The organism is Kordia sp. E (assembly GCF_056033805.1).
In genome coordinates this window covers 1,441,786-1,499,456 of sequence record NZ_JBRASR010000003.1, presented here as the reverse complement: position 1 = coordinate 1,499,456, position 57,671 = coordinate 1,441,786, and the positions used below count along the sequence as shown (strand labels likewise).

General features: G+C 31.5%; 46 protein-coding genes. 16 read left to right on the top strand and 30 right to left on the bottom strand.

Annotated elements, in window-relative coordinates; genetic code table 11:
• Positions 1-202: 202 nt before the first annotated feature.
• The 4 genes from ACUUYC_RS19450 (at position 203) to ACUUYC_RS19435 (ending at position 3,236) form a co-directional block, all read left to right on the top strand.
• Positions 203-2,137 (top strand): CASTOR/POLLUX-related putative ion channel, encoded by a 1,935-nt coding sequence (locus ACUUYC_RS19450; RefSeq protein WP_474268484.1) that lies wholly within the window; start codon positions 203-205, stop codon positions 2,135-2,137.
• 113 nt (positions 2,138-2,250) lie between these two features.
• Positions 2,251-2,445, top strand: coding sequence for a hypothetical protein (locus tag ACUUYC_RS19445; protein WP_474268482.1), 195 nt, complete (start codon positions 2,251-2,253; stop codon positions 2,443-2,445).
• A gap of 207 nt (positions 2,446-2,652) precedes the next feature.
• Positions 2,653-2,838, top strand: coding sequence for a hypothetical protein (locus ACUUYC_RS19440; protein WP_474268479.1), 186 nt, complete (start codon positions 2,653-2,655; stop codon positions 2,836-2,838).
• 254 nt (positions 2,839-3,092) lie between these two features.
• Positions 3,093-3,236, top strand: a complete 144-nt coding sequence (locus ACUUYC_RS19435; protein WP_474268478.1) for a hypothetical protein — start codon at positions 3,093-3,095, stop codon at positions 3,234-3,236.
• A 96-nt stretch (positions 3,237-3,332) separates the two neighbouring features.
• Here ACUUYC_RS19435 and ACUUYC_RS19430 read toward each other — a convergent pair whose 3' ends face one another.
• Together ACUUYC_RS19430 and ACUUYC_RS19425 are read right to left on the bottom strand one after the other, a co-directional pair.
• A complete protein-coding gene (locus ACUUYC_RS19430; RefSeq protein WP_474268477.1) occupies positions 3,333-4,469 on the bottom strand; it encodes a sodium:calcium antiporter in 1,137 nt (378 codons plus the stop codon).
• Positions 4,470-4,640: 171 nt separating this feature from the next.
• Entirely contained in the window at positions 4,641-5,330 is a 690-nt protein-coding gene (locus tag ACUUYC_RS19425) for a pseudouridine synthase (protein ID WP_474268475.1), read from the bottom strand.
• A 160-nt stretch (positions 5,331-5,490) separates the two neighbouring features.
• Between ACUUYC_RS19425 and ACUUYC_RS19420 the strand changes: the two genes are divergently transcribed.
• From ACUUYC_RS19420 to ACUUYC_RS19410, 3 genes are all read left to right on the top strand, one after another.
• The gene (locus ACUUYC_RS19420) at positions 5,491-9,327 is read left to right on the top strand and encodes a M48 family metallopeptidase (protein ID WP_474268474.1); all 3,837 of its coding nucleotides are present in this window, start codon (positions 5,491-5,493) and stop codon (positions 9,325-9,327) included.
• Between the two features lie 68 nt (positions 9,328-9,395).
• Positions 9,396-10,958: a protein adenylyltransferase SelO gene (locus ACUUYC_RS19415; protein ID WP_474268472.1), complete on the top strand. Its 1,563-nt coding sequence runs from the start codon at positions 9,396-9,398 to the stop codon at positions 10,956-10,958.
• A gap of 231 nt (positions 10,959-11,189) precedes the next feature.
• Entirely contained in the window at positions 11,190-12,407 is a 1,218-nt protein-coding gene (locus ACUUYC_RS19410) for a bifunctional alpha/beta hydrolase/OsmC family protein (protein WP_474268471.1), read from the top strand.
• A gap of 69 nt (positions 12,408-12,476) precedes the next feature.
• On the opposite strand, the gene ACUUYC_RS19405 is transcribed toward ACUUYC_RS19410, so the two are convergent.
• Positions 12,477-13,190 (bottom strand): DUF1028 domain-containing protein, encoded by a 714-nt coding sequence (locus ACUUYC_RS19405; RefSeq protein WP_474268469.1) that lies wholly within the window; start codon positions 13,188-13,190, stop codon positions 12,477-12,479.
• 241 nt (positions 13,191-13,431) lie between these two features.
• Between ACUUYC_RS19405 and ACUUYC_RS19400 the strand changes: the two genes are divergently transcribed.
• Positions 13,432-13,989: a porin family protein gene (locus ACUUYC_RS19400; protein WP_474268468.1), complete on the top strand. Its 558-nt coding sequence runs from the start codon at positions 13,432-13,434 to the stop codon at positions 13,987-13,989.
• A gap of 357 nt (positions 13,990-14,346) precedes the next feature.
• Here the strand turns inward: ACUUYC_RS19400 and ACUUYC_RS19395 are convergent, their stop codons facing one another.
• From ACUUYC_RS19395 to ACUUYC_RS19365, 7 genes are all read right to left on the bottom strand, one after another.
• A complete protein-coding gene (locus tag ACUUYC_RS19395) occupies positions 14,347-14,946 on the bottom strand; it encodes a hypothetical protein (RefSeq protein ID WP_474268466.1) in 600 nt (199 codons plus the stop codon).
• 21 nt (positions 14,947-14,967) lie between these two features.
• Positions 14,968-17,151 carry a T9SS type A sorting domain-containing protein gene (locus ACUUYC_RS19390; protein ID WP_474268465.1) on the bottom strand — a complete coding sequence of 728 codons (2,184 nt, stop codon included), beginning with the start codon at positions 17,149-17,151 and terminating at the stop codon, positions 14,968-14,970.
• A gap of 236 nt (positions 17,152-17,387) precedes the next feature.
• Entirely contained in the window at positions 17,388-17,606 is a 219-nt protein-coding gene (locus ACUUYC_RS19385; protein ID WP_474268463.1) for a hypothetical protein, read from the bottom strand.
• A 32-nt stretch (positions 17,607-17,638) separates the two neighbouring features.
• Positions 17,639-17,848, bottom strand: a complete 210-nt coding sequence (locus ACUUYC_RS19380; RefSeq protein ID WP_474268462.1) for a hypothetical protein — start codon at positions 17,846-17,848, stop codon at positions 17,639-17,641.
• Between the two features lie 91 nt (positions 17,849-17,939).
• Positions 17,940-18,233, bottom strand: a complete 294-nt coding sequence (locus ACUUYC_RS19375) for a hypothetical protein (protein ID WP_474268461.1) — start codon at positions 18,231-18,233, stop codon at positions 17,940-17,942.
• Positions 18,234-18,341: 108 nt separating this feature from the next.
• Positions 18,342-20,024 carry a helix-turn-helix domain-containing protein gene (locus ACUUYC_RS19370; protein ID WP_474268460.1) on the bottom strand — a complete coding sequence of 561 codons (1,683 nt, stop codon included), beginning with the start codon at positions 20,022-20,024 and terminating at the stop codon, positions 18,342-18,344.
• A gap of 192 nt (positions 20,025-20,216) precedes the next feature.
• Complete coding sequence (locus ACUUYC_RS19365) at positions 20,217-21,431, bottom strand: multidrug effflux MFS transporter (protein WP_474268459.1); 1,215 nt, start codon at positions 21,429-21,431, stop codon at positions 20,217-20,219.
• A gap of 99 nt (positions 21,432-21,530) precedes the next feature.
• On the opposite strand from ACUUYC_RS19365, the gene ACUUYC_RS19360 reads away from it, so the two are divergent.
• Both ACUUYC_RS19360 and ACUUYC_RS19355 read left to right on the top strand, forming a co-directional pair.
• Complete coding sequence (locus tag ACUUYC_RS19360) at positions 21,531-21,905, top strand: DUF6090 family protein (protein ID WP_474268457.1); 375 nt, start codon at positions 21,531-21,533, stop codon at positions 21,903-21,905.
• Positions 21,902-22,222 (top strand): hypothetical protein, encoded by a 321-nt coding sequence (locus tag ACUUYC_RS19355; protein WP_474268455.1) that lies wholly within the window; start codon positions 21,902-21,904, stop codon positions 22,220-22,222. The genes ACUUYC_RS19360 and ACUUYC_RS19355 overlap by 4 nt, the downstream gene beginning before the upstream one ends.
• An 848-nt stretch (positions 22,223-23,070) precedes the next feature.
• Here the strand turns inward: ACUUYC_RS19355 and ACUUYC_RS19350 are convergent.
• Positions 23,071-23,292 carry a helix-turn-helix domain-containing protein gene (locus ACUUYC_RS19350; RefSeq protein WP_474268453.1) on the bottom strand — a complete coding sequence of 74 codons (222 nt, stop codon included), beginning with the start codon at positions 23,290-23,292 and terminating at the stop codon, positions 23,071-23,073.
• A gap of 138 nt (positions 23,293-23,430) precedes the next feature.
• Between ACUUYC_RS19350 and ACUUYC_RS19345 the strand changes: the two genes are divergently transcribed.
• Positions 23,431-23,631: a hypothetical protein gene (locus tag ACUUYC_RS19345; RefSeq protein ID WP_474268451.1), complete on the top strand. Its 201-nt coding sequence runs from the start codon at positions 23,431-23,433 to the stop codon at positions 23,629-23,631.
• Positions 23,632-23,725: 94 nt separating this feature from the next.
• Here ACUUYC_RS19345 and ACUUYC_RS19340 read toward each other — a convergent pair whose 3' ends face one another.
• The 3 genes from ACUUYC_RS19340 to ACUUYC_RS19330 all read right to left on the bottom strand — a co-directional run bounded on the left by ACUUYC_RS19340 (position 23,726) and on the right by ACUUYC_RS19330 (position 26,439).
• Positions 23,726-24,643 carry a hypothetical protein gene (locus ACUUYC_RS19340; protein WP_474268450.1) on the bottom strand — a complete coding sequence of 306 codons (918 nt, stop codon included), beginning with the start codon at positions 24,641-24,643 and terminating at the stop codon, positions 23,726-23,728.
• A 1,359-nt stretch (positions 24,644-26,002) separates the two neighbouring features.
• Positions 26,003-26,197, bottom strand: a complete 195-nt coding sequence (locus tag ACUUYC_RS19335; RefSeq protein ID WP_474268449.1) for a hypothetical protein — start codon at positions 26,195-26,197, stop codon at positions 26,003-26,005.
• A gap of 26 nt (positions 26,198-26,223) precedes the next feature.
• Entirely contained in the window at positions 26,224-26,439 is a 216-nt protein-coding gene (locus tag ACUUYC_RS19330; protein WP_474268448.1) for a helix-turn-helix transcriptional regulator, read from the bottom strand.
• Between the two features lie 193 nt (positions 26,440-26,632).
• Between ACUUYC_RS19330 and ACUUYC_RS19325 the strand changes: the two genes are divergently transcribed.
• A complete protein-coding gene (locus ACUUYC_RS19325) occupies positions 26,633-26,830 on the top strand; it encodes a hypothetical protein (protein ID WP_474268446.1) in 198 nt (65 codons plus the stop codon).
• A 2-nt stretch (positions 26,831-26,832) separates the two neighbouring features.
• Here the strand turns inward: ACUUYC_RS19325 and ACUUYC_RS19320 are convergent, their stop codons facing one another.
• From ACUUYC_RS19320 to ACUUYC_RS19295, 6 genes are all read right to left on the bottom strand, one after another.
• A complete protein-coding gene (locus tag ACUUYC_RS19320) occupies positions 26,833-27,837 on the bottom strand; it encodes a hypothetical protein (RefSeq protein WP_474268444.1) in 1,005 nt (334 codons plus the stop codon).
• Positions 27,824-29,980 (bottom strand): AAA family ATPase, encoded by a 2,157-nt coding sequence (locus tag ACUUYC_RS19315; protein ID WP_474268442.1) that lies wholly within the window; start codon positions 29,978-29,980, stop codon positions 27,824-27,826. The genes ACUUYC_RS19320 and ACUUYC_RS19315 overlap by 14 nt, the downstream gene beginning before the upstream one ends.
• A gap of 921 nt (positions 29,981-30,901) precedes the next feature.
• Positions 30,902-31,957, bottom strand: a complete 1,056-nt coding sequence (locus ACUUYC_RS19310) for a hypothetical protein (RefSeq protein ID WP_474268441.1) — start codon at positions 31,955-31,957, stop codon at positions 30,902-30,904.
• A gap of 440 nt (positions 31,958-32,397) precedes the next feature.
• Positions 32,398-33,666, bottom strand: coding sequence for a M18 family aminopeptidase (locus ACUUYC_RS19305; protein ID WP_474268439.1), 1,269 nt, complete (start codon positions 33,664-33,666; stop codon positions 32,398-32,400).
• 81 nt (positions 33,667-33,747) lie between these two features.
• Positions 33,748-35,733 carry a serine hydrolase gene (locus tag ACUUYC_RS19300; protein ID WP_474268438.1) on the bottom strand — a complete coding sequence of 662 codons (1,986 nt, stop codon included), beginning with the start codon at positions 35,731-35,733 and terminating at the stop codon, positions 33,748-33,750.
• Positions 35,734-35,835: 102 nt separating this feature from the next.
• The gene (locus tag ACUUYC_RS19295; RefSeq protein ID WP_474268436.1) at positions 35,836-36,984 is read right to left on the bottom strand and encodes an alpha/beta hydrolase-fold protein; all 1,149 of its coding nucleotides are present in this window, start codon (positions 36,982-36,984) and stop codon (positions 35,836-35,838) included.
• Positions 36,985-37,202: 218 nt separating this feature from the next.
• Here ACUUYC_RS19295 and ACUUYC_RS19290 point away from each other — a divergent pair, with 218 nt between their 5' ends.
• The 3 genes from ACUUYC_RS19290 to ACUUYC_RS19280 all read left to right on the top strand — a co-directional run bounded on the left by ACUUYC_RS19290 (position 37,203) and on the right by ACUUYC_RS19280 (position 41,115).
• Complete coding sequence (locus tag ACUUYC_RS19290) at positions 37,203-38,189, top strand: sensor histidine kinase (protein WP_474268435.1); 987 nt, start codon at positions 37,203-37,205, stop codon at positions 38,187-38,189.
• A 10-nt stretch (positions 38,190-38,199) separates the two neighbouring features.
• On the top strand, positions 38,200-38,895 hold the full coding sequence (locus ACUUYC_RS19285; RefSeq protein ID WP_474268433.1) for a LytR/AlgR family response regulator transcription factor: 696 nt from the start codon (positions 38,200-38,202) through the stop codon (positions 38,893-38,895).
• A gap of 171 nt (positions 38,896-39,066) precedes the next feature.
• Positions 39,067-41,115, top strand: coding sequence for a DUF3857 domain-containing transglutaminase family protein (locus ACUUYC_RS19280; RefSeq protein WP_474268431.1), 2,049 nt, complete (start codon positions 39,067-39,069; stop codon positions 41,113-41,115).
• 619 nt (positions 41,116-41,734) lie between these two features.
• On the opposite strand, the gene ACUUYC_RS19275 is transcribed toward ACUUYC_RS19280, so the two are convergent.
• Entirely contained in the window at positions 41,735-42,853 is a 1,119-nt protein-coding gene (locus ACUUYC_RS19275; RefSeq protein ID WP_474268429.1) for an alpha/beta hydrolase-fold protein, read from the bottom strand.
• Positions 42,854-43,055: 202 nt separating this feature from the next.
• Here ACUUYC_RS19275 and ACUUYC_RS19270 point away from each other — a divergent pair, with 202 nt between their 5' ends.
• Entirely contained in the window at positions 43,056-46,310 is a 3,255-nt protein-coding gene (locus ACUUYC_RS19270) for a WD40/YVTN/BNR-like repeat-containing protein (protein ID WP_474268427.1), read from the top strand.
• Between the two features lie 73 nt (positions 46,311-46,383).
• Here ACUUYC_RS19270 and ACUUYC_RS19265 read toward each other — a convergent pair whose 3' ends face one another.
• The 9 genes from ACUUYC_RS19265 to ACUUYC_RS19225 form a co-directional block, all read right to left on the bottom strand.
• Positions 46,384-48,036 (bottom strand): tetratricopeptide repeat protein, encoded by a 1,653-nt coding sequence (locus ACUUYC_RS19265; protein WP_474268425.1) that lies wholly within the window; start codon positions 48,034-48,036, stop codon positions 46,384-46,386.
• A 70-nt stretch (positions 48,037-48,106) separates the two neighbouring features.
• Complete coding sequence (locus ACUUYC_RS19260; RefSeq protein ID WP_474268424.1) at positions 48,107-49,396, bottom strand: M20 metallopeptidase family protein; 1,290 nt, start codon at positions 49,394-49,396, stop codon at positions 48,107-48,109.
• 107 nt (positions 49,397-49,503) lie between these two features.
• A complete protein-coding gene (locus tag ACUUYC_RS19255; protein ID WP_474268422.1) occupies positions 49,504-50,256 on the bottom strand; it encodes a LytR/AlgR family response regulator transcription factor in 753 nt (250 codons plus the stop codon).
• On the bottom strand, positions 50,237-51,331 hold the full coding sequence (locus ACUUYC_RS19250) for a sensor histidine kinase (protein WP_474268421.1): 1,095 nt from the start codon (positions 51,329-51,331) through the stop codon (positions 50,237-50,239). Before ACUUYC_RS19250 ends, ACUUYC_RS19255 begins: the two co-directional genes overlap by 20 nt.
• A 298-nt stretch (positions 51,332-51,629) precedes the next feature.
• Positions 51,630-52,958, bottom strand: coding sequence for a DUF1302 family protein (locus tag ACUUYC_RS19245; RefSeq protein WP_474268419.1), 1,329 nt, complete (start codon positions 52,956-52,958; stop codon positions 51,630-51,632).
• Complete coding sequence (locus ACUUYC_RS19240) at positions 52,948-53,751, bottom strand: outer membrane lipoprotein-sorting protein (RefSeq protein ID WP_474268417.1); 804 nt, start codon at positions 53,749-53,751, stop codon at positions 52,948-52,950. The genes ACUUYC_RS19245 and ACUUYC_RS19240 overlap by 11 nt, the downstream gene beginning before the upstream one ends.
• Positions 53,752-53,753: 2 nt before the next feature.
• Positions 53,754-56,081, bottom strand: coding sequence for an efflux RND transporter permease subunit (locus ACUUYC_RS19235; protein WP_474268415.1), 2,328 nt, complete (start codon positions 56,079-56,081; stop codon positions 53,754-53,756).
• Positions 56,082-56,128: 47 nt separating this feature from the next.
• Positions 56,129-56,530 (bottom strand): MarR family winged helix-turn-helix transcriptional regulator, encoded by a 402-nt coding sequence (locus ACUUYC_RS19230; RefSeq protein ID WP_474268413.1) that lies wholly within the window; start codon positions 56,528-56,530, stop codon positions 56,129-56,131.
• Between the two features lie 131 nt (positions 56,531-56,661).
• A complete protein-coding gene (locus ACUUYC_RS19225) occupies positions 56,662-57,555 on the bottom strand; it encodes a TolB-like translocation protein (protein WP_474268412.1) in 894 nt (297 codons plus the stop codon).
• Positions 57,556-57,671 lie beyond the last annotated feature (116 nt).

Here is a 57,671-nt window from a genome sequence, read left to right as displayed (position 1 = left end):
CACTAATATTTAATTAAAGTCATTTAAATTATTATATTTACTCAGCCAAGAGAAATTCCCTCCATTTCTCAAAAAATCATTTACCTCAGTACAAGTTCAAAAGGTATTGATGAATAATTATTGCAACCAAACGAGGTAATCCTCAAATTATTTAAATCTCGATTATCGAGTAAAACTGTACCATAATCAACCAATTCCAATAATGAAGAATTCTTTAAGAGAAAAGTTCTATTATCGTTTAGAACGCTTTATGAGCAAAGGTGGGTCATCTATCTTTTTAAGTTTACTAATCCTATTTATCTTCTCGTTTTTAGTCCTAATGGGATTACGATTACTGTTAATTACACTATTTCCTGGGCTCGATTACAACGGAAATCCATTTCGAGATATTTGGATTACATTCCTTGAAATGACGGCAACAGGAAACATGAATCAAGATAACTTAGCGCCAGCTTGGTTAAAAGTTATGACAGTAATTTCTGGTTTAACAGGAGTGATATTATTATCGATGTTAATTGGTTTTATTACAACGTCATTAAACAAAATGTTATATGAATTTAGAAAGGGTAGAGGAAAAATTATAGAATCTGATCATACACTTATCCTAGGTTGGAATGAACGCGTGGTAGATATTATTCGTGAACTAATTCTTGCCAATGAAAGCGAACGTAAAGCATGTGTGGTTATTCTTGCGGAAGCAGACAAAGAATACATGGACGATTTAATATCGAAACGTTTGCCTGATACAATGACAACTGATATTATTACAACACAAGGTGATTATGCAAACATCAACGAATTGGAACGTGTAAATGTAAAAGATTCCAAATCGATTATCATACTTGCAAACTGTACAGAAAGTGCTTCTAAAGACAAAAAAGTAGCTTCGGATGTACAATCAATCAAATCAATTTTAGCAATAACTTCGTGTCAAGGTGGTAAAAACGAATTGCCAATTGTTGCCGAAGTATTTACAGAAGAAAAACGTGAAATAATTAGTTTCTTTGAAGACGAAAATATCATAGCTATAGACAGTTGGACTATCATGGGTAAACTATTAGTTCAAACATCACTTACAAGTGGTCTAGAGATGGTTTACAATGAAATACTATCATTTGATGGTTGTGAAGTATACTTTCATGAAGATCAATGGAACAATGTAAACTTTTACGATTTAGCATACTATTTAGAAGATGGAATTCCATTAGGAACATATTCTGAAGAAGGTGGATTGATTTTACGTCCAGAACGTGATACTGTACTAAAAAACGGTGATCAAGTTGTAATTTTAGCAGAAGACGATTCAACAATAAAGTTAGGAACACATAAAAAATTCAATCCAAAATCAATTCCATTAAAAGACGAAAAACTAGAACAAGTTCAGAAGAAAATCTTAATCTTAGGTTGGCATAAAGTAGCAGAAATATTCATAGAAGAAGCAACGGATTATCTTATTGAAAATTCTGAATTTGACATACTATTCCACAAACCAACGGAAGAATTATTGGAAATGATTGCTAGTTTGCAAGAAGAATATCCTGAATTTAAAATCAATTTGATTGATTCAAACCCTTTAGCAATAGAATGTTTAGAAGAAATAAATCCTTCTAACTATGATAATGTGATTGTATTATCGCAAAGTATGAAGGAGGAAAGTGCTGATAAAATTGATTCTGATACGTTAATAATTCTATTAATGTTACGAAAAATAATTACTGATTTTGAAAACACACATTTACTTACGCAAGTATTAAACTCTGAAAATCAAGAAATTATAAATCAGACTGATGTAGATGATTTCATTATTAGTAACAAGCTAATCACAATGATTTTAGCACAACTGAGCGAAGAACCATTAATCAAAACATTCTACGATGATATCTTTTCAGAAGATGGAAGTGAAATATATGTAAAGCCAACCACATTATACTTTGAAGAATTCCCACAGAAAATCACCTTTGCAGAAGCAATGGAAATAGCCAACAAACGTGATGAAATTTGTTTAGGAATCCGAAAAGGTGATTTGAGTAAAGATGTAGCATCTAATTTTGGTGTAACACTCAATTTAGAAAAAGATGCACAAATAGAACTTACTGAACACGATTTCTTGGTTGTTTTATCTGAAGATGAGTTATAGCTTACAATTTATAAATGACGACAACAAAAATGCTTTTTATACAATAGATTTTTTTTTAATTACAAGCTTACTAGTAGTTTTAGTAAATAATTTAATCATAAAAATTTATAATTATGAAAAGTAAAAAGTTAAAGAAAATCGCATTAAACAAAAGAGTAATTTCTACATTATCATTAGGGAATGTAAAAGGAGGAAAGACTACTGTTGAACCACCAATAGGAACTATTGACCCAACAACATTTCTGTCTACATATTGTGCTGACACAAGAAATGATTATACCTGTCATTATTTTTGTACAGTTGCCTAATAAAACTAAAGGCGAACTTCGGTTCGTTTTTTATATCTCTTAATGTTTTTAATTTAAAAAATTTTTCTTGTAAAAATGATAAATAAATTAGTACAAATGTTTAATTTATAAACATTGATTATGATAAGTATTCTTACATAGAATAATTTTTTTTAAACATTAAAAGATGTATTTTTCGTAAATAAATTAACAATAATATTTAAAATCATGAAAAGTAAGCATTTAAAGAAAATTACATTAAACAAAAGATCAATCTCTACATTAACATCAGGGAATGTAAAAGGTGGAGCAACAACTTTTGAACCTATAAAAATTGATACAGAGACATTCAAATCTTCGTATTGTGCAAACACAGTAAATGATTATACGTGTACGTATTGTACAGTTGCCTAAAACACATGCATTTGACGTAATTCTAATTTAAAAGGTATTGAGAAATGTCGTTTGAATAGAATGAAATTTATGTCAAACTCAAGGTAATACTAAATTTAAGCGAACTTCGGTTCGCTTTTTTTATGGAATCAATTTCAAAGTAATAATCATAAAATGATACAACCTTTGATTCATAAATCGTAGGCTATAACTGTTGTTTCTAGTTTTTGACTGACTTAATTTCACATCATTATTAATTTTTTAAAACATTTATTATGAAAAAAAGAAAGTCAAAATTAAACTTATCAAAGAAAGTAATCTCAACGTTACAAACGAGCATTATCAATGGAGGTAGAAAACCAAAATCGGGATATGCTTCATGTGATAGCCTGTTAGAACAAACGTTTACAGAATGTTAAACATGAATTAATGATTTTTGTTTGCCAATAGTTGAATATTTGCCAAAGCAGCATGTAGACCATGATTGGAAGAAATTCTGATCATGGTTTTGTAGTTTATAAAAGTGTGCTAAAAAAGTGTGAAATAGAAGATAAACCATCTGAAATTCCAGTAATAATGCTTAAATCACTATTCATTCCTTTCAAAACAATATAAATCACAAACAGTGCATACAAGCTAATCAATAAGTATCCATGTGACTTTCGAATGGTTTTTGGGACTAAATAAATAAAGAACGCTACAATTGTTACAATCAATAATAATACACGCAACTGTCCAACGTTTTCAAGCGTTCCAGGACTCATCGTAATTGGTCCGTACATCAACGTAAATAAAAATAACGGGAAACCAAGTGCAAAACAAATATCAAAAATATTACTTCCAAGCGCATTGGCTACAGCGTCATCATAATTTCCTTTCATAGCATCTTTCCATGAAATAATTGTATCTGGTACACTTGTAGCTGCGGAAGCTAACACAACAGATACAAAGTAAATTGGCATTCCAATTGCTTCTCCAAACTGTTCGCAAGCTTCTACCAACCAATAACATGCAATTCCTATAAAAAACACGGAAACAAGCATTAACAACCATGCTTTTCCAGTAGTAATTGTTCCATTTCCTAAAACGGTTGTTGCAAAATCTCCTTTACAAAATGCCACCATTCTATTGCCACCATCAGCTTCTGCTTCATACTCATTATCTACATCACCAGAACCTTGACTCGTTAGCATGTATGTAATATAAACCATATACAAAAGCATCAATACCAAACCGTGATACCAATGTAATTCTGTTCCTGTGATCAGTAAAATCAATACAATTTCACATAAAATCAAGGAAATTCCGTCTCGTTTTATCACTTTCTTAGAAACATCAATTCGATCTACAATTCCTTTTCCAATCACAGCCATAATTACAACTGCAGGAATAATCATTGCATTAAAAACGGCACTTCCGGCTGTGGTTCCAATTCCACCAGAAAAACCATCTTTATCTTTTAAAACGAATAAAAAGAATAATGTAGTAAATAATTCAGGTAAACTACTTCCAATGGCATTAATTGTAGCTCCTTTGATTCCTTCTTTCATATTCCGACCTAAGTAATCGGATGCCATTTCAAAGCCATCACAAGCTCTCCAAATAACAATACAGGTAATAAAAATTAAGCCTAATGAGGAAACTATTGCCATTAATATTTTTGTTTGAATTACAAATTTAGAGATTTAAACACACATTAAATAATTTAGTTGTGATTATGTATAATTATAAATAATGTAAGTCAGCCTGTGCTGAACTAGATTCAGTATTCTTTGGGAAAGCAAAGAAAACGAAAGTAGAAACATGAAAATTTATAATCACACTTAAGGCAATTCCCATTGAAATTTATCAGCTATTGTAAGCCAGTCGGTTGGAAATAGGCATTGAATAACAATCTCTTTTTCTAAAAAAGGATGCTGAAATGATAGGGAAGAAGCGTGCAAAAACAAATTGTGCATATCAAATTCAGCTTGAAACATTCGATTATGAAAGCGATCGCCATACTTTGGATCGCCAATTAATGGATGATTTATTTTGTTTAAATGAACTCGTAACTGATGCATACGACCAGTTTTTGGAAGTAACTTCACTAAGCTATAGCGCGATTCAGGAAACGGTTTCACAGGAATTGGAAGCGTAATACTTGCTAACGTTTCAAAATGTGTCAATGCTTCTTTATGGACGTTTGCATCTCTTCCTTTTACAGGAGAATCAATACGTCCGCTCTTTGGCGAAAACCCTCGCACAATGCCATAATATACTTTCTGAATCTGATCGGAAGTAAACAATGCTTGAAATTTTGCAACAAACTCTTTTTGCTTTGCACACAGCACAATGCCCGAAGTTTTTCTATCTAAGCGATGAATCGGAAAAAAATGCTTGTCAAACTTTTCATGTAACAAACCAACTAACGTTTTCTCATCTGACTGATTTCGAGCCATAAACGAATGATGAACCAACATATTATTGGGTTTCGCAACTGCAATTACAAAATCATCTTCGTACAAAATCATGTGCAATGATAAAAAATAGGATTCAGTACTTTCAATAAAAACTATGAAAACTATAAAAAGTATCTTTTTTCTTCTTTTCAAAAAGGGGAAAAATCCTGAGACAAATAAATCCTCCATTTTCTAAATAATAGTATATTTAAAAACCAATTAACATTTTAGCATGCGAAGTTTATATAGCAAAGGACCCACAAAAGTTCCTACTGGATTTACCAATCCTACAAAATCTTTCACAAAACACGTTTGGTTCGCCATTATCGGACTCATCTTATTTATCGGATTGTACATTTTACTAACCGTTTGGTTTGGGAAACTTGCGTACAATTTATTTACCAGTCCTGAAGGTAACTTTTGGGATATATTACTCGGAATTGGATTTGCATTTCTATCACTATTCATGCTAAAATCACTCTTCTTTTTAAACAAAAGAGAAGAAAATCCATTGCATAAATTCCTAACAGAAAAAGAAGAACCTGTACTATTCGATTATTTATACAAACTTGCTGATGAAGCTGGCGCGCCACGTCCACACAAAGTATTTCTAACAGATAGAGTAAATGCAAGTGTTTCGTATGATATATCACTAATCAATTTATTATTTCCTTCAAAGAAAAATTTAGAAATTGGTTTAGGCGCTATTAATGTATTGAGTTTAGGTGAACTAAAAGCAGTGTTAGCACACGAATTTGGGCACTTTGCACAACGTTCCATGTTGTTAGGTCGATATGTATATGTAGCGCAACAAATTGCTGCTAGAATTGTTGGAAAACGAGATGTATTTGATAGTTTATTATCCGGGCTTTCTAGTTTTGACATCAGATTAGCATGGATTGGTTGGATACTTTCAATCTTAGTTTGGGCAATTCGTTCGTTGGTAGAAACCTGTTTTAGTATTGTAATGATGGCAGAACGCGCATTATCACGTGAAATGGAATTTCAAGCCGATTTGGTTGCGGTTTCCCTTACGGGAAGTGACGCGTTAATTCATGCATTATACAAACTTCAAATTGCAGATGAAGCCTATGATAACGCAATAAATATTACAAATTCAGAGCTTGGTTCGCAAAAAGCAGTTTCAGATTTATACGTATTACAATCAAACTATATTGATAAAATGCGTCAAATATTGGACGAACCAGCATACGGACTTTCGCCAGAAGTTCCTTCGTTTAATGCGGCTTCGCACAGAATCTTCACATCACGAAAATACAATCCGCCAAAAATGTGGGCAACGCATCCAGCTGATAATGATCGTGAAAACAATGCAAAGAAAAAATATATTAAAGCTGATATTGACAGCAGATCGTCGTGGGATTTATTTTCAAATCCAACACAATTACGAGAAGAAATGACTGCGAGTTTGATACAAACTGCAAAAGTAGAAATCAAATCTAAAAATACTGATGAAGAAAGTATAGTCAGTCAAAATAAACAAAACTTTGATTGGTCATTCTTAGCGTCAAAATATCACTCAGCATTCTTTCGCCGATATCCGTTTACGAACTTTAAAACCGTAAATGACATATACACAGACATGTATCCGTTTTCAATTGAAAAAATATTTAACGAAATATATCCGAAAGAACTAGCTTCAAAAATAAATCAACTGAAAGAAATTGAAGAAGAACGAGAAGCGTTATTAGTTTCTCAAAATGAAGTAGTTACTGCGGAAAAACGATTGTTGTATCATAGAGGTGAACAAATCAAGCGAAGTGATATTCCTGACATTTTAGAAGCTATAAAAACTCAAGAAAAAGAAATTCGTGATGAAGTAAGCTTGCACGATCAAAAATGTAGAACGGTTCATTACAAAGCTGCAAAAAGTTTAGCAAATGGTTGGGATCGCCAGTTAGATAATCTAAATAAAATTCTACATTACACAGAACATACAGTTACTAATATTGATGATTGTGGAGGAAAATTTCATAACATTCTAATTATGGCGTTGGCTGATGGAAGGATTACATCTTCAGAACTTACTGATATTATTGCAGTTGGAACAGAATATTATCACATTATACGAAGAGTTTACGATCAGGCAGAAACGATTCGTTTGGATAGTAATTTATTAACAAAGCTGAATGTTTTAACTTTCTTTGAATTATTTCAAAAATTTGATTTTCCACCACCAATGGAAGAGAATATCAACGAATGGGTAAATCATGTAGACAGTTGGGCAAACTTGGCAAAAAGTGCATTAATGCAACTTCGTAATGTAGCGTTGGAAGAATTATTACAAACCGAAGAACGTGTAAAAGAAGCATATTTGTACAACAAAACGTTAGAGCCAGTTTCTAGTTATAAAGTAACCTTAGTAGATGAATATTCGGTGTTAACGCCAGGAATGGAACGACCAAGACGACGAAAACTCGATTTTTGGTCACGCTTTTTCATTGGAGATGGATTGTTTCATTCCATTTCAAAATTTGCAGTTTCTGGCGCAATTCTATTTGCAGCATTATACTTTGGAGCGCGTTCGTATGCAACAACGATGTTTGTGTACAATGGATTAAGTATTCCAATTACGGTTCAATATGAAGATGGAACTGTAAATGTATCTCCAAATGATTATCGTGAAATTGATGTTAATTATGGAAAAGATTACTTGTTCAAAGCCCTAACAAAAAATACAAATAAAGCAATTGATAGTGTACAAAGTGATTTCTCTGGGAGATCATCAAAATACATATACAATGTTGCAAATGCAGCAGTATTAATGCATTCGCCTATATATTACGGGAACAATGTGCCAACTCCAAAAGTTGATTATTCAAAAACAGACAAATGGATTGGAACAGATGCAGATTATGTCTTAGAAGATGGACCAAATACAATATCTTCTAGTTCAACACAAAGTGTCATTACAAAACATGTTTTAATGGCGTATAGTGATGTTAATCCTATGGGAATTATCTCTTCTTTAGATGATAAAACACAATATAAAGAAATCATTAATGCACATATATTGTGGGATGATAAAAAGTCGCTATATACGATGACATGGTTGAGTTTATCAGCTATGACAGAGGATGCAACGGATATCTTAAACAAACGATTGGAAAACTATCCAGATGATGTAATGTCGCTCAGAGCTTTATATGACGCGTCAGATTCCATTCAAAAACTAAAACTAGCGGACAAATTCAGGAAAATTTCAAGTGATATTCCAAATGATCCCGATTACTTCTATTTGGCAACTCGAACCATAAAAGATGATGTACAAGAAAATGAAGCATTTATCAAAGGGCATGAAAAATGGAAATCGCATCCTTGGTTAGCGTTTGCAAGTGCTTTTTCATATGCAAATAATGAACAATGGCAAAAAGCCTATGATGCTTTTGTTGTAGTATCAGAAACAAATATTTCACTTGCAGAAGCAGTTTCTATGGATGCGGAACGTGTACGTAGATTATTAATTCATATGCCAAATACAACAGTAAGTTCGTCACCAATTATAGAATCGCAACGACTAAAATACTTTGAAAATTTAGAAAACGGAACCCTTGAAAATAGTATGTCCGATTCGTATAATGTATATTCACTTTTAGCAAGAGGTGAAACGTTAAAAGCATACAATTTCAGTAAACGCCATCCAGATCAACATCCGTATGCATTACGATTAATAGGTGCTTCAAAACATGCAACCACTCAAATCATCAATGAAGCTTTAGCACTTTCAAGTGAAGAAGGAGTCAATGAAACTACAGTTTGGTCAGCAATTGGTTTAGCGATTCAAAATGGAAAACCATATGATGCGTATGTAAACTATATGAAAGATTTTATTGATGTTAATATTGTCAAAGAATTTATTAGATATACAAAGGCAAAACAATACAAAAGAGCTGAGGAAGCAATTATCGGAATTGATTTTAGAACAAAAGCAAACTTCTACACACTCGGAAATATCATGCTAAAAGAAAAAGCACCAACAACTTGGAAGAAAAAAATGGTTCGATTACTATATGCAGATGAACATCCGTTTTTGTACAAAAAACTATAGTTGATTTTGGTATTAGAATAAGGGAAATTTAAGTGCTATCTTTACAATTCGTAAAAGAATTGCTAAAAATGAAACTCAATATACAAGATACATTCAACAAAGAATTACCATCTGATCCTAACAAAAACAATACACAACGTAAAGTGTTTGAAGCCTGTTATTCGTTTGTAACACCACGAATTCCTTCGAACCCAAAAATGATGCACGTTGCAGATGAAGTTGCTGAAATGCTAGACTTAGAACGTGAAACAAACTCAGAAGATTTTTTAAATACATTCTCAGGAAAATCAGTCTACCCAAAAACATCTCCGTATGCCATGTGTTATGGCGGACATCAATTTGGGCATTGGGCAGGACAATTAGGTGATGGAAGAGCAATCAATTTAACCGAAATTCGTGCAAATGGACAACGTTGGACATTACAACTCAAAGGAGCAGGAGAGACGCCATATTCAAGAACTGCAGACGGTTTTGCAGTATTACGTTCATCAATCCGTGAACATTTATGTAGCGAAGCAATGCACTATTTGTGCGTTCCAACTACACGTTCGTTATCAATTGCCTTAACAGGTGATGAAGTCTTGCGAGACATGCTATACGATGGAAATCAAGAATACGAAAAAGGCGCTGTGGTGTGCAGAGTTGCGCAAAGTTTTATCCGTTTTGGAAACTTTCAAATCTTTGCTGCACGAAAAGACACTGTAAATCTTCAAAAGTTAACGGATTATACCATTGGACATTTTCACAAAGACATTCAATCTGAAGGAAAAGAAAAATACATTGCATTCTTTCAAAAAGTAGTCAATTCATCGCTAGAAATGGTCTTGCATTGGCAACGTGTCGGTTTTGTACATGGTGTGATGAACACGGATAATATGTCAATTCTTGGTCTAACGATAGATTATGGACCATATGGTTGGTTAGAAGGCTACGATCCAAATTGGACGCCAAATACAACGGACAGTCAACATCATCGCTATGCATACGGAAATCAGCCAGGCATTGTACTTTGGAACTTAGTTCAATTGGCAAATGCGTTGTATCCACTGATTGAAGAAGCTAAACCGTTGGAAGCTATTCTTGAAAGCTATCAAACGAATTTTGATAAGAAATATGTAGAAATGATGTCTCAAAAGATCGGTCTAGCCGAAATAAACGCTGACGTAGAACAACTTATTGAAGACTTAGAGCAAAATTTACAATTGACAGAAACGGATATGACAATTTTCTTCCGTGAATTGCCACGTGTTCAAAAGAAAAATACGTCACAAGAAGCATTTCAAAAAATACACAAAGCATTCTACAAACCTTTAGAACTCGCAGGATCAGTCACAGATGCTTGGACAACTTGGTTTACAAAATACCTTGAACGCTTGCAAATAGAAACAGACAGAGACGAAACCAGAAAGTTTAAAATGTATGAAGTAAATCCAAAATTTGTTTTACGAAATTACATGGCGCAAAAAGCAATTAATGCTGCTGACAAAGGAGATTACACAGTATTAAGCGAATTATATGAAGTATTAAAACGTCCATATAACGAACAACCAGAATATGAACAATGGTACGCAAAACGACCAGAATGGGCACGAAACAAAGTAGGTTGCTCTATGTTATCATGCAGTTCGTAATGTTTTTACTATTTGTTAGACTAAAGCATAGATTTCGATACAAAATTCTTTCAATTCGACTGATGTCGATGTGATAGAATTTCACTCAATCTGACGTTAATTAGTAATGAAACTCGTCAATTCGAGTGATTTTTATTGTTTCATGTAGTGAAAAAATAAAAATTGTATCGAGAATATTTTAGTTATACAAAGAAATATTAAATCGTGATGATTTATTAAAATATAAAACCAATGAAAAGTACAAAGCTCCAAATAGAAAATGCAAAAGGTCATAAACTAAACGCATTTTTAGAATTACCCGCAAATCAAAAACCAAATTACTATGCTATTTTTGCGCATTGTTTTACGTGTAGCAGTACATTAAGCGCCGTACGAAACATTAGTAATACACTTACTACACATGGTTTTGGTGTGGTTCGTTTCGATTTTACAGGTTTGGGTAGGAGTGAAGGTGAATTTTCGGAAAGTCACTTTTCAGGAAACGTTTCTGATTTAATAGCGGTTCAACAATACATGAAAGATAACTATGAAGCACCTTGTTTATTGGTCGGACATTCGCTTGGCGGTGCCGCGGTTTTAGTTGCTGCTTCGCAATTAGATGATATCAAAGCAGTTGCAACGATTGGAGCGCCTTCAACGGTAAGTCATGTAAAACATTTATTCTCGCATGATGCACACCAAATTCCTGAAGATACAAACGTACAAGTAAATATTGGCGGAAGACCTTTTACGATCAATAATGAATTTGTTTCTGATTTTGATAAAACAGACTTGCCAAAAACGGTTAAAAACTTACGCAAACCTTTGTTAATACTGCATTCTCCAACGGATTCAATAGTTGGAATTGAAAACGCAAAGGAATTATATCATCATGCACATCATCCAAAAAGTTTTGTTTCTTTAGATAATGCAGATCATTTATTAACGAATGCAAAAGATAGTCGTTATGCCGGAAATATGATAGGAACGTGGGTTGAACGTTATTTTCCAAAGCAAGAAAATGAAATGTTGGATACGGAAGGAGAACATTTAGTTGGTCATTTAAATTTGATTGAAGATAATTTTACTACGAAGATCCAGACGAAAAACCACGATATGATTGCGGACGAACCTATTTCTTTCGGTGGAAATGATTTTGGACCTTCGCCATATCAATACTTATATGCAGGTTTGGCAGCATGTACAACGATGACATTAAAAATGTACGCCGATCGAAAAGGTTGGGATTTACGTGAAGTATTCGTGTACATTTCACATAGTAAAAAGAAAAATACGGAACTTGGCATTGAACTAGAAAAACCAACACGACTTGATTTTATTACTAAAAAACTAAAATTCGTTGGTGATCTTTCAGATGAACAAAAGCAACGTCTAAAAGAAATTGCAGCAAAATGTCCTGTTCACAAAACATTGGCAGGACAAGTGGTTTTTGAAAGTGAAGTGATTTAGACTTCTTGGATTGTTACATTTATGTTTTATGTGATGCTGAATCAAGCTCAGCATCACATAATCGCAAGTTTATTTCTTTGTTTGTTCTTCTTTTCTCCAGAATTCAAATTTCATATAAAGTAAAGTCACTGCTGGTTTTCCACCTTTTTTTATTCCTTGTACAGCCAATTTTAAAATAGCGCCATCTTTAGGTTTGTAAACCATCATAAAAGCTGACCTAGCGTATTGAGTTCCACATCTTTTATCTCCGCCAGCTTCTTCTCCAGCTTTTAATGCCAGCATTAAGCGTTCTGACAAAGTTTTATCTCTATTTTCATCAAATGCTTTGTATGCTTTTGAAACAACCTGGCTTCCAGGAAGAATATTTCCCATAACGGCAAAATCATTACCTAGTTGTGATCCATTCCAATCTTTGATTTTTGATCCAGAATATACAAGTGGTTTTGATTCTGAATCCAAAACAATCAATCCATATTGTTGTCTTTCAGGGTTAAACTTATCATTTTTGAGTTCCTTAAGTATTTCGTTTAATGAAATGCCCTTATTCATCAACTCTACAGCTTTCATTCGTGCAAAATAGTCGCTTCCAGCCTGAACCACAATAGCGCCTTTTCCTGGTACAATTGAGGCAATTCCTGAGACATCAAAAGTACAAGAAGCACCTACAATACCAATTTCGCCAGTTTTACGATCTACGGCAATTATAGACCAAGTTGCATAGCAATGTGTAGAAAAGATAGTTAAGAATAAAATTAGCAAAAAGATAGATTTTTTGTTCATCATTTGTTGGTTTAGCGTTAATAATATCTAAAAGACGAACCAAACTTTTGGATGTGGCAAATTTTAATAAAAATAAGTAAATCAAATTCAAAATAATAAAATATAAAATAGTCATAAATCTTTCAAAACCATTGACATCATTACGTTTGTTAAAGTTGGTTAAAAACGTTAAATCGATTATAACTAAGATGGTTAAACATATAAAAACTACTTCTTTTGTTTAAAACAATTTAAATTTTAAACAATGAAAAGACTATTACTTATTACTATGATGACAATTTTTGGATTCATAAATGTTAATGCACAAGATGTTGAATTTGGAGCTAAAGTTAACATCAACTTTGGATCACTTTATGGAGACAACACCGGAAATATTGATCCTATAGTTAGTATTATTAATTTTGGTTTTTATTCAGAAATACCACTTAATGAAAAGTTTTCTTTTCAACCAGAATTAATGTATTCAACGCAAGGTTTTAGTGTTAACGACAAGATAACAACACTAAATTATCTGAATCTACCATTAATGGGGAAATACTATTTAACAAAAAAAATAAGTATCGAAGCTGGTCCACAAATTGGTTATTTACTTTCTGCTAAAGGTCCTACGAGCAATACAAAAGACAATTTTAAAGCATTAGATTTTGGTGTAAATTTTGGTATAGGATATAAACTTAATAACGGATTGAACTTTGGTGCACGATACAATTTGGGATTATCAAACATTAATGATGTAAGTGGTTCATCAAATAAACTTAGAAATGGAACAGTACAATTTTCTGTTGGCTATTCCTTCTTTTAAAGTATACATAAAATTGGCTCTTATCAGTATTTAATAACTGTAGAGCCAATTATATATTATATTAGTAAGCCAAATTTATTATTGCTTTATCACTTTCTCTTGAAGTATGATGTTTCCAGCTGAGTTATATGCTTTTATAAAGTAAATTCCAGTTTGTAAGTTTGGAAGTTTGATTGTTTTTTGACTTGAATTAAATCCCCTTGCTAGTGCGAGTTTGTAACTCGTACCGATAATGAGTGAGAGATTAATTTGTTGTCGGCACAAGTTGGAAACTTGCGCTAGCGTTCGTTCGGGTTAGACTTGGTTTAGGTTTTTAGAGACGGTGGTTTATTGATAGATTACCTTTAATATAAATAATTAATTATTTAGGATTTCCTGAATTTCAGGCATTGAGATTCCATAACTATCAAAAACATTCCAATTGCTATCCTTACTTAATGTTATAAGAGCTGCTTCGTATTGAGTCTCATATTTATAATGAAACATAATACTTGCTTTGTCACTAGACAATGTGTTTTTAGTATAATAAATAATTAGTCCGTCAACAATAGGTTGATAATTGTATTCTCTTGTACCATAAGAAGTGTCATAGTACTTATATTCTTCTCTTTTTCTTCTTTTAATATAACTTGCATCAGTCTTTTCTTCATAACCTTTGTAACTTCTTAAAAATATCGTCGTACTATGTTCAGTCATAGGGTGATATTTAGAAACTGTAAGCTCGTCATTACTACTCCAAAAAGAGAAATCTTGTGAATCAATACAATCGCCTTCTACTGAATGATAACTAAAATTTGTTTTAATATCAATAATGAATAATTCTTTTGGGTTCCAATAATTTATTCGATTTTGAATCACTTTCTCACAATTGCGAATAAAAGTAGAATCGTCACCTTCTAATATTGATAAAAAATCCGTTTCGAACGTATTATTACGAAGTTTTATAACTACTTTCAAATTAGTACTTAGTGTTTAGTTTTAATTTTTTAAGACTTTCGTCTGAAGTAACACGTTACCATTTACACCAAAAGCTTTCACAAAATAAATTCCAGTTTGCAAGTTTGGAAGATTGATTGTTTTTTGATTCGAATTAATAGCTTCTGTTAATATTAATTGTCCCTGAATGCTATATAATTCTAACTTGGAAACTTGATCATTTCCTGTTTGAATCGTTAATTGATTTGTAAATGGAACAGGATATATTTTTGTTGTATTTGCATTAAACTCTTCAGTAGTTAAGAATCCACTGAAATATTGATTCGCTTGATAGAAAGCATTTGTTCCAATTTCAACTCCAATCAGTCGTCCTCTTATATCATCAATTGGTGGATGAATTCCACCCCAAATTCTTGATAAACTTGTTTGGTCGGAAGCATCACGATACGTTGCCCATTGTAGTGTAAATGCTGCACTTGGACCTTTTTCAAAGACTAAGAAATCATCTTGTGGAATATCAAATGTTCCCATTCCGCCAGGAAAAAACTCATCACCTGTTAAGAGTGTCAACACTTCTGCGGCAGCTCTTGAAAACGTTGAATGTCCTGATAAATATCCTGCAAAAGGAGGCGTTACAAATGTTCCACGTTGATATGGCCACCATTTTGTTGCTAAAATCCAGTCAACACCAGCAATATCAGTTGTTGGATCACTAATGTAATCTGGTCCTTTCCAAGCGTATACTTTTGGTTTTCCAACATTTTCATCATTATCACCAGCTAAAGGGTCGCCAGTTTCAATTAATTCAATATAGTTTGGAATTAATGGCAAACCATGTGGATCATAATTTGGTAATGTTACATCCGAACTTTGTCCTTTTCCTGCCATATACCGAATTGCAGAAATTGGACGTATATAATCGTAATATCCTTTAATTCCCCAAGTGTTTATTGCTGCGTCATGCATTGCACCTGCTAGTGTTAGATAACATTTTACATCCCATTCTAAATCATCTAGTTCTGGACCAAAACCATTCCAACGTTTTTCAACCAATGGATGATCACTTACATAGTTCATAATCGTAAACCAATGTCCCGGAGGTGTTTCAGAATCGGGTCCGTCAGCCCAAAATTCTGCTAAAACACGTGCATAATCAGCTCTTTTTACGAGTTGTGGTTCGTATGGTAAATTTGTGACAGGATTTAGGCTACGACCTACACTTGGATCACCACCTTGAAATATATCATAGAATGCTTTGTATTCTTCAAACGTTTCAGGAAAAGTAGTTGTACCGAGATTTCCAAGCGCTCCAGGCGAAATGTCTATTAATGTATTATCTGCCGGATCTAAATGTGAAGACCATAACGAAACCAATGCAAAATGCCATTTGTATGGATCGTCAATTCCATCATTATTATTTGATTCTTGAATGTAAACTGGTGCGCCAGGATCGTTGTATACATAACAATCAAATCCTTCATTTATGATGTCTAAATCTTCAAATTTTAAGGCAAAAGGCGTTACTTCTCCCCATTCAGGGCTAAGAAATGATGGTGTATTTAGCGGAAATGGATTTCCACTTTGATCTACAAATACATCAAACGCTAATGGTTGCCATTTGTTTGGGTCGATATCATTGGTTTCTTCATATAGTTCTAGTAATAATGGACTGTTTGAAGGTGTATAGAATTGATTGGTATAATCATTTTGTTCGTTGGAACCATCCTGAAATCCAAAATTGATAATTTCATTTGCTAAATAGTTTCCTAACGCTGCATACGAACCTGTACTATAATCTGTAGATGTGAAATTTATATCATAATTAAAAGATTCGAATAGTGTTTGAAAACTCGCTAGGGAAGTAGTAGCACCTGGGGAATTTCCAAAACGATGAGATAATAGACGATACATTGCATAACTCATCATTTCATGTCGTGCTGCAGCTATATCAGTTGGTGTGGCAATTCCGTCAAAATTACAGGTGTAACTTCCGTATGTTTTTCCTAAAAATATAGTTTGTGCTTGTGGATTGAAGACAGCCCAAGCATCGTACATAGCCATTGAACTGTGAAATAAATTTCGAGCATGTACTGTTGGACGTGCAAAGTCATTACGAATTGCTAGTAATAGTTGTTCGTTCCACTCACGTGCAACTGTATGTTGTGCTTGTAAATTGGGAATATAGGAAAGCAAGCTTAGAAAAGCTATCGCAATAATTTTTTTCATTTTGGGTTGATCGAGGTTATTGCGGTAAAATTACTTAAAAGATTGTTTTTTAGCAAACTATAGATACTATATTAAAAGTAAGACTTCTTTCTATTACTAAAGACAGGATACACTAAAAAGTATATCCTGTCTTTTTACTTCATTTTATTCATGTTTTATAACTAAAAGCTGATTAATAGTAATTAAAATTATAGGTGATTGAACACATACAAAATAATTACAATAGTATACATGAATTAGCAATAGTAAGAATGACAACCTCCAAACCGTGAATCACACCAATTACGTACGGTATCTCTACATGAATCTGCGGGTATTGTGATTGGAGGAAGTGGTGCCTGGGTATATGTTTTGCAAATGATACCTCCTGAAGCTTGTTCTCCACCTTTTACACTTTCTTGTAAATCACTTATTGTCTTTTTCTTTAGTACTAATCTTTTTATTTTTTTCTTCATGATTTTATATTTTACGTTTTAGAGTATTATTATTAGCAGTATACTGATGGACAGGTTGTTGTTGGAATTGTTGTACCACACATCCTTGCAACTGTTTCTCTCTGACTTGGATCGCATTCTATATACGTTTCAGGTGGTAATTCGCAATAACGCCATGTTGTTACAGGCTCGCCTCCGTAAACAGAAAAGCTAGAAATAGATTTCTTGTTAAGTTTCAATAATTTTAGATTCTTTTTTTTCATCATAATTATGTTTAAAATTGATGAAGTAAAGCAACTATTTTTCTCTTAAAACATAAAACAAAGCTGTTGAGGAATCATGAATTGTAGTCTTTTAATATAAGTGAATATTATTGTTCGTAGGACATTCTTGATGTTCAGTTGGAGGCTGTGCTTTTACTGTACCGTTATTGGTATTACAATTGCAAGTACATATATTAGATGAAGCACAATCAGAGTTATCTGTAGTATATTCAGTCGTACACTCGGTGTATAATGATAATATGGGATTTGTTGTTCCCAATGCTGTATTTGTCTCAACATTTCCTCCATTTTTTTTGTGAAGTAAGGTTAAGTTTGAAATGCTATACTTTTTTAATGTCAGTCCTGTAAGATTCTTTTTTTTCATAATATTTTATGTTGGATGATTAATATTTAATGAAAGAAAAAAATATTGAATTAAAATAAAAATTATACTATTGACAAATCATGATTCGTCAACAGAATCGTTATTTTTTTAAAGGTTTTTTAAATATTGAGAAGGATAGATACCTGTATATGCCTTAAAAGCTCTTGAAAATGTCTCTTGTCTTTTGAATCCAAATTCCTCAGCTATAGCCTTAATTGTATATGATTGAAGTGTTTTATCATTTTTTAATCTCACTAAAGCTGTGTTGATTCGCAATTCTGTAATATAAGCTGTAAAAGATTTTTCCTTATGTGTGTTAATTACTTTGGATAAATAGGTAGCGTTGGTTTCCAGTTTTTCAGCCATAAAGCTTAAGCTACATTCTGTAGATAAGTAATATTCTTTTTTTTCAAAATCGGCAATCTTTCCTAAAATTGCTCTCACATTTTCATCGGATACTTTATCTTTTCTAGATGCTGTTTTTCTCTCTTGATTGTTTTCTAATTCAGAGACTTTTGTGAGAAGTTCTTCAAATTTCTTCTTTGTAGATTTCTCTCTTATTTTATAATATAATATGCTACCTAGAAAGAGTAGAAGTAAAGCTAGAGATAAAATGATATACTTTTTCTTATTCTTTGTTTGCTCTGTTAACTGATCTCCTAATATGTTTATTTCTGTTTTTAGAGGAGAGACATCTATGAGTTTATGTGTTTCATTATTGAGTTTTAAATCTTCTATACTTTGCTTTTTTTCTAGCATTGTATATTTCTGAAAATGAAATTCTGCTTTTTCATGTTTATTCTCTTTATGATACGCAAGTGTTAAAAATTCATGTAATTCTTTTTCATTAAGATCTACATTATCTGAAGCGTTTATTTTATCATATGCTTTTTCTAAATAGTCAATGCTTTTTTTATAAGCATTTGTTTTATAAGCACTTTTCCCTAAATAAAATAATGAAGTAAGATATAAACTTTCGTAGTTGATTTTGACTTTGGCTTTGACTTTTGTTGAATCTCTAACTTGTTTAGCTAATACTGTACACTTTTTATAGTTTTTTCTTTGGTAATTAATGATCGCTTTATTCATTAATAAAGGATAATATGCCCATTGCTTAATTGTATCAGAACATTTATTCAATCCGGCTTTGTTATATATTTCTGCATCATCGGGTTTTTCCATCCATAGATATGCATCTGCAATATTAATGTAAGCAGTAAGTCTGTAATACTCTGTATCATAAGTGTTTTCTAAAGTATCTATATGTTTTAAGATACTTTTATACATAGTAATAGCTTCTTGAAAATCCTTATGTATTTTTTTTATGAAAGCAATATTTGTGAGTGGAGCAATTTCATAAATAATGTTTCCTAAATCTTTTGCGCGGTCTCTTGCTTCCATGTAAGCGATAAGTGCTTTAGAATCTTCTCCTAATTCGGAAAGAATATCTCCTTTTAAACAGAAGCATTTATATAAAAATGAAGAATCTTGTACAGTTGCTCCTTGTTCTATGGCAAGTTCAATATTTTTTAATGCGACCTTATTTTTAGTTAATCCGTAGTAGCATTTGGATGTATAATAAGATACACGAGCCAATTGATCATTATTCCCACTAATAACAGCTAATTCTTTTGCTTGCGCTACATAATCTAATGCTTTAGAAGCATCTTTACTTATAAATTTATAATATGATTTTATTAATTCATCAAAAGATTCATTGTTTGATGAATTATCCTGTGCATTTGCAAAACTCAGAAAAGCATAAAATAATACTAAGATTACTTGTCTCATAATTCAACTCTTTTTTAAAATCTGAATGTTTAGGAAAGAATCAATTGGTTAAAATTACTATAATGTTTTAAATGTAGTACAAGTTATAGATAAGTTAACTTTTTAAACTGGTTTTTTCAATTTTTCGACAATAATTCTTCTAGTTTATTGGCTTTATATTATCGTTTAATTAAAAGGTTTTATTTTTATAAATTATGCAGTGAGTGAAGTTTCTTCTTTAGTGATTCTTCTTAGAATAAAGAGTATCAGTAATGAACAACTTCCACAAATTAAGAATCCAATAAATAGAGGAGAAGCGGTTGTTTTTACAAAACTACCAATATACGTTGCAATTGGAACCGCCATAATTGTGGATACAAAACCATTGATTGCTGCACCAATTCCTGCAATGTGTCCGACAGGTTGCATCGCTAACGAGCGTAAATTCCCGAAAAGGAAACCTATAGAGAAAAATTGCAATACGAAGAATGTCATTAATATGTACATATTAGGATTCGGCTGACCGAAGAAAAGGAAAAGATATATTAAAGGAATCGCAGTAAACGAAATCATAAACGTTTTTACGAGTGCGTACATTCCGTATTTTAGTACAAAATTTCCATTTAGAAACGTAGCAAAACCAACGGAAATGGAAAGTCCAGCAAATAAATATGGAAATTCTTCAGCCATATCATATTGTTTTTGAAATATTTCATCTGCAATACTCAAATAAACCATAAACGATCCTGTAATAAATCCGGAGATTAACGTAAATGCGATGGATTTTTTGAATTTCATAAATTCTTTAAAACCATCAACAAACAATGACATAGATAATTTTATTTTATTGTTTGGATCTAATGTTTCTGGTTGTCTTTTCCAGAGCCAAAACATGATTAATGCTCCAAATATTAGTTGGCTATTAAAGATAGAACGCCAGCCAAAAGCATCAAGCATTAATTTACCAAATGTTGGTGCTATTACTGGTACTAGAATGAAAATAGAGACAATAAATGACATAATTTTTGCCATGTAATCGCCACTAAAACTATCGCGAACCATTGCAATACTAATTGTTCGTGGTGCTGCTAATCCAATTCCTTGTAAAACACGTCCGGCAATCATCATTTCAATGTTTGTAGCCATAACACATAAAAAACTTGCTAGTACAAATAGTAAAAATCCTGCGTAAATGACAGGTTTTCGTCCAACACTATCTGAAAGTGGTCCGAAAATTAATTGTCCGAAACCTAAACCTAAGAAAATCATTGTGATTAGGAGCCGTTTATCTGTTGATTGAGCAGTTTCGATAGCAATTCCAATAGCTTGCAGCGCTGGTAGAATAGCATCAATAGACAAGGCTACCGTTGACATTAATGATGCCATGAGTATGATGAATTCCGTTTGCGATTGCTGTTTTCTTTGCATTGCGCAAAAGTACGTTTAAAAAAGAGTTTAGATATTAAAAAAGAGGACTTCTTATTGAATTTAGATAGATTTAGTATCTTAGTTTTTTTAATTTAACATATGAAATTTTTCAATAAAGAACGTTTGAAATTAATGGCTGGTAATAATTTAAAAAAGTATTTAAAGTATGCATTTGGTGAAATTATTTTAGTGGTGATTGGTATTTTGATTGCTGTTGGAATTAATAATTGGAACCAGGGTAAACAGTTAGATAAAACTAACAAAGAATTAGCCGAACAGGTTCTTATAGAGCTAAAAAATGATATCAGAACAATTTCTAATTATCAAAAGAAAATAGATACCATACAGCAGCGTTTTTTAAAAGTTTTAGGCAAAGAATATGATATAAGCATGACTAGTAATAATGATTTTGTTGGATCATTATTATTTGAACCTAATATTATGGATTTGGACAATACAGTAATGCAAATTTGAATGATTCTGACGTTTCTAAATCATTATTGAATTTAAGTTCTGCGTATAAATCACATATAGATTTAATCAAGCAATTAGAAAGTTTAATTTTTACTAAAATAAATGATAATTTAAAAGAGATTGAAAAAACAGAAGAATGGTATATTGATTTATTAACAGATTATAGTTGCAAGAATGATTGTATAGAATTTTTGTTGTATAACAAAGCTCATCAATCACGTATGGCATCATTACGATTTATAGAAGTAGATGTATATGGGCAATCATTAAATACCATGCGCATGAGTTTACAAAAATATTTAGATGCTTTAGAATAGAGTGTAAAGAGTAGTATTTATAGAGGTATTAAAATATTCTATTTAACATAATGTAAATTATGATACAAATACTATGTATAGGAAAATAGCACAAATCCCGTATTTGTAAACCATAATGATATTATGCTAAATATCCCAGAACCGTTGTATTTACTACTAGAATCATTGTGCTTGGGTCATGAACCATTTTTTAATCGGAACGCTACGCTACAGAAAATTTTACTCACGTAATTATTATTTTATTTAGCGGAGTTCGTGATTACTTCGTAGTTGTCCCATAATTTGTCGTTATGCAAAATTGCCGCGCGCAAACACTTTATTGCTTAGTATAAATAAAATGCTCTGGCATTTTTTTCTACACACAATTTGCCGACGCTTTCCAGCCGCACAAAAGCTACTTTAGAAATTTTATTGAAACATTCTATATGCTAGAAACATTTCGTTAGAAAAAGTTTTATGACCTGTACGTTAGCCTGCCGCATACTTATAAAAATTTTCTGCAAAGAATTTTATATAACTATGCTAACTGTTCGTTTTCATAAAAACCTTTTTTGGCTTTTCGTTATGTTAAATAACTTTTGAGTTTAATGAGAACCGTTTGTAGTTTTTTAATTTATCTTTTTCTTGATAAAAAGAAACAAAAATCAAGACTTCATAAAACTTTGGAAACAATTACGGCTCGTTCGCTATATTTTAGAAACGTTTAGAGTTCTTTAGCTTATTTTAGAAATCAAATACAATGTAGAACACTCTACAAAAAAACTGCTTCATCTCTAAAATATGGACGCTCACTCTCCTATTGTTTTGACCAAAGTTTTCTGAGGTCGTTTGTGGCTTGCGTTTGTGAATTAATTTTCGTCTATTAATTTAAGGTCTGCGCAAATTTCTTTGAAGATATCACAAGGATCAACGTCAATAGCTAAAGCAATTAGATATAATTCATCAACTCTTAATTTCGTTGTTTCATTTGAACCTAATTGACTTATACGAGATTTACTGATTCCTGTTTTTCGTGAAACTTCAGCTTTATTAATTGATTTCTTCGCTAAATACAATCCTAATTTAGTCATGTGTGTACTTATTTTTAATACATAAATATAGAAAGTATATACACTTGTATAAAATATTAAAACAATAATTTTGAATTTAAGTGTTTTTTCTACATATTTGTATAGAATTACTAAACAATAATAATCAAATTCTATACCATGAGCGGATTTCCAAAATATACAAAAGCTGATTTAGAGAGAATCGTATACACACAACTTGATAATCTTAATGCAATTCATGATTTACTAAAGATTATGAAACTCCAAAATGAACTTATTGAGAATGCAAATAAGAAACTAAAAGATGAAATTATTGATTTTAAGAGACGAGTTAATTATGGTACTGGGAAGTTTGAGTGATTAATATTGTTCTTCTTTTTGACTTGAAAAATTGTCGAATAAAAAAAGAGCAAGTAATTAAACTTGCTCCTTAAATAATTATTTACATAATAATTTATCCAGCTTTAAAATAACCTTTATCGTAAACAATCTCCATCAACTCCTCATCTGTTAAAGGTCTGAGTTTACCATCTAAATGATCCGTTTTATAATCAACTAATAACTTACCATATTTGATGCTCCAGTTTGTTAATGATTCTTTCGAAATAGGATACTCAGCTTTTACATCTCTGAGAAGAATTTTACCTTCCTTTCCCGTAGCGCTAACATCTTCAAGCATTTCTTTATCATGTACAATAAAATGTCTTATTGCATATCTATAAAAACAAGCTACATTTTTATTTGCTGAATTTTCTAACCTAACTATATATTTAGGAACAAAAATTATAGGTCTATCAAAATATACAGGTAATTCAACTTCCTTCTTTAACCATTTTAAATTCACATGGTCAAAAATATCATCTTGAACAACTTTCTTCATAGGTATTTTATGAAGTTTACATTGTTTTTGAGTATATTCAATAAGAACAGATTTGATAATTTTTGTAGTTATATCTGAAATTCTGTCTGAACTGATATCTTCAATAAACAATTCTACATCTGCAAAATGGCTTAGAACTCCAGTTCTAACTGCTTTATTTTGCTGAATAGCTTCAACAATTTTTGGTTTTAATTTTTCAGCTACACTGTTTCCATAAGTCTTGCTAAAAGCATATCCTAACCTAGTTTCATGTGGTTCTTTCAAACCTAGAAGCAAATAATATATTTTTTCAATATCCTTTGACCTTACTCTTTTAATAAGTTCTGCCCAAAATGTTTCAATTCTTTTCTGCATTTCCTTAATCATAGGATCTTTAGAATTTTCAATTAATCTTGGATCTACAAATAATAAATTATCTGTATTTAATTTAATGTCAACAAAATCTAAACTTGGCTGTTGACTGCCAATACTATAAAATGATGATATGTTCATCTTAAATAAAATTTATATTAATAAAAATAATTTTACCAATATTTTCTACCATTATTATTGATATTGTAGATGCAAATTGGTTATGCATGGTCGGTTAACTTTTTTATTTAAGATGCGCTTTTTTTAATTTTTTGACTTTTTTAACATAGTTATTAACATTTTTTTTTACATTTGTCGATGATATCGTGCATGATATCCAACCTTAAAACAAAATAAATAGTGAAAAAGACCGTTAAATAAATAGAGAGTGCGAATCTCTATTTATTGTAAGTAAGTCCTTTCAATATTTGAAAACATTAGCCATTAGGCTACAAAAATTGTGCCAACTTGATATTTATATGTCACTTTGGCTTTTTTTGTTCATAAATGTCATGAATTTAACTGAAAGGACTATTCCATTATGTCATGTGTCAGTTTATACAATAATCATTGATATTAAAGTTTCATTCCACAACTATTCCGCTTCCCTCCTACACTTCGACGAACTCAGTGTAAACTAGTCGCAAAAAAATTGTTCCATTACCATTCGTGAAGAAACTTTTAGGTAATAACTTTTTAAAAACTTGAAGTGTAAACTTTGCTTTTTTCCTAAGCAAAGTTACATAACGCGATAACATTATGATACAGATACTATATATCGTAAAGTAGGATAATCAGTGTATTTGTAAACCATAATGATATTATGCTAAATATCCCAGAACCTTTGTATTTACTACCAGAATCATTGTGCTTGGGTTATAAACCTTTATTTAATAGGAACGCTTCGCTACATAATTCTTTGTCCCATAATTTGTCGTTATGCAAAATTGCCGCTCGCAAACGCTTTATTGCTTAGTATAAATAAAATGCTTTGGCATTTTTTTCTACACACAATCTGCCAACGCTTTCCAGCCGCACAAAAGCCTGCTTTAGAAATTCTGTTGAAACATTCTATAAATTAGAAACATTTCGTTAGAAAAAGTTTTATAACCTTTACGTTAGCTTGCCGCATACTTATAAAAAATTTCTACGAAGAATTTTCTATAACTATGCTAACTGTTTGTTTTCATAAAAACCTTTTTTGGCTTTTCGTTATGTTAAATAGCTTTTGAGTTTTAATGAGAACCTTTTGTAGTTTTTTATTTTGTCTTTTTCTTGATAAAAAGAAACAAAAATCAAGACTTCATAAAACTTTGGAAACAATTACGGCTCGTTCGCTATATTTTAGAAGCGTGTAGAATTATTTAGATTATTTTAGAAATCAAATACAATGCAGAACTCTCAACAACAATACTGCTTCATCTCTAAAATATGGACGCTCACTCGCCTATTGTTTTGACCAAAGTTTTCTGAGGTCGCTTGTGGCTTGCGTTTAAAAGTTTAGAGATTTTTTAATTGAGAATTAATTTCTATCATCTGTGGTTCAAGAATCTCTTTTTCTGATAAAATTTGTTTTAACCTTTTCTTTACCTGATCTGTTTTTTGAATCTCTTTTAATTCACTTTCTTCAACTCTCAACTTAAAATGTTGGTTCTCTAAAATATTCAGTTGGTTCTGTAATTCTTTTTTATTCATTATTAACACTCTTATATTTGATAATTCTAGGTCAATGATTTTGTAGAAACTAATAGCTCTCGAATATCGACATCTAAGATTTCTGCAATCTTTTTCAAGTCCTTTAAATGTGGTTGAGATTTATTATTGCAAAATGCAGTTACGGAAGTTGTACTTTTTCCAAGTTTTTCCGCAAGCCAAACTTGCGATTTTCCTTGAATTACTAATACTTCTTTTATTCTATTTATTCTTTCTACTGCCATATTTGTTACTGTATTCTTCTCTAAATATATAATACATTCTTAATAAAACATAAGTTTAGATTACATTTTATTAATTTAATCTTGCATTTTTAAAAATTAAATTATAAGTTTGAATTAACTTTATGTAAGTTGTAATTATATAAATGTAATTTTTAATTAAATATTCATTATTAATAATTTTATTCCAAACTTTATGCCATTTCCAAGATATACAAAAGCAGATTTAGAGAAAATCGTATCTACGCAACTAGACAACCTTAATGCAGTTCACGATTTATTAAAGATTATGAAACTTCAAAATGAACTTATTGAGAATGCAAATAGAAAATTAAAAGATGAAATTATAGACTTTAAGAAACGTGTTAATTATGGTACTGGGAAGTTTGAGTGATGTTATTTTATAAGTTTAAGTTGTCTTGCAATATCTTGAGTATATTTAGTCATAGGTCTTTTAAATGTTTCCTCAGGTTTACTATAATTACCAATAATCATCCTATCAATTACAGATTGATCAGGGAAAATTTTATGGAAAGACTTACTTAGTAAACTTCTATAAGTACTAGGATTAGCTTTAAATTTCCAAACTAATTCTTCTCCAATATCTTTTTGAGCATCATATATTTTTTGAATTTGGAATAACTCATTATGATTATGAAGTAACTCATTATCGCCATCCAATGTGTCTAAATGAATTTTTAGACTTTTAATGTCAAGGTTTATCCAATAATCTAGTATTGACTCATCATCAATACAGAAATGAAAGGGATCGAGATCATTATCTAGAGTATATAGCTCAAACTTAGCATTCTCTTTTCCTTTAGCTAGATTACAATTTGCACAAGTAGGATAAAGATTAAAAAAACTTGTACATAAGAATGGATATTTTGACTTTGGGTAAAAATGATCAAGTTGGAGTTTTGATAGAATCTTTTTCTTATTCTTTTTTTTCTTTTTGTTATAATACAATGGTTCAATTGTTATTGCGGATTGTGCATTGCAATAAACGCAAGTTCTTAAGTCGGAGTTAAGTAAATAATCAGGAAATTCTTTGTCACGTAAGTCTTCATAGCGCATTGCTTGAACTACAGTTTCATGAAAGCTATACTTCTTATTTGTAATTTTTCTACTTAATTGTGAAGAATCTAAAATAGCATCAAATTCAAAAATTAAGGTTTCCATTTTTGCTGGATCTGCATTTAAAATATCGTCATATTCATTTATAATTTTCTCTACATATAATCTGTACTCTTTATACTTACGAGGTCTTATTTTAGTATAAAGATTATTTAAGTTAACTTGTGGTTTTATAAAAGCTTTTGTCCTAGTATTAGTAAATAGATCAACATTAAAAGCCTTAACAAAATCACGAAGACCATCTGTAATCTTAATCTTCCGCATCTTCTAATTTATTTAATTGGTTATTTAATTGTTTAATTTTTAAACGAAGTAATTCCTTATCATGATAAAGGACTTTTTTGTTATAAAGTGATTGCACACGTTCTTTTATTAGTGGCTCATCAATAATTTTCAGTACTTTTTCAGCTATTTCATCATCCCATTTTCTTATTGGCTTTTGATTAAATTCCGAAATCTCTTTTTCTTTATTAAATGTAAGGTAATTAATAAGATCTTTAATTAAACCTTCAGAAAACTCTCCCATAAAACCGTCTTCTAAGAAGAAACTATGAGCCAAAAGATCATGAACATTTGCGCCAAATGTTGCCAAGTCAATATCTTCAGTCTGGTCTACTATAAATGATTTACTTGTCTCCTTATTTCTATCTATAAAAATTACATTATCAATTGGTACATCAGATAAAGTTAATGGATCATGAGTCGTAAATATAATTTGTATTTTTAAATCACTAAATTCAGTAGACTTTGAATCAAATAAATTTCTATTAGGATTAAGCTTACCAAATAAAATCGGTATAGACTTAGTTATTGCGTCAATAAATTTTCTTTTCCATACAGGATGATATCCTAATTCAGGCTCATCTAATAAAAGTAAATAATAGTTAAAAATTGGGTGTATAGAACTTTTCAATCTATCTATTCTATTATTAATTCTTGCAAAAAAATTAAGCAATGCTTTTTCTCCCGAGGACAAAGAATATGTAGATCTTATTGACAGTAAATCTAATGTATATACAAAATTATTAGACAGACTAATAACCTTATTATATGATTCGATTAAATTATAAAAATCTTCCGCATTATGTTCCTCAAGTTTATAAACTAGAGAATCTTCCTTGACTTCAAATTTATTTTCTGAGATAATATTTCTCAAATTGCTATAAAGGTCAAAGAAAGCTTTAAATCTGTCAAGATATCTTAACATTAACTCAACAGCATCAGAAGATTTAAAGCCTTGTTGAGTCCAAATTTTATTCCCATCCTCATTTATTATTTCTTTTATGTCTTCATAATCTTGAATAGAAACTCTTTCTAGTTTACTTTCAATATTATCCCTTACAATACCATAAATACTTACCATATATAAATCAAAAAATGCATCAAAACGTTCCATAAATGATTCTTTATCTAATACATTGATAAACGTGGAAGTTCCTTGGAAAGGTGTCTGAGGAAAAGTAGCATCTAAAATAAAATAAGTGAATAACGTAACTTCAAAATTTTGCAAGAAATCACGCTCTCCATGCAATTTATCATTCCCTACATCATGGCTATACTCCTCTTGAGACCAAAGACGATCAAACAAGCTATTCAAACCTGAACTGTTGATGATACCAATATATCTTTCTAGAATATTTTCTTTGATAAAATCTTTTCCAATCAATTTTTCCCATTTCCCATCTTCTAAATCTCTTAAATCTGATTCAATATAGGTTTTTAGTACGGTAACTCTATCTTGGCTTCCCAAGTTGGCTGTTGCATAAACATTTTTAAAATCATACTTACGGTGTTGAGAAATTTTTATTTCTAATTCCTTATATTCAGGAAAATCTGGATATACTTTTTTTAAAGTATCTTTTACTGGATCATTTAATAAAATAACATCCTGTAATAACTGCTTAAGATAAAGTTGATCGAGATTTTCTTCTCCAGTAGATACGATTCCTAACTGTGATAATGCACTAATTTGTTCTGTATCTACTATTGGTGTATAATATTGTTTAACTGAACTTAAAGCATTTGAATTAATCTCACTTATTTTAAAATCTGATTTTACAATTTTTGTATCTAGTTCATTATAATAAAACCACGATTCTTCAGTTTCTTCAAATAAATAAAAAACATTTTTCTTTTTTCTATCACTTGTAGAATGCAAAGCTCTCAAAATACTTGTCTTACCAATTCCATTTCTTCCTACTATTGCTGAAATCAATGAAATATCTTTTCCCCAAAAGTCAGGAATACTTTTTTTGTTATCGGATACTATTTTTACTTCAATAGCTTCATCACTCTCTTTAATTTTATAGAAGTTTGCTCCTCCAAAATTTAAAGTTAACCCTAGATGATCTTCTCCGAATAAATATGGTAAAACATTTTTAGGAAAATAAACGGCAGCTAACCTCATATTATTACATTTAACATTACTTTTACTATAATTGAAGATTTTTATCTTATGTAGCAGATACTAATAATCAATTGAAAGAGAAAGTTTAAATCTACAAAATATTATAAGATTTCATATGATAAAAATCATGAATACTTCAATATTAGTTAATTTCAATAACCATTTCACAACTATTCCACTTCGCTCCTACGTCACTTGTGTAAAAATTGTTCCATTACCTTTCGTGAAGAAACTTTCTAGTAATAACTTTTTAAAAAATATGAAGATTAAACTTTGCTTTTCGCCTAAGCAAAATAACATAACGCAATAACATTATAGTACAAATACTGTATATAGGAAAGTAGCACCTTTTGCGTATTTGTAGACTATAATGATATTATGTTAAATATCCCAGAACCTTTGTAGTTGCTTCTAGAATCATTGTGTTTGGGTTATGAACCTTTATTTAAAAGGAACGCTTCGCTACAGAAAATTTTGTCCTATAATTTGTCGTTATGCAAAATTGCCGCGCTCAAATGCTTTATTGCTTTTCAAACACAAATGCGTAGCATTCATGAGCTCTTTAATTTAAAATAAAATGATGCGAATAATTTGCCGACGCTTTCCAACCGCACAAAAGCTACTTTAGAAATTCTACACGAACAATCTATTATATGAGAAACATTTCGTATGAAAAAGTTTTATGACCTTTACGTTAGCTTGCTGCATAATTATAAAAATTTTCTTCGAAGAATTTTCTATAACTATGCTGACTATTCGTTTTCATAAAAACCTTTTTTTGGCTTTTCATTATGTTAAATAGCTTTTGGCTTTTAATAACTGAATAAATAAGACAAGTAACTCTTTACATAATAGAAAAAAGCACTGATTTTTTTGTTCAGTACTTTCTCATCATCATATCTCTCTTGTTATCTGTAGCTTTCAATTCCCAAAAATATCATCAATGAAGCTTCTATTTTTCTGAACCCATTCAGATTGCGACAATATCTCTTTTTTAGCTCTCCCTACATCTCCGCTAACACCTTCTGTTCCAATTCCTCCAGCATTACCTCCACCTTTAGATCCAGCACCTGCATATAATATATTTTTGCCGTCAACATTCACTCTAATTAAAGTTCCTCCTTTCCCACCTTTTCCAGATGTTCCACCATTACCGCCTAGACCACCTCTTCCTGGTATTCCAGGTAAAGTAAAGATATTGGAGTTAAGAAATTCTGTTAATCTTTTTTTATCTTCTTCAGTTGCATTATCTACATGAACCAATGATGCATATACTCTTCCACCGTCACCACCGTTTCCTCCATCACCACCGTGACCACCATTTCCTCCTTTTTTACCTTTCTCAAGAGTTCTTCCTTTTCCTCCATTTCCTCCATTTCCTCCGTTTCCTCCATCACCACCATTTCCTCCATTAGCAGAGACTGCAACATATCCGTTAATACTCAATTTATTAATGTAGACTTTTATATCCATAGCTTCCTCACCACTTCCACCATTTCTACCAATATTTCCATTATATCCATCTTTAGGCGGATAACTTACAGGTACTTTATGTTTTCCAAGAATCCCATAATCCTTTACTTTCATTCCTGTCCATCCATTTTTACCTTGTGCCCCGTTCTTCCCATGTACTCCAGTGTTTCCATCAGCTCCATCTCCAATAAAGAATAATACTCCATGAATTTCAGAACCATCAATAGCTATAAATTCAAGAAGTTTTTGTTCATTATTAAAATCTGAACCTGCCATATATTGAATTCTTGAACCTTCGTCTGTTTTCAGGTTTTTACAAAAAATCTTAGAACTCCCTTTGATTAACAAAGTTCCATTTCTACGGATTTCTAAAGTTTCGAATTCATAATTTCCTTTTTCCAATTCATAGCTCTTATTTTCTTTAATTATTAAGGTTTTTCCTTGCGAAAAAGAGATGCATGGAATAAAAAGTAATAATAAATAATAAAATTTGATTTTTCTCATTTTGATACATTTTAAAGATTAATGTTAAATTTAGTGTATCAGATGATGTTTTAAAATACCCAACAAAGGGTAATTTAAAACATATGAATTAGTCCAAGCATGCGGTGTTAAATTTCTATTGCCACTCCACAACTATTCCACTTCGCTCCTACACTTCGACTCCGCTCAGCGTAAACTCGCTTGTGTAAAAATTGTTCCATTACCTTTCGTGAAGAAACTTTTTGGTAATAACTTTTTAAAAACTTAAAGTGTAAACTTTGCTTTTCGCCTAAGCAAAATAACATAACGCAATAACATTATGATACATTTTACATGTAATCATAATCAGTCATTATGTAAAATTGCTTTTGTGTCGTTTTAGAATTATAAACCCTTACATGACATACTGATTGATTACTTTATTTTTTTGTGAAGAATCTTTTTAGTTAATCCATGAGCTTTTAGCTTTTATAAAATTCAGTAAATACTTTTATAATAGCATCATGATCTTTAACACCACACATCTCTCTAATACTATGCATAGATAACATTGGGTTTCCAACATCAATGGTTGGTATGCCTATTTTAGCTGCAGTCATAGGTCCAATGGTAGATCCGCAGCCAATATCATTACGGCTACAAAAATCTTGAAAAGGAACATTTGCTTTATTACACCATTGCTTAAACTTCGCTATCGAAAATGCATCGGTTGCATAACGCATGTTGGCATTGCTTTTTATTACTGGTCCAGCATCAAGTTGTGGTTTGTGATTGCTATCATGCTTTTCAGAATAATTTGGATGTACGGCATGTGCCATATCTGCTGATATAAAAAATGAACGTGCTAAGGTTTGAAAATAGGTTTCTTCGTTTGAAGATATATGATTATGAATACGTTTTAAAGTAACTTCCAAAAAGTTTGAATTAGCTCCATTTTGCGATTCTGAACCAATTTCTTCGTGCTGAAAATATACAGCCATTTGTATGTTATCATTTTCAGAATCAGCTATTTTTAAAGCCTCAAATGATGCATGAACACTGGCTAAGTTATCTAACCTAGGCGCAAAAACAAATTCTTTATTAATACCTCCTAAACTTGATTTTTCAGCATCAAACAAAAATAAATCCCAACTAAGTATAGTTCCAGAAAGTCCAGTTTCTTTTTTTATCCAATCTTCAAATTGCAGGTCTTTATCAAGCCCAATAACAGGAAACATGTGCTCTTGTGGATTTGGTTTAAATCCTTCCTTATTTACTTCTCTATCCAAATGTATTGCTAAGCGCGGTATGCGTAATCTTTTTTTTATTTTAATTATTCTTTGCTCTAACTGACCATTTTCATTCTCAATAATTATTCGGCCACCAAAATACAGATCTTTGTCAAACCAACTCGTTAATAATACTCCGCCATATATTTCAATATTTAATAATTGATAGCCTTCTTTTGTAGAAATAGGATTATTTTTTATTCTTAGACATGGTGAATCGGTATGCGCTCCAATAATAGAAAATGCATAGTTACTTGTCCATTTCTTTGGTGTTTTGAATATGATAATTGATCCTTCTGCTCTTGTTACAAAATACTTACCTCCTTTTTCTAACGACCAATTGGCTTCTTCCTTTAATTCTGTATAATTTTGTTTAAATAATTCACTTTTTAAATTTTCTACAGCATGGAATGACGTTGAACTTTGATCAATAAATTCTATAAGGCTTTGGGAATATGACATTTAAGGTATTTTGTTTAAATTTTAGATAAAACACCAAGTTAATTAAATTCTCTTTTATAGTCTATTGTTTTATGTGGATTATTATTTAACAAACGCAGGTATAATGATTTCAGAAATTTGAGTCATTATTTTATCTTCTCCATCATGACCAGAAATTACAATTGTTAAATCAAGCTCTTCTATCACTATGACACGTTGTCCACCGCCGCCCCAAGCAAATGTGGCATTGTAACTTTTGTTGCCAACTTTTACGGGTGTTTGATACCAAAAATAACCGTAACGATAGTCTTTGGGCATCCAATCTTGAGTAGGTTTTACAATTCCAGTGGTGGCTTTGGCAAGATATGCTGAAGAAATAAGCTGTTCGTCGTTTAATTTCCCTTTATTGAGAACCAAATGACCCAATTTGAGCATGTCGCGAGATAAGAAATTCACACGCCATCCTGCTTCTGGCAAACCACTAATATGATTTGTCCATTTATATTCTGTGATACCAAGTTTATCAAGTAGTTCAGTTTTAATAAAGTCTTCAGCCGTTCCTGGGACAACGGCGTCAATGACTGTCATTACTAACATTGGATTGAAATTACCATATAAATACGTCTGAGATTCTTTGGTTATAGGTTTGCTTTGTTCAAGAAGCGTTTGAACTAATCCCTGCCCTTTTAATAGAACGGAATCTTTCTCAAATTCTTTCCATGCATCTCTATCTATGGTCAATCCTCCATGCATGGTCAATGCTTTATGAAGTGTGATTTTTTCGGCGCCTTTAGTGATTTTTTTTGGATTGATATCTTTTAGAAAACTGATCAAAGGTTTGTTTAGATCTTCCATGGATAAATATCCCATTTGAATAGCTCTACCCAAAACCAAACTGGTATACGCCTTTACTGCAGATGCTTGTCCATGAGGCAAGTTGACACGACCTTTTTTATAATAGGATTCAAAAACTAATTTGTTTTTGTGTGAAATAAGTACCGCATCATAGTTTCCATGTTTGCCATCAAAAATCTCTTGAGAAAGTTTGAGGATTGCGTTTCGGTCATTGCTATTCACCGATAATGTATCAACTGATATTCCGTCTTTTCTATCTTCTGGTGTTGTATTGACAAATGCATTATTAAGGTGAGGCGTATCCCAAAATGAGATTTCATTACTATAGTTTGAAACATGGCTCATTATGGATGACAGCCATGCTACACTACGAACTGTTGTCGCAGGGAAAGCAGTTCCATGATTCCCATCAATCACTTCTTTTAGTACCGACAAACCATCATCTCTTCTATCTTTTAGTAATTTAACAAACTCATCGATAGGTTCAACCATACTCTCTTCTAATGAACCATGTGAAATAAAAACATTGGCTTTCAAGCTTGAGTTTTTATTTGACGCATCGTAAGGTCCGAATTTCGAATTAAGTTCGGATAGATACGAAACCTCATTTTTAATTGATGGACTACCAATAATGTAATTATTAAAGGTATCGGGTTTTGTCAATAGTATATAAGCACCAAATTCACCGCCCATTGAATAACCGAAATATGTACGACTGTTTGGATCCGTTCGATACGTGTTTTCAACATACGTAATGACATCATTTCGAATAAAGTCTAAATGTTTATTCCCTTGCCCTAATTGGTACTTTTTTTGAATTTTAGGTTTATTTGATTTACGGAAACTATAATCTCGGAACCGACTCACATGCGCTCCTCTCTCTTTTTTCAGGTCTTCATTTATATCTAATTGCCAAGAAATTCCAACTAAAATAACATCTTCCAGCATGTATTCTGTGGAGCCAGATAGCATTTCGAGATGCCACATAGCATCTGTATAATAAAGGACAGGGTATTTCTTGCTTTTATTTTCTGAATAACTCTCAGGAAGCTTAATATACAATTCATATTGTCTGTCATTCTTAGTATCTTTAATCGGGATTACTTGTATTTGTGGTAATACTAAGGAAGTCCCTTTTACTACTTGCGAATTTATGTTTACGCTATTTTCTTGAGCAAAGACAGTGTTTAGTGATAAAGCACATGTCAATATTAATAATTTAACAATTTTCATATTTTCTGTTTTCCCCTAGTTAATTGATTTGCGATTAATTGGTTGCTTCTTTTTTTACTTAATAAATCCACCCAATAGATTTTTGATGAATAAAGCCAGATTTCATTTCTCGAGTCTTTGTAGCCACCTTTTAGCAAGTGAAAAATCCGGATCGATTGTCAGTGCTTTTTCGATCATGACCCTAGCATTTTCTTGCTGACCTTGAGCTTTGCGTACAAGACCCATTCCGAGATAAGATTCCTTCCCTTTAGGATACACTTCTATGGAATATTGAAAGATGTCTTCTGCGGCAATTAAATCCTTACTTCGTATCGTGTGAAAACCAAGGTTAAATAGGACCGATATAGGTGTCTTGATTTCATACCCGTATCGTTTTGATAACCTATCGAAATGTTGTTTCACTGTATCCAACGATTCCAGGTTTTCACCTGGATTGAAGGGATTGAAGTCAGGATATAACGTAAGAAGAAACAGTGTGAAATCCATCGCTGGTACATGACCCTGGTTCACCAATTCATCCACTCTATAGGTAAAACTCTCTGGTTTATGGTCCTCTAAAACACGAGTGAATTCAGAAACGTGATCTGTTAATCCTTCATCATCGCTATAAATTATGTGTAGAGATCTGTTTTCTGTAAGCGTTTTTAACGGACCTGATTTTATTTTTTGTTGGAGCACTTCTGGTATAACCATAATGGATGGGCTACTTGCAAAGTAGCTATTAAACAGAAGAGGGTTGTTGAGCAGCGTGTAAACAGTAAAAAAACCGCTGTTAGAGCCTCCATAAAGCGCATTGAATGGAGCAGTTCGGTATGTATTGTCAACGTGCGGCATCAGCTCTGTCTCAAAAAAGCTAATATAATTATCCGGAATTGTTGTGTCTTGATTTCCTCTTTTTGGCTTCAAAATACTATTTCCATCGGGTAAATCTATTCCAATAAGTATCATCTCAGGAATTTGTCCCTCACCCATGTAGTCTAGTGTAGAAGCTAACATGGCGAACCGAGCTCGGTAATCTGAACCCAACATGTACAACACGGGATAGGTTTTCTTGGAACTATCATAGTTAGCAGGTAAATGGATTGATAGTGGAACAGTTTTGTTTAACACTTTTGACTGAAGTGAAGATATTTCGCCTAAGGTAACTGCTGGTTCACTGTACTCTGTTAAACGAGGAAGATCAGGATCATTTACTTTCTGTTTAGTATTGCACGCATTTAGAAATAAGGTGAATACAAGTATTAAAATCATGAAGTTGTAATTTCTCATTGTTCGTTTTTCTATTTAAATGTTGAATAAATGTATAGCATATTTAATGTGTAAAATCATTAACAGGATGAACACAACAATTAAATGACAATCCCATTTCATCATTGATATATGGCTTTCATAAGAAATTATAGAAACTTGTATTTATATATAGTATTTTTATACTCTTTTTAATAAAAGAGTGTATGTTTAAACAGTCATTGAAGAACACAATAGTACTTAATATAGGAGCCTTTTTATTGGTGCTTATACTTGAGATATTAAGTATATGGGCAATTAAAGATCGATTTGACACTAGTTACACTTTTTACTTACATGCTCTTCATTATACAATTGCCATTATGGGCATCATTTGGATAAATCATTTTGTGTTTATTCCTTATGTTTTTGATAAGAAACGCTATTTATTATATACAATACTTCTTATTGTGAGTCTGTTTTTGGGAGCCTATTTAAAAGGATATGGAAAAGGTGGCTGGTATGGTGTTTATAAAATGGTTTTTTTCCTAATATATACTACCGGAAGTGGAATGGCTGCTTTCTTTGTAAGAAGAAATATACTATTCAAAAAAGAAAATGATGAGAAAGAAAGTTTGCAAAAAGAAATGGAACTTACCTATTTAAAAGAACAGGTAAACCCACATTTTTTATTTAATTCGTTAAATAGTATTTATTCGCTTTCAAGACAACAATCGCCAGAAACTCCTGATGTTGTCATGCAGCTCTCAGAATTAATGAGATATCAGTTAGAGAGCGCTAAAAAAGATACTGTTTTATTAAAAGAAGAGCTTGAGTTTGTAGAAAATTATTTATTACTTGAAGAGAAAAGACTAAGTAAACGCTGCACTATTGAATTTTTAATTGAAGGCGATTTGATAGATTTAAGGATTGCTCCAATGTTACTCATTCCATTTGTGGAAAATGCAGTGAAACATGGCGCTCAAAGTACGAATGAACAAAGTAAAATTGATATTTCTGTGGCAATAAAAAATACGACGCTTCATTTTTGTGTAGTAAATTCAAAACCTTCTATGGTTTCTGAATCGAAAAGAAAAGGAATGGGACTTGAAAACGTGAGAAGACGCTTAAATCTATTATATACTGATTCACATGTATTAGAAATTGATGATAAAGAGAACTTATATCGTGTAAATTTAACTGTAGATTTAACAAGTTTAAAATATTAAAAATAGCGTAATGATTAAAATTGGTATCGTTGATGATGAAACACTCGCACGTAAAGTGTTAGAAGATTATTGTTCTAAAATTGACAACTTCGAATTAGTAATAAGTACGGGGAATTCACTTGAATTTATCAATTTTACTCAGCAAAATCAGGTTGATCTTATCTTCTTAGATATCGAAATGCCTGAACTTAATGGCATGGAAGTTTTGCGCTCTATGATAAAACCACCTAAAGTTATTTTGACTACGGCTTATTCTGAATACGCCTTAGAAAGTTATAATTATGGTGTTGTAGATTATTTATTGAAACCAATAAAACTTGCACGCTTTTTAAAGGCAATCAACAAAGTTTCAGCTTCAAAAATAATAGAACCTAAAAAAAATACTGCTACAGAAGAACTTCAAATAAAACATGATGGCATGCCAGTTAATGTTTCATTTAATTCCATTTTGTACATTCAGAGTTTTGGAAATTATTTGAAAATATTTACCGATTCAAGAATGTACCTGATCTCTGAAACGCTAATTAATATTACTACATTGTTATCTGAAAATTTCCAACGTACACATAAATCATACATAGCCAATTTGAATAGAGTTTCAAAAGTGAGTAAAACCAATTTGTCAATTGAAGATAAAAAAGTACCTGTAAGCGCTATGTATAAGGTTATTGTCTCTAAGAAACTAGAAGTTTTAGCGAAATTATAAATATTCCACTTTATTATTTAAACCATTCCATACACATTCCATTACTCTCCTATCCTCGTTTACTCATTTCACTTTTATTCATTAACTAATCGTGCATTTTAAATTTAATACGTTTCGTTCTTTAGATTTACATCATATTTTTTTAGTTAATTTGTTCTATATTAAATTTATATGACCATTAAAAACAATACTAATTACTTTTTCACCCTAATTTTCTTCTTTAGTTTCAGTTGCTTCTATGCTCAAACTAAGACCAGTAAAACACCTAAATGGGTTGTCAATCAATCCTATGAAGAAACTCCAGATATTGATATGGATGAAATCTCATATGGCTTATTGACGTTGCTTGATGATGAGCAAATTCATGTTGCTAAACAAGAACGTTATATTCGTCTTGTACGTAAAATAACAGACAATGTTGGTGTGCAAGATGGGTCGTCAATTTCTATTAATTATGACCCGACGTATCAGCAGTTATTCTTGCATAATATTACTGTTTTGAGAAATGGAAAAATCATTAATAAACTTAATGTTAATGACTTTCAAAACATAAGACAAGAGTCTAATTCAGAAAGTTATATTTATGATGGTAGTCTTAATGCTATTGCTAATTTATCTGATATTAGAAATGGGGATATTTTAGACATCAGCTATTCCGTTAAAGGCTTTAACCCTATTCATGGTGATCATTTTTCAGGCGCCACTGTGCTTAATGATACTCAGCCTGTAGGCAAAATTAATTATACTGTGATTTCTAATAGGAATCTAAAGTACAAAGTTCTACACTCAGACATAGAACCAAAAATCGGAAATTATAAAGGTTTTAAAACCTACAATTGGCAAACGACTTTAACTAAAACGCCAACATTTGAAGACAATTCACCTAATTGGTATTTACAGTATGAAAACTTATTTGTTTCTGATTTTGGAACTTGGGAAGACGTTGCTAGTTGGGCTTTAAATATATATCAAGATGATGTCAAATTATCTACAGATCTAAAAGCGAAAATTGAGTTTATAAAAAACAACTCATTGAATGAGAGTGAACGCATTAGTGCTACATTAAAATTTGTTCAAGATGAAATTAGATATCTAGGTTTGGAATCTGGTATTGGTGCATATAAACCGTTTTCTCCAAGTAAGGTGCTTAATCAACGTTTTGGTGATTGCAAGGACAAGAGTTGGCTTATGGTGACTATGCTTCGCAATATGGGAGTTAAAGCGTATCCCATGCTTATCAATACAGTTTATGGCGAATCGCTTCATGAGCTTTTACCATCACCAAAAATGTTTGATCATGTGGTTGTAAAAGTTGTTGATAGCACCAACACGAGTCTGTTTTACGATCCAACGATTAGCAATCAGTTTGGAAGTTCCAAGTCGGTTGCGTTTCCCGATTATGGTAAAGGTTTAGTTATAAAAAAAGATGTGACATCTTTAGAAAAAACGGTATCTAAAAGTAATGATTTAGTAGAGGTTTTTGACACATTTGATTTGCCTACTGTTGGAGGACCTGGTACTCTAAACGTGACGACTATTTATCAAGGTGCCGAAGCTGACGCTGTAAGAGCAAATTTTAAATCGAAGAGTTTATCATCTGTAAGTAAAGATTATAAAAAATATTACGAAGATCTTTATGATGGTGTAGAAGTTATAAAACCTCCTGTTTTTGAAGACGATAGTTTAGCCAATAAAATAATTATTAAAGAGTCCTATAAAATCAATGATATTTGGCAAACCATGGTGGGAGATGATAAAAATATTGCAATTGATTTTTTGCCATACAGTATTTATGATATTCTTATTTCTTCTAGTCAAAAAGATCGAAATACACCATTTGCATTATATTATCCAACCCATAAAAAACATAAAATTACAGTTAAATTGCCTGAAAAATGGAGTATTTCTAAAAATAATGTCAATGTGAATTCTAAAAACTTTGATTTTTCAATGAAGGTCAAAATGAATTCTTCAAGAAATATTCTATATCTAGATTATGAATATGAAAATAAAACGAGCTACGTTGCACCTGAAAATTATAAAGAGTTCTTCACAAAAACTAAAGATGTAGAAAAAAATATGGCTTACTATATTTACACTCCAATAAACACAGGTGAATTGGTTTCTAATGCTAACAGTATATTAAAATGGATTATTGGTTTTATAACAGTTATAGGAATGGGCTTGGTTATTTTTTCTGTTAGGAGTAATAAAAACTAAGATTAGTTATTGAATAATGAGGTGTTCTATTTTCTAGTAAAGAGTTAAGAAACGCTGAGAAAGAAGCCTCTCTTCTATCTGAATTTATAATCAATATAAAATAAAGTAATGAAGAATTTAAGTTTAATATACGGTATAGTGTCCGGTATAATAGTAAAGAAGTACCTATGGCAAAAAAAACCAACTTCGTTTTAACTCCCTTGTGTAAAAACTATTTATTCACAAAAAGCACCTATTTTAAGAAAGGGAAGAAAGCCAACTCGAAAGTTGGCTAATTTATTAAAAACGTTGGCATAGCCAAGCTAATTTCTATACAACTCTAATCAAACCTTAATTTAATTTTGACTAATTCGTTATTCTCAAAAGCATTTCTCTTGCACTTTTTCCTATATCTCCATCTGAATCCAAAGTAATAGTTTTATGAAGTAATTCTTTTGCTTTTTGAGTATTGCCTAATTTTAAATACGCTTGACTTATATTATACTTTCTTTCATTTGTTGTTATATAGAAAGTATTTATTCGCATGCAATGCTCCGCATGTCATTGTATTATGCAAGTAAAATAGCAAATACCAATATATTTAGTAGAATTGTTGATATACCGTAATTATGTTTTGATTTTAGTTAGATTTAGCTTTTTCCAATCCTTCTTTTATTTCCTTATCAAATTGTGAGTTTGGATACTTTTTTAGTCCATTCTCAAAAAAGGTAATAGCATTTTTATAATCTTTATGTTTTAAATAAAACTGTCCTAACCTGTTCTGCCAATAAGCGCTTTGATACCTTCTAGTTTTTAAAACATCCTTAAACTCTTCCATAAAGAAGCTAAAATATTTAAAATTATCACGTCTCCAAGCCAACCATATTAATGAGTTTTTCGTGCTATCATCAATTTTACTATCACCTCCAAAACGTTTTGCTCTTTCTTTAAAAAAGGATTTTAAATATGGAATTCCACCTGCATTTTTATAGGCTTCAATACTTTCAAACACTAATGAATCGTAATTATGATAATAGTACTTTATCCCTTTATACATAGCTAAATGAGGCATTGTTTCATGCACTTCATCATTGAACAATTCATATTTCCAAATCAAATTTTTAGGATTGTGTTTCTTTAATTTATCATTAAATTCTTCTGTAGAAGCGATGTAGTAAATATCTTTTTTTGAGTTTGCTATATACAAGTAAATGTCTTTATTTGACGTAAAGCTTTTAATACTATTTTCAGAAGCCCAACCTCCATCTGTTATAATAGCTCCTTGAAATAAATCATCTTCTTCTAAAATAAGTTCACTTACATAATATGCAGCAGCTTCCCATCCGTAAATAATACGTTCGTTAGTCGTTCTAAATTTAGTGTCTATATATTTAATTAGTTCATCTTTTAAAAATGAGGTAAACTTTTTTCGTTCATCAAACAATGTTCTCCTTAATGGATTTTGGTTTTTTATTCCAACGACAATCATTTCCGGAATTGCACCTGGTGTTCTCAATGATTTTTGAATGGCAACACCATTTGTAAAAAACCACTGTCCGTCTAAAATATACAATACAGGATATTCTTTTTTGGAAGTGCTATAACTATCTGGTAAATAAACTTGTATTTCTCTATCTTGATCTAAGATTGTTGACTTAATCGTATAATTCGTTCCTATGGTAACCTTAGATTCTTCTGTTTGAGAATAAGAGTAAAGAGTACTAATTAAAGTCAAGAGTAAAATAGTATGTTTCATCATTTGTATAAGAGTCAAACTCAAATTTAAACATATAGTTAAGCTATAATTCACATTTGAGTTATTTTACAATTACTTTAACATAAATGAAAGTTTTCGATAGTATTCACCAGATTACTATCCAATTAAGGTACAGATACTTGCTTCATTTAGCTATTAATTAGATTTTGGTTAACTTTATAACTGACTAATCAACCACAAAAAAATGAAAATACTTTTCCGCATTTTTTGCACATTTATGCTAACGTTCCTAGTAACTTTTACAACTTCAGCTCAGGAGAAAAACGCTAAAGAAAACCCTTTTAATAATCTTAAACTCCGAAGTATTGGTCCTGCCTTTATGAGCGGCCGTATAGCAGATATTGCTATTCATCCGGATAATGAAAACATATGGTATGTTGCCGTAGGCTCTGGTGGCGTATGGAAAACTGTAAATTCTGGTACAACTTGGACACCTATATTTGATAAACAAACTTCCTATTCTATCGGAACTGTTTCTATAGACCCAAACCGACCAGAAACTATTTGGGTAGGTACAGGTGAAGATGTTGGCGGACGTCATGTTGGCTTTGGTGATGGTGTTTATCGTAGTGATAATGGAGGACAAACATGGACTAATATGGGGTTAAAAGAGACACAACATATTTCTCGTGTTATTGTTCATCCAGAAAACAGTAATATCGTTTGGGTAACTGCGCAAGGTCCACTTTGGAATAAAGGAGGTCAACGTGGTTTATACAAAACAATAGATGGTGGAAAAACTTGGAAAAAAACTCTTGGAGATAATGCATGGACAGGTGTTACAGAGTTAGTTTATGACCCTACAAATCCAGATCGTATGTATGCAGCCACTTGGCAGCGACATAGAACAGTTGCAGCGTATATAGGTAATGGTCCTGGTACTGCTTTATATCGTAGTGATGATGGTGGCGATACTTGGGAAAAACTTACGAATGGCTTGCCTAAATCATCAATGGGTAAAACAGGTTTAGCAATTTCACCACATAATTCAAATGTGTTATATGCAGCCATTGAGTTAGATCGCAGAAAAGGTGCTGTTTACCGTTCTGATGATGGTGGAAATTCTTGGTCTAAACAATCTAATACTATTACTGGCGGAACTGGGCCACATTACTATCAAGAATTATATGCATCACCACACCAAAAAGATCGCTTATATCTTATGGATAATACCATGCAGATTTCTGAAGATGGCGGAAAAACTTTCTACAGAATGAATAGAAAAAACAAGCATGGTGATAATCATGCAATAGCATTTAAAAAGCAGGATCCTAATTATTTACTTGTTGGAACTGATGGTGGTTTATACGAGTCTTTTGATTTAACAAACTCTTGGAAATATATTGAAAATTTACCAGTGACTCAGTTTTACAAATTAGCTGTAGATGATGCGGAGCCTTTTTATAATATCTATGGTGGTACACAAGACAATAGTACAGAAGGTGGACCATCACGTACCGATAATCTTCATGGTATACAAAATAGTGATTGGCGTGTAATTCTTAATTGGGATGGCCATCAACCAGCTACGGAACCAGGAAACCCAAATATTGTGTATGCAGAACGTCAAGAAGGTACATTATCGCGTTTAGATATGAAAACAGGTGAAGCTATCGATATACAACCGCAACCAGATGTAGGTGATGCGATACAACGTTTTAATTGGGATGCACCTATACTTGTGAGCCCACACAAGCCATCCACTATTTACTTTGCATCACAACGTGTTTGGAAATCTGAAAATCGAGGTGACTCATGGACAGCAATATCTGAAGATTTAACTAAAAATGAAGAACGTATTACATTACCTATTATGGGCAAGCAACAATCATGGGACAATGCTTGGGATGTATATGCCATGTCAAATTACAATACAATAACATCGCTTTCTGAATCTCCTAAACAAGAAGGCCTTCTCTATGTAGGAACCGACGATGGTTTAATTAATATTACTGAAAATGGTGGTGCCAATTGGCGACAAATTAAAGTAAGCCAACTACCTGGAGTTCCATCAACGGCATTTGTTAATGATATAAAAGCAGATTTACATGATACCAACACTGTTTATGTAGCTTTAGATAATCACAAGTATGGTGATTTTAAACCTTATTTGTATAAGAGTACTAATAAAGGGAAGTCTTGGGTTTCTTTAACTAAATCTATACCAGATAATCATTTGGTTTGGCGATTAGTACAAGATCATGTCTCTCCTAACCTGTTATTTATAGGTACGGAATTTGGGTTGTTCTTTTCTGTTAATGGTGGAAAACAATGGACGGCTTTAAAAGGAAATGTACCAACAATTTCTTTTAGAGATTTAGCCATACAAAAACGTGAAAACGATTTGGTAGCAGCGTCTTTTGGTCGTGGGTTTTATATACTCGACGACTATACTGCTTTAAGAGAAGCTTCTCAAGAAAATTTAAATGCTGAAGCAAAGTTATTTCCGGTACGTGATGCCTGGTGGTACGTACAGCGATCTCAGCTAAGTTTTGAAGCCAATAAAGGTAGCCAAGGTGATTCGCATTTTGTAGCTCCCAATCCAGATTTTGGAGCTGTATTTACCTATTATCTCAAAGAAGCTCCTGAATTGCAAAAAGAGTTGCGTAAAACAAGAGAAAAGAACCTTAAAAACCAGAATATTCCTTTTCCTGGATGGAAAGCATTAGAAGGTGAAAAGCTAGAGCGAAAGCCTCTATTGATTTTTGTGATTAAGAATCAAGCTGGTGAAGTGATACGAAATATTTTTAAAGAAGCTACATCTGGAATTAACAGAACTGCTTGGGATTTGCGATATCCTAGTCCAAATCCAATAGTATTAGGTGAAACGAAAATTTCAAATGCTAATGAAGGACCTAAAGGATTGTTAGCACCACCTGGAAAATATAGTGTAACAATGTATTTGTTGAATAACGGTACTACAAAACAACTTGATTCTCCTGTAAACTTTAATGTAAAGCCACTTTATAAAAACACTTTAAAAGGAGCATCAATGGAAGTTACATCTGCTTTTTGGCGTAGTTTTGAGGAAGCATCACGTATATCATTTAAAATTGACATGTCTATAATTAAAGCTGAGAAAAAGATGATAGCATTACACAAAGCATTGATGAATAGTACAGCAAATACAGAAGATGCGTTAAAAGAATTAAAAGCAATAAGAGATCAAATCAATACTTTAAAATCCGATTACTATGGCAATCAGGCTAAATCAGAAATTGGTGAAAAAAATCCTCCATCTGTTGGAGATAAGATGTTTACTATTTATTTAAGTTTAGAGCGATCTACTTATGGACCAACTGAGACCAACAAAAAACAAATGAAGATTGTTAAAACGATGCTTACTAAAGCTGAAAATGAATTGAAATCAATAGAGAGTTCCATGGATAAATTTGAAGCCATGTTAAAAGCTTCTGGCGCTCCATATATTGATGATTAAATCAAACATTCTCTAAGAATGTTTATAATATAAAAAAAAGCCGCATTACGCGGCTTTTTTTATGTGGTATTGATTAATTCTTAATCGTTTTAAGCATTTCTTTGGCAGCTTTACCAATATCACTATCAGAATCTAATGAAATAGTCTTATTTAGTAGTTCTTTCGCTTTTTGGGTATCACCTAATTTTAAATACGCTAAACTTAAATTTTTATAAGTCATAGCTGAATTAGGAAAAAGCTGTAAAATCATTGAAAATATTTGAGTTGAAGCTTGTAATTGTTCCGTTTGCCCAGTTTGCAATAAAATGTTTCCTAGTTTGTTTAATTCTGTTTCAAAATCACAAAAAGCATAACGAGGATCTTGTACCATTTTAGGAAGTTCTGTTGCCATTTTTTGTGCTTGCCCAGTTGTATATAATTCTACGATATACTGTATTGGATTTGGCTCAAATCCTTCTGCATTAAAGGATAATGCAGCTTCTAATACAGTATCTTTATTATTTATATATTCTTCAAAACTCATGGTCACTGGAATGCTAGGCGCTGTCCAATCTCCATTTTCTAAAGCTGGCATGTCTTGCCACCATAAATATGATAAGTATGCTGTAATTTTGCTATTTGGCAATTTTACAGGTCGCGTATCTCCGTAAAAATTGACATTTTCTGAAGTCGGTTCGCCTACCAAAATTGCCTCTGTATATCTAGTAATTTCATTTGTTAAATTTTGACATGCAGAAAACGTTTCTCTACCAATAATAAAATAAAAGTTCCCTTTTCTATTAATGTTTGGTCTTGCCATTAAACCTTTTATCAATGGAAGATTGTTATAATTGTTTCCACCACCATTTAAACGGACATCATAAACTAATTTTTCTATAGTGTGTGTGTCAATAAATTCAAAAAGTCGCTTGTAAAACTGTTTCAATGTTTCGTTTGTATCATTAAAAACAGAGCTTTGTCTAACATAAAGTGTTTTTTTGTCTTCTAAATATTCAAAATAGAACAGTTTATCTTTAAAATGTTTTAAATACAAAGGTGTAGTGTCGGTATTTCTTGCCGTGAGCCATTCTGCTGTCGGTAATGTAAAATTGAAGACTTTTGGTTTATCTTTTATATTGATCGTATTAAATACATGCGTAAATACCTTTCCATCCTTTTCTAACGTAAGCGTAACATTCTCTGATAATTCTGGGATAACACGTTGTGCATGTAATATTTCTGGCGATCCTAAAAATCGTAAACCATAGGCTTTAAAGTATTGCTCGTTTTCTACAGGAACTACAGGATGAATTAACGCTAACGCTTTGTCTATAGGCGTATTCTCTATCTTCAAGACTTTTGCACCTAAAGCCTTTTTGTGATCTTTTTGAACACCTTCAATATAAATTCCGTCCTTAAACTGATACAGATTTATTGGTAAAATTCCACGTTTGCTTATTGTGCTATGCGGAATTTGTGTATGACCATATTTAAATGAGGATACAATGCGTGCCAATCCCACTCGGATTTCGTGTTCTTGTAAGTTTGGAATGTTATTGTATAATGCTTCTACTTCAGTATCAAAATCTTGCTTTGTTGTTTTTACGAAAAGAAATGAATAGCCTTTATGTATCGTTTTTTGTAAAAATCGTAGGTCTTCTTGCCATTGAGAAACACTTATAGTTTCTTGTGCTGATACTTGTAAAAACAAGAATAGGCTTAATAATATAAATAATGTTTTTTTCATGATGTGTTGTTATTTGATCTGAATTTATTTCAGGGTTTTTGATTAGATTGATGAATTAAAATTAATTGGTTTATTTACTGTTAGCTCGCTCAAAGATTAGCGTTGCAAAAGATTGTACGCCATATTTTATGGTTGTTTCATCTACAGCAAAGTTTGGTGTGTGTGGCATAGACTTGATACCTTTTTCAGCATTAGATCCTCCTAAGAAAAAGAATACGCCTGGTACTTTTTGTTGATAGAATTTAAAGTCTTCTCCAAAATAAGGTGCTTGTCCGTACAATGGTGTTATCATTTCTTTGTTATAAAAACTAGAAATTGTTTGTGTTGCAATTTTTGTGAGTTCAGGATCATTTACAGGAGTTCCCGAATAATCCTTTGTGTATTCTATGGAGATAAAAGCATCTTTAAATTTAGAATCTAGGATTTGTTTTTTTATTTTAAGCGGTAAGCTATTCACTTTTTTTAAATCAGTTTCAAGAAAACTAGCATTGTAAAAGCTAACACCTTTATCTGTGTTAAGTCGTCCTCCTTGTAGAATAAAGTAATCTTTAAAAATTGTCTCTTTGTTTGTTAATCCAATTTTAGGATCTGAAATTTTATGTATAATATCCCAAGGAGAACCTTTTTGTTCAATTGTACGGACATACCCTTTTAATACAGTATTCATAAAATTTTCTAACTCTTTTTCATTGGCGCTAGGCTTAAATTTTATCGTAAGTGTTTTTTGATACGCAAATAACTCATTAGACTTTACATTTATTCCTCCTGATGCTTCTGGTCCAATATGTAGCCCATAAATTTCATCTGGCTGAATCATGTCGAAAAGACCATCTGCAATCATATCTTTTGCGCCCGTAAAGGTTTCTTCTGCTGGCTGAAAAATAAAATAAACAGTTCCTTCTAGGTTTTCTTTTTGTTGCGATAAAACATTAGCAATTCCTAACGCTATTGTTGTATGCACATCATGACCGCAAATATGTCGCACACCTTCATTTTTAGATTTGAAATCAACGACATCAGGATCATCCGTTTTTATGGCATCCATATCTGCTCTCCAAGCAATATTTTTGCCTTTTTTTCCACCTTTTAGAATTCCTACAACTCCATTTCCTCCTATATTGGTTTTTACTTCTAAACCTAATTCTCTTAAATATTCCGCAACTATTTTAGAAGTTCTTTTTTCGTGCTTAGAAAGCTCTGGATGCTGATGTAAATCGCGTCTTACATGAACTAAATCTTCATAAATTTTATCCGTTTGATTTACTATTTTTTGATAGTTATTCGTGTCTTTATTAGACTGTGCACAAAGGATTCCTGTAGTGATAAGTAGAAGTAGTAATAGTATCGGTTTTAATTTCATGATATAATTTGTTTATTATTATATCACAAATATTGCCTTATTATGCCGTTAGATATAGTGCTTTTTGTTGAAGTATCGTATTTGATATTTGAAATATCACAGGAATACTATTTGTTCATCCATTCCTTAAAGTCATTGACCTTTTTTCTACTTACAATAAACTCTTGATCTCTTGGATTAGAAACAGATAACTTCACACGATGATTGAAATAAGGTTCTATTTTTTGAATTGAAGTTTTCGAAACTATCTGACCTCTATTTATTCTATAAAAGGTAGTATCATCTAATGAACCAAATAATTGATCAATTGTTTCATCAATAATGTATCGTTTGTTCTGAGTGATCCCAAAAGTCATACTATCTTGAGAATATATATATAATAAGTCTGAGACTTTTATTTGAACAAAGCCACTTCCCTCTTTTACTAATATTCCAGCACGTTTTTCTGGTGCTTGCATACTTGCAAGAAGTTCTTTTAAAATTGCAGGTTCTAAAGTATTAGAAGTATTCGTTTTTTTAAATTTGTTTAAGGCAGTAGTTAACTCGTCTTGTTGAATAGGTTTTAATAAATAATCTACACTGTTTACTTTAAATGCTTGAATTGCATACTCATCAAAAGCTGTTGTAAATATTATAGGTGCTACAACTTCTATTTTTTGAAATATTTCAAAGCTCAATCCATCTGCTAATTGAATATCCATAAAAACTAAATCTGGAATAGTATTTTCTTTAAACCATACTACAGCAGCTTTCACAGTGTCAATAATGTCTAATAATTGAAAATTAAAAGCACTTTTAGCTAATAATTTTTGTAATTGACTCGCTGCGCGTGGTTCATCTTCAATGATTAGTATTTGCATAGTTTTTCTTTTGATCAGATAGTTTTAATAAGGGTAAAGAAACCGTAAATTGATCTCCATCATTTGTAATTTCTGGGAGTTTATTAGAAATTAATTTATATCGTTGTTCAATATTTTTTAGTCCAATTTTTGTAGAATATACTTTTGTTGATTTTGCTTGAATTTTGTTGTGAACGACTAAAAAATCATCTTTAATTGTTACCGTGATTAGTAATGGTTCTGCTCTAGAAACTATATTGTGTTTTATAGCATTTTCTATTAATAGCTGTAAACTCATAGGCACAATCATAGCTGTTAATTTATCCTCCGGAATATCCCAGTTCATTTGCAGATTGTCTCCAAATCGTTCAGACTGAATATAAACATAAGCTTTCGTAAATTTCAGCTCCTTTTCGATGGAAGTTAAATTTGTATTTCCAGATTCTAATATAAAACGGTACACATTAGATAGATTATCAACAAAGTCCTTTGCATGCTCTTTAGGATCTTGATCGATAATATCTCGTAAGGTATTTAAGCTATTGAATAAAAAGTGTGGTTGCGCCTGATTTCGTAAGGTATCTAATTGCGCCTGAATCATGACTTGTTTGGTCTGCTCCTCTTCTCTGATAGATTTTTTAAGTCTTACATTATAGTAAATTGCTTCATATATTGCCATGATCATAATAACGGTGATAATAATAGGTATAAGAACCTTCAATATCACCATGTGTGAGGAATTGTATCCTAAAAGGGTAAAGAATTTTGCAAGTAAAAAACCCATTGTAGAATCAACAACTAGTATTACACTAATAATTACAATAAGAAGTAAAATAATTCGTCTTATATCATCTTTAAAATTGGGATATTTTTTTCGTAAAAAAATCAAAATAGATCGTATGATGATCCAATAGCAGATTACGTTAATTAATGCAGCAAACCAACCTATAAATATTAGGTCTATAGATTCTCTTTCTGATAGATTATTAAATAAATAGTTTGCAATAGTACTTATGATAAGAATGCCAATGATAGAAAACCAGATATCATTAAATCCTAAATATTGTATGCGTTTCTGCTTGTTGAATAGTGGCATGAATTTATAGACTTATTAATGGTTTTACTTGTTTTGTTTAATGCTAATAACGGGATTATTTGAATACCGTGCAATCAAAAAATGTGAGAAACTTGTATGTTTTCGTTTATTTATTTTAATAATTAAATATGCGATTACATAAAATAAAAACCTCTAAAACATCATTGTATCTTATTTTTGAATGATCACTCCAGATGAATTCTATTTATTTGAAATAGTGTTATATTCATAATTCTAAAATTCTTCTATTTCATTTTCTTGATTAATCTGTAGTTTTTCTATAAACTAACCTTTTTGATTATAGACTCCATTTAAAACCAAAAGAAACTCTGCTCCTATTTCTAAATTGTCCAAACAACTGATTTTCTCCACCATAGAAAACATGAGAATTTAATAGCAATTGTGTATTTGTTGTAAGCCAATAACTCAATTGCGGCGTTATATAGCCATCAGCATGATTAAAACTATGTACCCATAGAATCTCAGCTTTTACGTTATCATTCATCAATTCTTTTGAAATTAATAACGAACCATTTGTTTCAAACACATCACGATTGTAAGGTGAAATATTTTCTGTTATCCATTCATTAAACAGTTGAACACTCACTATATATTCACCTTTTATATAATCTAACCCAAAAGCCGATTTATAGAAATCACTTTGTTCAATTCCTTGATTTATATTGTTATTTGATGCGAAATTTTGATTAAAAATATATACAAGTTCTCCTCTAAAAGTTGTAGAGCCAAATACTTTATTAAAGGTTCCTCCTATTAAATGCTGTCGTTCATAAGTTGGAAAAACTTCTATAGTTGTCGTTTGATTATTGAAGTTACTATAAAATACAGGTAAATCATCATAATAGTAAAGGTAATTCAGAGAGAAATCCCAACCTTTCTTAAATCCTGATATTTTAAAACCAATATCAGAATCTTTAAAAAACGTATTCGGTTTGTTTGATTCATTTAGCTGCATTGCTATTCCTTCTGGAGGATTTTTAAAAATGCTTTGTGTAAAAAATGGCGCGCTAAAATCTTGAGTGATATGATATGTATTGTCTGGTATCCATATCAATTGAACGCTATAATCGTTTATTTTGAAATCTGCTTTTAATGACCAAAGTGGTATTCTACTATCTTCAAAATCATCTAATACAAACTCTCTAAAATTTTGAGGATTCACAACATCTAATAATTTTAAACCATCGGTTTCTCCCCAAACAATTTGTTGTTTTCCTATGGTAAGTTTTAATTTTTTAAAATTTGCATAGTAATACAATTCTCTTAGTTCAAGATTTGTGCGGTTTTCTAAGAAAAGTCTTTTACTAAAATCAGATACCATTTGTTCTATTGGTTTTCCCTTTTCTAAATTGTCTTGAAATTCAGAATATACTTGGCCTTTTAGTACAAATTTTGAACGATTTTTAAGTTTTAAAACTAATTCTGGCTTTAAAATTAATTCTGTTTTTTGAATTGTTTCATTCTTAAATTCATACGATGCTTCAGAAACGACAACTAAAGTTCCTTCTAATTTAGTCTTGTTCTGTGCAAGTAATAATCCGGCAGTAAACACCATAAGAAGGCTTATTATATTGTGCTTTGAAATGACACTGACTTTATAATCCATTGACCAATGTTTCTTCTGTAAAATAATCATCACTTAATTCCGTTTGGTAATCATTGTTTTCAAATTTGAAAATCGTTTCATGCTTTGTTTTATGATTTACGACTAAAATATGGTTGATTGTCCAAATATTTTGAACCTTTTGGATGTCTGAAATTTTTACAGTTTTAAGGAAATTTCCAGCTACATCCCAAGATTCTGATTTACGCATCATCCATAATTTAGAATCAACCCAGAATTTCACTTTACTATATCCTAATTCTTTTTTTGTAGCCTCATTTTTTGGTATGGCTTCTATAATATAGCAATCATGATTGTCAATCTTTTCAATGCCTATTGTTGTATAGTTGTAATCTTCTTTACTTATTTTAGTTTCGAGTTTAATGTCTTCGTATGTAAGATCAGTTCCTAAAAAATAATCTCCTCTATTGGCAGCAGATATACGTCGTGTTTTTCGCAATGCTGGAAGATAAAGCCATTGATCATCATCTCTAGAAGATTCTGGGTAATCAAACGTTAGAAATGCTGTGCCTTTTACACTTGATGGTGTTTCATAAAAAATGACAAGTCGTTTTTCTTTCCCAAAATACTTTCGCAATGCTATTGTCTTTCGAGTACGTATTTTTCCTCTTTTATCTTTTAATTCCATGATAAGGTTTCTTTTTAATGAAATTCCTTCGTTTCGTTCATGAGTTTTTTCTGCAATAAGTTGTCCATCTATAAGTGCTTGTTGTGCAAAAATTGAGGATGAATTCATAGTTAAAATGAATACTAAAACTGATATGATTGTTTTCATGATTATTGTTTTTTGTTAATGAAAAATTTGGGCTTGGTAAGGAGAATAATTGCTGGTAAAAGAGTCATACTTCCTAAAAAGCTTACGATTACGGCAATGGCTACTAAAAAACCAAACTGATTTAATGGAGGAACAGAACTAGTCATTAGAACACTAAAACCAAGTGCTAATGCTAAAAAATTGAATAGTAATGCTCTTCCTGATGATTTATAGAATTCTGAATAAGCTTCTTTTATTGGTAAGTTTTTTTCATTTAAAAAGTATTTGAGTCTATCTATGGTATGAACGGCAAAATCTACTCCAACTCCAATAGCAATGGCTGCAAACATAGAAGTTCCTACAGCTAACCAAATATTCATAACTCCCATAACTGTGTATATGAATAATACTGAAATGGTAACAGGAATAACCGTCAAAATACCGGCCGTTATAGACTTGAAACTAATAGCTGATACAAATAATACTACCAATAGTGCTATTATTGCTCCTACAAAGTGATTTACACCAAGTTTACCAATCCAATGTGTATCTATGGCTACCTTACCACTTAATGTTGCTTTTATTTCAGAAGAGTTAAAATGTGAGTTTATATATTCTTGTGCATTTTTAATAACTTCTTTTTCATTGATATATTCACCAGAATTCATTCGAAATCTAACATTGGCTAACTTATAATCGTAGTCTACATAATTGTCAAAATCTGTTGGATCACCACTTGCTGAATACAATAAAAAGTATTGTGCAACCAATTGATTATTGTTAGGGATTTTATAAAATTCTTCTTGGTTTTCGTGCATTGATTGATTCATTTTTTTAATAAAATCAACAATTGATGTACTTCCTTTTACATAAGGAATCGATTCTACATAGTTTTGAAGAGCTTCTATTTTGTGAAGATGTTCTATTTTGAATAAATCTTCATTCTGTGGTGTTTCAATAAGTACATCCAAATATGAAGTTCCATCAGTTTTATCATTAATTAACTTATCGGCAAGTACTATAGGTTCATCTTCTTGAAAGTTTTTAACACGATCTTCATTTACTAATAATTTTAAAGCTCCAGTAATTCCTAATATGATAATAAGCACTCCAGTAATGAGAATTGTTTTAGGTCGTTTTACAACTAATTTGCCTAGTTGTAACATTAAATCACTAAACTTATCGACTTTATCTATTGACTTAAAGACACGGCTTTTTTGAGGTTTTAGAAGCATCATTGCAGAAGGGATCATAAATAAAGCATAGAGTAATGCTACTAAAACGCCTAATGCACCAAATATTCCAAAATAAATCATTGGCGGCATATAAGAAGATAATGCAATCGATAAGAAACCAGAAATTGTTGTGAATGAAGTGATTGCTATAGGTCGCCACATTTTTACCATTGTTTCAACCACCAATTCTTTTTGAGTATGATTTGGATGCTTCACTGCCAATTCATAATATTCACCAAGAATGTGAATACCGTCAGCTACAGCTATTGCAATAAGAACTACTGGCAAACCGTTTGTGATGACAAAAAAGTCAACTCCAAATGCAGCCATTAATCCTAGTGCTATGCCAACGGAAGCCAAAACCATTAAATTTGGAAGTAAAACACCTCTTACCGTTCGATATGCAAAAATTAATATCAACGCTATAATTAAACCAGCAAATGGGTTTGTTCGCATGGCATCTTCATCAATATATTTAATTAAATAACCACTTACTGCTCCTTCACCTGCTAAATAGAATTTATGGTCTTTTTCATTTAAACTAGAAATCATCTCATAAAGACTATTATAGACTTCGTGCTGTTTCATCTCATAACTATCCAGCATTTCAGCAACAATCAAGGTTGTCGTTTTATCATTAGAAACTAGGCTTCCTTGATATAACTCAAAATCGTCAATGCTTTTAGATACTTCTATAGCTTTCGCTTCGGTCAATTCTTCCAATTCGTAAAATGGTTCAACTTTAATTCCTGAATCTGTACCAACAATATTGTTTTCTGTTGCTAGGCTTGTAATTTGATCTGGATCAATACCCGGGACAGATTTTAATTTTTCACTTATTTCATGAACAATTTTTAATGAATTTTTATTGAAAACTCCTTTTTCATTTACAATTGCTATAACCATAGGGTCTTTAAGTCCGAAAGTTTCCTTTAGTAAATCTCGTTTTATAAGTACTGAATCTTTTGCTGGAAGAAAAGCATCATAACGTGTATCTTTTGTCAGCTTTGGAATAAAAAGGACTGAACCTACAAATAGGATTCCACATAGTATTAAGATGATTCTATAATTACTGGTTACATTTTTAAAAAATGCTTCTACTCTATTTTGTTTCATGTTATAAATTATTATGTTGTATATACAACATTGTGATTAAAAAAATATTATTTTAATTTTCCTTCTAATTTTTTTAAATTTTCTATTCCCGAATCTCCAAGTTTAAGAGTTAATTCATTCATTATTGTTTCCCAAACTGGAACTAAATTTTCGACTAATAAAATTCCTTCTTTAGAAAGTGATACCGTTGGTCTGTAGTTAGAACTTCTATCAATGTATCCTTTCTTGGCCAATATTTTAATATTCCTACTTACTGTAGATCTTTCTAATGATAATACTTGCCCAATGGTACCTTGTTCAACATTACCTAGCTTACTTATAGCAAATAAAATGGTCATTTGATTTTCTGTTATATCAAAATCTGAAATATAGCTTCTAAACACATTATCCACAATACGTGATAATTGCCTTAATCTAGAACCTATACAATCTTGAAATTCATACTTCATGATGCAAATATAAGAATAATTGTTGTATATGCAACATATGTAATGTTTTCATGTATAGTTAATAGGCTTCACTCCACTTTAGCTGTTTAAAAAAACATTTTCTAAGTACTGTTAATCAATATTTTAATAAGTTATTTTTCAGGTCTTAGTGTTTCAATAATCTTAGCATCTACCCAGAATATATCTACATTATCATAATTACCGGGAATCATATTTCTATTGAAAAAAAGGTATTTTCCATCTGGTGTTACGTATGCAACTGCTTCCCAACCTGGAGTATTTATTTTATCTCCCATATTAATAGCTTCTCCCCATGAACCATCTTGCTGTTTAAAACTTATATAGATATCAGAATCTCCATATCCGTTCTCTCTTTCACCATCCCAAATTAAATAGGATTCATCTGGCGCTATAAAAGGATGTGCGTTCATTTTTCCAGTATTAATCTGCTTGCCAAATACTTTAGGTTGCTCACGTTTTCCATCTATTAACCTTGAATACCGAATAACGCCATCTCCGTTAGGCATTCCTATTTCGTCAAAAACATACATTCCTTTCGAAGAAGTCGTAAGTCGCATAATTTCTATTTCTTGGAAAGATGAGTCTAATTTCTTTAACGCTGACCAGTCACCAGTTTTGGTACGTTCTTTATATTGTCTGCCCAAATGCATCGTTTTTCCATCTGGAGCTATAAAAGGAGTTCCTCTTCTAGGTGATACAATCGACTCTTGCCATTGATTATTTTTATGTTGAAAAACAACAAGTTCTTGTTTTTTAGTATCCGCATTATGTCTAATAAAATAGAACTCTTTTAAATCTGGAGTAAAAACACCACTAACTTCCCAACCATCAGTTGTCACCATACCTGGTGCAAAAGGTTCAGGTATTAAGCCTGGCGGTTGTTGCCCAAGGTATAGATTTTCTACAGTTGGTAAGTTATGATCTTTTGAATGCTGTTTTTTAGTATCGCATCCATTAAAAAATAATCCGAATACTAGTATTAAAATAAAATACGATTTTTTCATTGTATAAACTTATATAATATATGTTACTACTTAATAAAAGCTGGTAAAACTCTCTCTGCGGTCATTTGGAGAGTTTTGTTATCGTTATTAGTATTCATTTAATTCTCTTAATAATA

Coding starts and splice junctions, on each gene's coding strand:
- ACUUYC_RS19425 (WP_474268475.1), bottom strand. CDS start 5,330: ATGATTTTGTACGAAGATGATTTTGTAATTGCAGTTGCGAAACCCAAT.
- ACUUYC_RS19335 (WP_474268449.1), bottom strand. CDS start 26,197: ATGAATAAAAAAGAATTACAGAACCAACTGAATATTTTAGAGAACCAA.
- ACUUYC_RS19450 (WP_474268484.1), top strand. CDS start 203: ATGAAGAATTCTTTAAGAGAAAAGTTCTATTATCGTTTAGAACGCTTT.
- ACUUYC_RS19295 (WP_474268436.1), bottom strand. CDS start 36,984: ATGATTTTAATACTTGTATTCACCTTATTTCTAAATGCGTGCAATACT.
- ACUUYC_RS19230 (WP_474268413.1), bottom strand. CDS start 56,530: ATGAAGTATGAATTTCAAGATTGTATAGGTTCTAGATTAAGGCAATTA.
- ACUUYC_RS19360 (WP_474268457.1), top strand. CDS start 21,531: ATGAAATTTTTCAATAAAGAACGTTTGAAATTAATGGCTGGTAATAAT.
- ACUUYC_RS19255 (WP_474268422.1), bottom strand. CDS start 50,256: ATGCAAATACTAATCATTGAAGATGAACCACGCGCAGCGAGTCAATTA.
- ACUUYC_RS19240 (WP_474268417.1), bottom strand. CDS start 53,751: ATGAAAACAATCATATCAGTTTTAGTATTCATTTTAACTATGAATTCA.
- ACUUYC_RS19250 (WP_474268421.1), bottom strand. CDS start 51,331: ATGCCACTATTCAACAAGCAGAAACGCATACAATATTTAGGATTTAAT.
- ACUUYC_RS19275 (WP_474268429.1), bottom strand. CDS start 42,853: ATGATGAAACATACTATTTTACTCTTGACTTTAATTAGTACTCTTTAC.
- ACUUYC_RS19430 (WP_474268477.1), bottom strand. CDS start 4,469: ATGGCAATAGTTTCCTCATTAGGCTTAATTTTTATTACCTGTATTGTT.
- ACUUYC_RS19440 (WP_474268479.1), top strand. CDS start 2,653: ATGAAAAGTAAGCATTTAAAGAAAATTACATTAAACAAAAGATCAATC.
- ACUUYC_RS19390 (WP_474268465.1), bottom strand. CDS start 17,151: ATGAAAAAAATTATTGCGATAGCTTTTCTAAGCTTGCTTTCCTATATT.
- ACUUYC_RS19300 (WP_474268438.1), bottom strand. CDS start 35,733: ATGAAAATTGTTAAATTATTAATATTGACATGTGCTTTATCACTAAAC.
- ACUUYC_RS19385 (WP_474268463.1), bottom strand. CDS start 17,606: ATGAAGAAAAAAATAAAAAGATTAGTACTAAAGAAAAAGACAATAAGT.
- ACUUYC_RS19405 (WP_474268469.1), bottom strand. CDS start 13,190: ATGATGAACAAAAAATCTATCTTTTTGCTAATTTTATTCTTAACTATC.
- ACUUYC_RS19265 (WP_474268425.1), bottom strand. CDS start 48,036: ATGAAAAAAACATTATTTATATTATTAAGCCTATTCTTGTTTTTACAA.
- ACUUYC_RS19365 (WP_474268459.1), bottom strand. CDS start 21,431: ATGCAAAGAAAACAGCAATCGCAAACGGAATTCATCATACTCATGGCA.
- ACUUYC_RS19415 (WP_474268472.1), top strand. CDS start 9,396: ATGAAACTCAATATACAAGATACATTCAACAAAGAATTACCATCTGAT.
- ACUUYC_RS19245 (WP_474268419.1), bottom strand. CDS start 52,958: ATGGATTATAAAGTCAGTGTCATTTCAAAGCACAATATAATAAGCCTT.
- ACUUYC_RS19375 (WP_474268461.1), bottom strand. CDS start 18,233: ATGAAAAAAAAGAATCTTACAGGACTGACATTAAAAAAGTATAGCATT.
- ACUUYC_RS19280 (WP_474268431.1), top strand. CDS start 39,067: ATGACCATTAAAAACAATACTAATTACTTTTTCACCCTAATTTTCTTC.
- ACUUYC_RS19325 (WP_474268446.1), top strand. CDS start 26,633: ATGCCATTTCCAAGATATACAAAAGCAGATTTAGAGAAAATCGTATCT.
- ACUUYC_RS19235 (WP_474268415.1), bottom strand. CDS start 56,081: ATGAAACAAAATAGAGTAGAAGCATTTTTTAAAAATGTAACCAGTAAT.
- ACUUYC_RS19305 (WP_474268439.1), bottom strand. CDS start 33,666: ATGTCATATTCCCAAAGCCTTATAGAATTTATTGATCAAAGTTCAACG.
- ACUUYC_RS19285 (WP_474268433.1), top strand. CDS start 38,200: ATGATTAAAATTGGTATCGTTGATGATGAAACACTCGCACGTAAAGTG.
- ACUUYC_RS19330 (WP_474268448.1), bottom strand. CDS start 26,439: ATGGCAGTAGAAAGAATAAATAGAATAAAAGAAGTATTAGTAATTCAA.
- ACUUYC_RS19225 (WP_474268412.1), bottom strand. CDS start 57,555: ATGAAAAAATCGTATTTTATTTTAATACTAGTATTCGGATTATTTTTT.
- ACUUYC_RS19420 (WP_474268474.1), top strand. CDS start 5,491: ATGCGAAGTTTATATAGCAAAGGACCCACAAAAGTTCCTACTGGATTT.
- ACUUYC_RS19350 (WP_474268453.1), bottom strand. CDS start 23,292: ATGACTAAATTAGGATTGTATTTAGCGAAGAAATCAATTAATAAAGCT.
- ACUUYC_RS19445 (WP_474268482.1), top strand. CDS start 2,251: ATGAAAAGTAAAAAGTTAAAGAAAATCGCATTAAACAAAAGAGTAATT.
- ACUUYC_RS19380 (WP_474268462.1), bottom strand. CDS start 17,848: ATGAAAAAAAAGAATCTAAAATTATTGAAACTTAACAAGAAATCTATT.
- ACUUYC_RS19340 (WP_474268450.1), bottom strand. CDS start 24,643: ATGAACATATCATCATTTTATAGTATTGGCAGTCAACAGCCAAGTTTA.
- ACUUYC_RS19315 (WP_474268442.1), bottom strand. CDS start 29,980: ATGAGGTTAGCTGCCGTTTATTTTCCTAAAAATGTTTTACCATATTTA.
- ACUUYC_RS19270 (WP_474268427.1), top strand. CDS start 43,056: ATGAAAATACTTTTCCGCATTTTTTGCACATTTATGCTAACGTTCCTA.
- ACUUYC_RS19400 (WP_474268468.1), top strand. CDS start 13,432: ATGAAAAGACTATTACTTATTACTATGATGACAATTTTTGGATTCATA.
- ACUUYC_RS19435 (WP_474268478.1), top strand. CDS start 3,093: ATGAAAAAAAGAAAGTCAAAATTAAACTTATCAAAGAAAGTAATCTCA.
- ACUUYC_RS19320 (WP_474268444.1), bottom strand. CDS start 27,837: ATGCGGAAGATTAAGATTACAGATGGTCTTCGTGATTTTGTTAAGGCT.
- ACUUYC_RS19260 (WP_474268424.1), bottom strand. CDS start 49,396: ATGAAATTAAAACCGATACTATTACTACTTCTACTTATCACTACAGGA.
- ACUUYC_RS19370 (WP_474268460.1), bottom strand. CDS start 20,024: ATGAGACAAGTAATCTTAGTATTATTTTATGCTTTTCTGAGTTTTGCA.
- ACUUYC_RS19310 (WP_474268441.1), bottom strand. CDS start 31,957: ATGAGAAAAATCAAATTTTATTATTTATTATTACTTTTTATTCCATGC.
- ACUUYC_RS19410 (WP_474268471.1), top strand. CDS start 11,190: ATGAAAAGTACAAAGCTCCAAATAGAAAATGCAAAAGGTCATAAACTA.
- ACUUYC_RS19345 (WP_474268451.1), top strand. CDS start 23,431: ATGAGCGGATTTCCAAAATATACAAAAGCTGATTTAGAGAGAATCGTA.